The organism is Actinomadura meridiana (assembly GCF_039537545.1).
Lineage (GTDB): Bacteria > Actinomycetota > Actinomycetes > Streptosporangiales > Streptosporangiaceae > Spirillospora > Spirillospora meridiana.
On record NZ_BAABAS010000016.1, the window covers coordinates 56334 to 112404 of the forward strand.

The following is a 56071-nucleotide window of genomic DNA, read 5'->3' on the forward strand; positions in this document are numbered from 1 at the left end:
GCCTCGGCCGGATGCCCGGTCACGGTGAACGCGGCGGCGGCGAACGCGGAGTCGCGGGGCCACGAGTAGCGCCACTTCGTGTACCAGGACGCCAGGGACGCGCCGTTCGGCCGGGTGAGGAGCCGCAGGTCGAGCAGAGCGCGCGCGGACATGTCGCGGTAGCCCCTTGGCTTGCCGGTGGCGGGGTCGACGCCGCCGCCCGGGACGGTGCCCTGCGCCAGCCACGCGCTGTCGGACCGGACCGCCTGCGCGACGCGCGGGTCCGACGCGTCCACGGTGATGGGCGTGTCGCCCCCGGACGGGATGAGCCGGACGCGCCCGTCCCCGAGCCGGACGACCGAGCTGTCGGGCAGGTAGGACGCCCCCGCCGCCTCCTCGGGCGACAGCGGGGCCCCGGCGAACGGCCAGCCGCCCCCGCCGACGAGCCCGGGACTCGCCCAGCCGGACCCGGCCGGGTCGGGCACGGTGGCACCGCCGGTCGCGATGAGCGCCGCCACGAGGAGCAGGCCGGTGACACGCCGGAACGTCCGCGCGGTCGCGCGTTTCGCCAGCCGTTCGCGGCCCGGACTCCGGCGATCCGGGCGCCCGCGCGCGGGCGACGGCGCGAGAAGAGGCCCGGCCGCGACGATCCCGCTGGGCGCGGCCTCCTCCAGGACGGCGTCATTGGGCATCGCCATGCGTCGCCCCCCTTTACCGCACCGGCACCGGACGGGTGTCCGGAATTCAAAATAAGTACATCAAACCAAGTCCAGCGGTTCATCCTCCTCACGAGCCACCCGTGTCCTCCTCGAAGGTGAGGCGCACACCCGTCAGTAGCACATCCTGACCTGGGATGCTCACTGGCGGGGCCCCGACGGCTCCATCATGGTGATGGGTTGACTAGGCTGCGTCGACGGAGCGGACCGCACAGTGCCGGCCGCACGGACTCCCGTGTAACCCCCACTCGTGTGGTCGATCGACTGTCGATCCGTTAAGGAACGTCCTCGTGGACCTGTTCGAACATCAGGCGAAGGAACTCTTCGCCGAGTACGGGGTACCGGTGCCCACCGGCAAGGTCGCCCATACTCCCCAGGAAGCCCGGGCCATCGCGGCGGAGCTGTTCGCCGCGGGAAGCTCGAAGGTCGTGGTCAAGGCCCAGGTGAAGACCGGCGGCCGCGGCAAGGCGGGCGGCGTGAAGCTGGCCGACTCCGCGGACGAGGCGCAGCAGCTCGCCGAACGGATCCTCGGCATGGACATCAAGGGCCACACGGTCCACAAGGTCCTGGTCGAGGAGGGAAGCGCGATCGCGAAGGAGTTCTACTTCTCCTTCCTGCTCGACCGCGCCAACCGCACCTTCCTGTCCATCTGCTCCGTCGAGGGCGGCGTGGAGATCGAGGAGGTGCCGCACGACCGGCTGGCGCTGGTGCCGATCTCGCCGCTGGACGGCGTCGACCGGGCCAAGGCCCGCGAGATCGCCCAGCAGGGCCGCCTCCCGGAGGAGGCCGTCGAGGGCGCCGCCGAGCTGATCGAGCGGCTCTGGGCGGCGTTCACCGACGAGGACGCCTCCCTCGTCGAGGTCAACCCGATGATCCTCACCGCCGACGGCCAGGTGAAGGCCCTCGACGGCAAGGTCACCCTGGACGACAACGCGGCGTTCCGCCAGGAGCACGACCGCTACGAGGACAAGTCCGCCGCCGACCCGCTGGAGGCGGCGGCGAAGGCCAAGGACCTCAACTACGTCAAGCTCGACGGCAGCGTCGGCATCATCGGCAACGGCGCGGGCCTCGTCATGTCCACGCTGGACGTCGTCGCCTACGCGGGCGAGGAGTTCGGGGGGCAGCGGCCCGCCAACTTCCTCGACATCGGCGGCGGCGCGTCCGCCGAGGTGATGGCGAACGGGCTGGAGATCGTCCTGTCGGACGCCGCCGTGAAGTCGGTGTTCGTGAACGTCTTCGGCGGCATCACCGCCTGCGACGCCGTCGCCAGCGGCATCGTGTCGGCGTACAAGCTGCTGGCCGACCGGGGCGAGGCCGTCAACCGGCCGCTCGTCGTCCGGCTGGACGGCAACAACGCCGAGCTCGGACGCACGATCCTCAACGACGCGGCGCTGCCCGGCGTCCAGCAGGTCGACACCATGGACGACGCGGCCAGGCGCGCCGCCGAACTCGCAGCGGCAGGTGCATGATCATGGCCATCTGGCTCACCGAGAACAGCAAGATCATCGTGCAGGGCATCACGGGCTCCGAGGGCAGCAAGCACGGCCGCCGGATGCTCGCCGCGGGCGCGCAGGTCGTCGGCGGCGTGAACGCCCGCAAGGCAGGCCAGACCGTCGACTTCGACGGCACGACGCTGCCGGTCTTCGGCACCGTCAAGGAGGCCATGGCCCAGACGGGCGCCGACGTCTCCGTCGTGTTCGTCCCGCCGAAGTTCACCAAGGACGCCGTCGTCGAGGCCGTCGACGCGGAGATCCCCCTCTGCGTGGTCATCACTGAGGGCATCCCCGTCCACGACACCGCCTACTACTGGGCGTACGCCCAGTCCAAGGGCGACAAGACCCGCGTCATCGGGCCGAACTGCCCCGGCATCGCCTCGCCCGGCAAGTCGAACGCGGGCATCATCCCCGCCGACATCACCACGCCGGGCCGGATCGGCCTCGTGTCCAAGTCGGGCACGCTGACCTACCAGATGATGTACGAGCTGCGCGACGTCGGCTTCTCGACCTGCGTCGGCATCGGCGGCGACCCCGTCATCGGGACGACCCACATCGACGCCCTCAAGGCGTTCCAGGACGACCCGGAGACCGACGCCATCGTCATGATCGGTGAGATCGGGGGGGACGCCGAGGAGCGCGCCGCCGCCTACATCGAGCAGCACGTGACCAAGCCGGTCGTCGGCTACGTCGCCGGGTTCACCGCGCCCGAGGGCAAGACCATGGGCCACGCGGGCGCCATCGTCTCCGGTTCCGCCGGGACGGCGCAGGCGAAGAAGGACGCCCTGGAGAAGGTCGGCGTCCGCGTCGGCAAGACCCCGAGCGAGGCCGCCGTGCTCATGCGGGAGATCATGAAGAACCTCTGACGCACGCCGTCCCACCGAAAGACGCCCGAGCCATTCACCGGCCGGGCGTCTTTCGTCTTTCGTCGTCCAGTCGGGTCCGGTCCGGTCCGGTTCGGTCGCGTCCGGTCGCGGACGGCGAACGCGACACGCCGCGCGAGGGGGACGGCCGGACGCGGGGGTGGTGCCAGCATGGGCGCGTGAGCGATGCGAGCCCTGGACAGCGTGCGACCCCCGGCACGGCGGGACGGGCCGCGCGGCGCCCGCCGGACCGCCCGCCCGAACGCGCCCCCGAGCGCCCGCAACCGGAGCCGCAACCGGCGGTGGCGCGGCCGCTGTACGTGACGGGCCTGGTCGCGGCGCTGTGGTGCGTGGGCATCGGGCTCGCCGTGCTCACCACCATCACGCTGATCGGATGGATCGCGGCGCCGAAGACGGCGTTCGGTGACGGAATGTCCGGGGTGTTCCGGACGGCCGTCAACTTCTGGCTCGTCTCCCACCACGCGGGCTTCTCCTACGGGCAGGGACGGGTCGGGCTGCTGCCGCTCGGCGTACTCGTCCTGCCCGGGGCGCTGCTGTACCGGGGCGGCGGGTGGATGATCCGCGCGGCCGGGCCGCTGCGCCCCCGGGCCGCCGTCATGCGCGTCGCGATCGCGCTGGCCGCGCCCTACGCCGCGCTGGCCGTGCTGCTCGCGCTCGCGGCCTCGTCCCCGGAGGCGAAACCGTCGGTGTGGCAGGCGCTCGTCGCGTGCTTCGTCGTCGCGATCATCGCGGGCGGGCTCGGCGCCGCGCGGGCCGTCGTCGCCGCGCAGGTGGCGGCGGAGGCGAAGGGACGGCGCGTCAGGTCCGGGCTCGGCGCCCTGCTGCGGCTGCTGCCCGACCGGCCCCGCTCGCTCGTGATCGGCGTGTCCGGCGCGCTGTCGGTGCTGCTCGCGTCGGGCGCGGTGCTGGTCGGCGCGTCCCTCGCCGCGCACACCGGCGACGCCGACCACCTGTACGACATGCTCGCCCCCGGCGTCGTCGGCGGCGTCCTGCTGCTGCTGGTCGAGCTGGCGTTCCTGCCGAACGCGGTGATCTGGGGGATGGCGTACGCGGTCGGCCCCGGCTTCTCCGTCGGCGCCCGGACGAGCGTGTCGCCGACCGGGGTGTTCCTCGACCTCGTCCCGGCGTTCCCGCCGCTCGCGGCGCTGCCCGAGCCGGGGCCCGCGCCCGCCGTGTCGCTGGTCGCGCTGGCCGCCCCGTTCCTCGCGGGCGCGGTGGGCGGCGTCCTGACGATCAGGTCGCTGCCGACCCCGGTGTCGGAGGGCGCGCCGCTGTGGGGGTTCGTGTCCGGGGCGCTGACGGGCGCCGTGGTGGCGCTGCTGAGCGCGCTGTCGGGCGGGCCGCTCGGCGACGGGCGGATGGCGACGATGGGGCCGTCCGCCTGGCAGGTCGGGCTGCTCGCGGCGCTGGAGGTCGGCATCTCCGCGGCGATCGCGGCCTGGGCGGCGAACGCACTGGTCCTGCGCCGCGCCGACCGCGAGGCCGAGGAGCCGCCACCCGAGGCCCCCAAAGTGGAGAAGAAGGCGGAGAAGAAGGCCGCCAAGCCGAAGGCGAAGAGGCAGGTGCGGGACGTCCCGGCGCCGGTGCCGTTGTCGGCGCCCGTCCCCGGCGACCACGAGGAGAGGGCCCCCGAACCACCACGGACGCCGCAGAGGGTGACTCCCGCCCCCGATCCCTTGCAGTTCGAGGAGGCCGAACCCGTCCTCGCGCCGCGCCGTTCCGCGCGACGCCGCGTGGATCCGCTGCCCGACCTGGTCGAAGAGCCGCCGGAGCCCGAACCGCCCCCGGAGAGCGCGGACGTCCTGGACGGCTACGTCGTCGACGACCCGGACCCGGAACCCGAGCCGCCCGCGCCCGTCCCGCCGCCGCGCGAGGACCCGGGACGCACCGAGACCCGCGGCGGAGCCATCTACGTCCTACGCGAAGACTCAGACCAGGACGAGTGAACCGGTCTCAGAGCAGGTCGCCGTACTTGTCCATGTAGCCGGACGGAAGGCCGAGCTTGTCCTCGATCCGGGGGTAGTACTCGCTCTTGCAGGCCTTCTCGTCGGCGGTCGTGTTGGACCCGGCGACGCACTTCTGGTAGCCGTTCAGCTCCGTCCACAGGTACGCCGTGACCGAGACGAACAGCAGCGAGAACGCCAGGCCGACCGCGCCGAGCACGATGCCGGGGACGGCGCCGGGCTCCGAACCCTGTGCGCGCCGCGCCGTCCGGTGGGCGCGGACGCCGACGACGAGCGCCGCGACGCCCAGCACGAGGCCGAGCGGGTAGAAGAAGAACGCGGTCAGCAGCGCGATGGCGCCGAGCCACAGGGCCCGCCGACCGGTTCCCTTGCGCCGGTCCGTTTCCTTGTGGGGGGCCGACCCCCCACTCCCCCCAGGAGGGCCTGTGCCCGCGGACGGCTGCTCGCTCACGTTCGGTTCCTCCTGGGCCTGGTGCGTGGGCACGGTACGTGGACATGGTGCGTGGGCATGGTGCGGTTGGACGTGACCCCGTCCGTTCGCGATGGCGTCGGAGCGGCCCGATAGGCTGCTGGTCGGCCTGAACGGCCGATCCCGTCGTCCACCAGGGAGTCACGGTGTCCGCCCGGCTCGTCGTCCTCGTCTCCGGCGCGGGGACCAACCTACAAGCGCTGCTCGACGCCTGCGCGGATCCAGCCTACGGTGCCGAAGTCGTCGCCGTGGGGGCGGACCGCCACGATACCGGCGGAATCGCACGCGCCGAACGGTCCGGTCTGCCCGCGTTCACCGTCCGCATCCCGGATTTCCCGTCCCGCGACGACTGGGACGCCGCGCTGACCGACGCCGTGGCGGCCCACGAACCCGACCTGGTGGTGTCCGCCGGGTTCATGAAGATCCTCGGCCCGCGCTTCCTGGCCCGGTTCGGCGGCCGGACGGTCAACACCCATCCCGCGCTGCTGCCGTCGTTCCCCGGAGCGCACGCCGTCCGGGAAGCCCTGGCGTACGGGGTGAAGGTGACGGGCTGTACGGTTCACTTCGTCGACGAGGGGGTCGACACCGGGCCCGTGATCGCGCAGGAGACCGTCCCCGTGCACTGGCACGACGACGAGGACGCCCTGCACGAGCGGATCAAGCAGGTGGAGCGGCGGCTCCTGGTCGACGTCGTCGGACGGCTCGCCCGCGACGGCTGGACGGCGCGCGGCAGGCGCGTCTCGTTGAAGTGCAGAACGTGTGGAACGTCCGATCGAGAGGGGAGCCCCGCGGGTGAGTCGGGTGGCGATTAAGCGCGCGCTGATCAGCGTGTACGACAAGACCGGGCTGGAGGAGCTGGCCCGTGGCCTGCACGAGGCGGGCGTCGAGATCGTCTCGACCGGGTCCACGGCCGGGCGGATCGCGTCCGCCGGGGTGCCGGTGATGCGGGTCGAGAAGCTCACCGGGTTCCCCGAGTGCCTGGACGGCCGGGTCAAGACCCTGCACCCGAAGGTGCACGCGGGCCTGCTCGCCGACCGCCGCAAGCCGGACCACCTCCAGCAGCTCGACGACCTCGCGGTCGAGCCGTTCGACCTGCTGATCGCGAACCTGTACCCGTTCACCGAGACCGTCGCGTCGGGCGCCACGCCGGACGAGTGCGTCGAGCAGATCGACATCGGCGGCCCGGCGATGGTCCGCGCCGCCGCGAAGAACCACGCGAGCGTGTCCGTCGTCGTCGACCCGGCCGCGTACGGGGCCGTTCTCGACGCCGTGCGCGCGGGCGGTTTCACGATCGAGGAGCGCCGCCGTCTCGCCGCGCGGGCGTACGCGCACACCGCGTCCTACGACGTGGCCGTCGCGTCGTGGTTCGCGAGCGCCTACGCCCCCGACGAGACCGCCGCCGACACGAACTGGCCCGACTTCCTCGGCGCCACCTGGGAGCGCGCGAACCCGCTGCGGTACGGCGAGAACCCGCACCAGCGCGCCGCCCTGTACCGCGTCCCGGGCGAGTCCGGGCTGGCGGGGGCCGAGCAGCTGTACGGCAAGGAGATGTCCTACAACAACTACGTGGACACCGACGCCGCCCGCCGCGCCGCCCACGACTTCGCCGAGCCCTGCGTCGCGATCATCAAGCACGCCAACCCGTGCGGCATCGCGGTCGGCGCCGACATCGCCGACGCGCACCGTCGGGCGCACGCCTGTGACCCGGTGTCGGCGTACGGCGGCGTCATCGCGGCGAACCGTCCCGTCACCGCCGCGATGGCCCGGCAGGTCACCGAGAGCTTCGCCGAGGTCGTCATCGCCCCGGCGTTCGACGACGAGGCCGTCACCGTCCTGAAGGACCGGTTCAAGAACATCCGCCTGCTCGTCTGCCCCGACGTCCCGGCGGGCGCCACCGAGTACCGCCGCATCGACGGCGGCCTGCTCCTCCAGGGCGTCGACCGGGTGGACGAGCCGGGCGACGACCCGTCCGGCTGGGAGCTCAAGACCGGCGAGCCGGCCGACGAGGCCACCCTCGCCGACCTGGCGTTCGCGTGGAAGGCGATCCGGTCGGTGAAGTCCAACGCGATCCTGCTCGCCTCCGGCGGCGCGACCGTCGGCGTCGGGATGGGCCAGGTCAACCGGGTCGACTCCGCCAAGCTCGCCGTCGCGCGGGCCGGAGCGGAGCGGGCGGCGGCCTCGGTCGGCGCGTCCGACGCCTTCTTCCCGTTCCCGGACGGCCTTGAGGTGCTGACCGAGGCGGGCGTCCGCGCCATCGTCGAACCCGGCGGTTCCGTCAACGACGACAAGGTGATCGAGGCCGCCGCCAAGGCCGGAATCACCCTCTACTTCACCGGCGTAAGGCACTTTTTTCATTGAGCTTTTCTCCTCCTTCGGCCCGGGGGGCCTCCATCGTCGAAAAACTCGTGCGATCGCTGCATCGCTCTCGACTCGCCTAGCGGCTCGCTTCGCGATCAGGTTCTCGCTGGCTCGAACCTGCCTTCGGACGCGATCGCAGTGGTCAGGGTTTGTGTGGGGCGGGGTGAGTGACCGGGGCGCGGTGGGACGGTTCACCTTCCTCGACGGGTAGCCTCTGCCTGGCCGCGCCCCCCTGGTGACCTGGCGCGGGTGACCCCCTGTGGAGGCGCGGTGAACGAGTTCCTGTCGCTCATGCTGGTCGCGGTGTACCGGACGGACGCGCTGCTGATGGAGTCCCGGCAGCTCATCGGGCTCGTCGCGGCCGTCCTCGCGGCGATGCTGGCCGCGCAGGTCGGCTGGCACGGCACGGACCGGATCCTCACCTGGCGGGGCCGCTCCGAGGACTGACCGCCCGCCCGGTCAGTAGCATGGGGTGTCACGCGACTGGCGCGGTCAAGGTGGATCACCACCGGGGAGCGAACGACAGTCCGTACACCGCGCGCCTGGGTGGACGGGACCGGCAGCCCCGTGGAGGAACGCATGACCGCACAGATTCTGGACGGCAAGGCCACCGCCGCCGAGATCCGCTCGAACCTCAAGGGCCGTGTCGAGGCGCTGCGCGACCGTGGCGTGTCGGTCGGGCTCGGCACCGTCCTCGTCGGCGACGACCCCGGCAGCCACTCCTACGTCAACATGAAGCACCGCGACTGCGCCGAGGTCGGCATCGAGAGCATCCGCCGCGACCTGCCCGCCACCGCGTCGCAGGACGACGTCGAACGCGCCGTCGCCGAACTGAACGCCGACCCCGCGTGTACGGGGTACCTCGTCCAGCTGCCGCTGCCGAAGGGCCTGGACGAGCAGCGCGTGCTTGAGCTCATCGACCCGGCCAAGGACGTGGACGGCCTCCAGCCCACCAACCTCGGACGGCTCGTCCTCATGCAGCCGGGCCCGCTGCCCTGCACGCCGAAGGGCATCATCGAGCTGCTGCGCCGCTTCGACGTCCCGATCGAGGGCGCCGACGTCACAGTCGTCGGCCGTGGCATCACCGTCGGCCGTTCCCTCGGCCTGCTGCTGACCCGCCGCACCGAGAACGCGACCGTCACCCTCTGCCACACCGCGACCCGCGACCTGGCCGCGCACACCCGCAACGCCGACATCGTCGTGGCCGCCGCCGGGGTCCCCGGGCTGATCACCGCCGACATGGTGAAGCCGGGCGCCGCCGTCCTGGACGTCGGCGTCTCCCGCGTGGACGGCAAGCTCGCCGGTGACGTCGCCGACGACGTCCGCGACGTCGCGGGCTGGGTCGCGCCGAACCCGGGCGGCGTCGGCCCGATGACCCGCGCGATGCTCCTCGCCAACGTCGTGGAAGCCGCCGAACAGGCCTGACGCCGGGCACGGCGTCTGAGTCCGGCACGGCGTCTGAGTCCGGCACGGCGTCTGAGTCCGGCACAGCGAAGGCCGCCACCAGCACCCAGGTGGCGGCCTTCACCGACACTCCCGCCGGACGGAGACCGCGCCGTCACTTGCGCGGCCCCGTCCGGACCGGTTCTGCGATCGCCCTCACGCTCACGCGCTGCCCGGAGGGCGATCGCGGGCTTTCAGCTGGCCCTTCGCCCCGCCGCGCTCGGGGCACGGGTGGGCGCGCCGACGTGGCCGTGGGCCGCACCCGCCCTTCGGGCCTCGGGCCGGACCCCGGGCACCCGTCCGTCCATGGGCGGGCGGCCCTGCGGGACGTGCACCGGCGGCAGCGGCCGGACGAGGCCCATGGCGATGACCTCGTTGGCGAGCCGCGTACGCCGGTTGGCGCCCTCGGGGATCCGGAACTTCTGGTAGAGGCGCAGCAGATGCTGCTTGACGGCCGCCTCCGTCACCACCAGTTCCCCGGCGATGTCGCGCGCCGTGGCCGGGGCCACGAACGCCTCGTCGGACAGGGCGGGACGGCAGAGCGAGGTCAGCACGTCGACCTCGCGTCGGGTGAGCTCGGGCGCGACGGCACGCCGCAGTTCGACGTCCGGGTCGACCTCCTCACGGGGGATTCCCCCCATCCGGCAGCGCGCCGTGCCGAAGCTCACGACGTCACCGTCCTCCAGGACTCGGCGGGCGATCGGGCGTCCGTTGACACGGGTCCCGTTGCGGGACAGGCCCATGTCCACGACGTAGATGTACGGTCCGCGCCGGACGATCTCCGCGTGCAGACGGGACACACTCGTGTCGTCGAGGCGGACATCGACTCCTCTCCCTCTCCCGACCGTCGTAACGTCGGGGCGCAGCGGCATCACCAGCCCGCTGTCCTCGATCCGCATGAACGGCCCCTCCACGGCAGTCCTCCCAGCTAGTTAGCGACCCCTGTCTGCCGGGTTACCCGGGCGCCTACCCGTCACACCCTCCTACTGGCGAGTAGGTCCGATGCCGCAGGGGATTCCGGCCTCTCCGGCATCACTGGTGTCCCGTCCGTCCCACGGTGGGACGATGTCGTGCCCGGAACGGATTCCGGATACCGTGAGGGCCATGAGCACCCAGGTGCGTCGGCGCAGGCGCAGGGCGCCGCGCCGCAGGGCCGCCGCGCCGCACTGGCTGGCGCAGCTTCCGTACCTGCTCGTGCTCAGCGGCGTCGGCGCCGGGCTCACGCTGTGCGCCTTCAACTACTTCCGCAAGGGCTCGGGCCTGATGGCCGCCGCGCTGCTGCTCGGCGCGCTCGCCCGGCTCCTGCTGCCGGAATCGCAGCTCGGGCCGCTCGCCGTCCGCAGCCGCTCCATCGACTGCTGGACGCTCGTGATCCTCGGCGAGATGGTCGCGTTCGTCTCGCTGAGCGTCCCGCCGATGAACAAACCGGGCCTCGCCCTCGCGGGCGCCTTCGGCGTGCTGATCCTGTTGGCGCTGGTGGCGCGCGGTACGCGGCTGCTGGTCACCGGCCGCCGGGACGGTGACCCGCCCGGCCCAGGGCAGGTCTAGACCTCACGGGGCCCTCGGCTAGCCTAGCCAGTTGAGCCTTACAAGGTGTCTTTCAGCTCGCCAGGTGTAGGAAAGGGACAGCACCAGCATGCCCAAGATCAAAGTAGCGGGCCCGGTCGTCGAGCTCGACGGCGACGAAATGACGCGGATCATCTGGAAATTCATCAAGGACCAGTTGATCCTGCCCTACCTCGATGTCGACCTGAAGTACTACGACCTGGGCATCGAGCACCGCGACGCCACGGACGACCAGGTCACCGTCGACGCCGCCAAGGCCATCCAGGAGCACGGCGTCGGCGTGAAGTGCGCCACCATCACCCCCGACGAGGCGCGCGTCGAGGAGTTCGGCCTGAAGAAGATGTGGCGCTCCCCGAACGGGACGATCCGCAACATCCTCGGCGGCGTGATCTTCCGTGAGCCGATCATCGCGTCCAACATCCCCCGGTTGGTCCCCGGTTGGACGAAGCCGATCATCATCGGCCGCCACGCCCACGGCGACCAGTACAAGGCCACCGATTTCGTCGTTCCCGGCCCGGGCAAGGTGACGATCACCTACACGCCCGCCAACGGTGACGAGCCGATGGAGTTCGAGATCGCCGACTTCCCCGGCGGCGGCGTCGCGATGGGCATGTACAACTACGACGACTCGATCCGTGACTTCGCCCGGACGAGCATGCGGTACGCGCTCAACCGCGAGATGCCGCTGTACATGTCGACGAAGAACACGATCCTCAAGGCGTACGACGGCCGGTTCAAGGACCTCTTCCAGGAGATCTACGAGACCGAGTTCAAGGCCGAGTTCGAGTCCAGGGGCCTCACCTACGAGCACCGCCTCATCGACGACATGGTCGCCGCCGCGCTCAAGTGGGAGGGCGGGTTCGTCTGGGCCGCCAAGAACTACGACGGCGACGTCCAGTCCGACACCCTCGCGCAGGGCTTCGGCTCCCTCGGGCTCATGACGTCCGTCCTGATGACGCCTGACGGCAAGACCGTCGAGGCCGAGGCGGCGCACGGCACGGTCACCCGCCACTACCGCCAGCACCAGCAGGGCAAGCCGACGTCGACGAACCCGATCGCGTCCATCTTCGCCTGGACCCGTGGCCTCGACCACCGCGGCAAGCTCGACTCCCAGCCCGAGGTCGTGAACTTCGCCCGCCAGCTGGAGCAGGTGTGCGTCGAGACCGTCGAGTCCGGCCAGATGACCAAGGACCTGGCGCTGCTCGTCGGCGACTCGACGCCGTACCTCACCACCCAGGGTTTCCTGGAGGCCCTCGACACCAACCTCCAGAAGAAGGTCGGCTAGCCGCCCTCCACGGATTGAAGGCCGCCCCGGGATCGTCCGGGGCGGCCTCAATCTTTGTTCGAGCCATGCCGGGTGGCGTACCTGCCGCGTGGCGGGTAGGGGGCGCGCGATAGCCTGAACCCGGAATATCTCGATAGCGAGAGAACCCGCGCGGCGGCGGGCTGGCGGGCTCAGGACACATCAGCAGGAGAGAAGAAGAAGGCAATGACGCGCACCCCAGTCACCGTTACCGTCACCGGCGCCGCGGGCCAGATCGGCTACGCGCTCCTGTTCCGCATCGCGTCCGGTCAGCTCCTCGGCGCGGACGTCCCCGTACGCCTGCGACTGCTGGAGATTCCACAGGCCGTGAAGGCCGCCGAGGGCACCGCGATGGAACTGGACGACGGCGCGTTCCCGCTGGTGTCCGGCATCGACATCCTCGACGACGCGACCAGGGCGTTCGACGGAACGAACATCGCGCTGCTCGTCGGCGCCCGTCCCCGCACGAAGGGCATGGAGCGCGGCGACCTGCTGGAGGCCAACGGCGGCATCTTCAAGCCGCAGGGCGAGGCCATCAACGCGGGCGCGGCGGACGACGTGAAGGTCCTGGTCGTCGGCAACCCCGCCAACACCAACGCCCTCATCGCCCAACAGCACGCGCCCGACGTCCCGGCCGACCGCTTCACCGCGATGACGCGCCTCGACCACAACCGCGCCCTCGCCCAACTCTCCAAGAAGTCGGGCGTCCCGGTCGCGGACCTGCGCAAGGTGACGATCTGGGGCAACCACTCCGCCACCCAGTACCCGGACATCTTCCACGCGGAGGTCTCCGGCAAGAACGCCGCCGAGACGGTCAACGACCAGGACTGGCTGGAGAACGACTTCATCCCCACGGTCGCCAAGCGCGGCGCCGCCATCATCGAGGCACGCGGCGCCTCCTCCGCGGCCTCGGCGGCCTCCGCCGCGATCGACCACGTGAACCTCTGGGTGAACGGCACCGCCCCCGACGACTGGACGTCCATGGCCGTCGTCTCGGACGGCTCCTACGACGTCCCCGAGGGCCTCATCTCGTCCTTCCCGGTCACCACGAAGAACGGCAAGTGGGAAATCGTCCAGGGCCTGGAAATCAACGACTTCTCCCGCACCCGAATCAACGCCTCCGTCACGGAACTCTCCGAGGAGCGCGAGGCCGTTCGCAAACTCGGCCTGATCTGACCGACCCCCAGGACGAGCCCCGGCCCCAAGGCCCGGGGCTCGTCCTATTTCCACACCCCCAACCACCCGCGGCCAGCATCGAAGAATGGAGGACGAGTGGGGCGCCTCTATCCGGAGACAGAACCGTATGACCACGGCATGCTCGACGTCGGTGACGGCCATCTCATCTATTGGGAGACCTGCGGTAACCCGCATGGGAAACCCGCGGTCGTCCTGCACGGCGGGCCGGGATCGGGATGCACGCCGGGCTGGCGCCGGTACTTTGATCCCGACCTCTATCGGATCGTACTGTTCGACCAACGCGGCTGCGGTCGCAGCACGCCACACGCCGCCGACCCGGCCGTCCACCTGACGACCAACACCACGCACCATCTCCTGGCCGACATCGAACGCCTACGCCGCCACCTGCACATAGATCGCTGGCTGATCTTCGGGGGCTCCTGGGGTTCCACCCTCGGCCTGGCCTACGCCCAAGCCCATCCCGAACACGTCTCGCAGATCGTGCTGTTCAGCGTCGTCACCACCACCCGCCGCGAGATCGAGTGGGTCACCCGTGACATGGGGCGAATCTTCCCGGCCGAATGGGCGCGCTTCCGCGACGGCGTCCCCGAACCCGACCGCTACGGCAACCTGGCGGACGCCTACAGCCGGCTTCTCGAGAATCCCGACCCGACCGTCCGGGAAAAGGCCGCTCTCGACTGGTGCACATGGGAGGACACCCACGTCGCCACCGACCCGGACCACAAACCTTCCCCCCGCTACCAAGACCCCACCTTCCGGCTGGTCTTCGCCCGCCTCGTCACCCACTACTGGCGCCACGCCGCCTGGCTCGACGAGGGAATCCTTGTCCGCGAAGCCACCGAGCTCGCCGGAATCCCCGGCGAACTGATCCACGGAAGGCTCGACATCAGCGGCCCACCCGACATCGCCTGGAAACTCGCCCAAGCCTGGCCCGACGCGAGACTCACCCTCATCGACCGAGCCGGACACGGCGCAGGCCACACCGACATGACCCACGCACTCATCACCGCCACCAACCACTTCGCCACCCCCAGCTGAGCAGCAGGCCGACGTCGGGAGATTCACTTGTCCAGGCTTACTCCGCCGAACGAGTCGGGGGGCGGATACGACTCGTCCAGCACTGCCATGATTTCCTCGACGCCCTGCCAGTAGAGGAGGTCATGGAGGCATTGGCGGAAGGCCTGTTCGCCCATGATCTGACGCTGCTCGGCCAGCCGGGCCAAGCCGCCCCGGATGTCCTTCCCGGCTTCCTTGCCGAACACCACGCCGAGAGCGGTGGAGCCGGTGGCGAGATACACCTGGCCCGTGATGCGGTAAACCCGTGCGCGCTCTTGGTAAAGCTTGCACAATCCTCCGGGATCGCTCGGGACACCGTATCTGTTCGGTCCAAAAGTGCCGGGAAGGCAGTAGAAGACGAGCATGGTGATGGTGCCGAAAAGTGGCACGAAGTGGAAGAGCATCCAGGCTGCCGAGTGGTCGCTGTCGTGCAGCCTCCGCGCCGCGAGGCTCAGGAGCGGCAGGATGAGAAGCATGGGCAACAGCGCCAGTAATGACGCTTGTGGAAACAATGCGATAAAGAAGAAGGCAACCGGGGAGAGATAGGCGAACAACACGAACCACCAGAACTCCGAGCGTGCGGCGCGGCCGTGCCAGTTGAACGTTTGGCGGAACCCCTGCCTGATCGCCGTCTGCATGTTCATCCGCTGCCTCCGTCTCTTGTTTCGGCGAATATCGTAGAGACGTCGGACGGGGACCCCTCCCGTGGTCGACAAGTCCGCCATGCATGAAGGGCCGCCCGGTGTCCGGGCGGCACTTCATGGTCGTGGCGGTGGGTCAGAATTTGCCGGTCGCGATGTCGGCGATTTTCACCCGGGTGTTGTGGTAGTAGATGGTGACGGACTTCATGTCAGAGCCGCCGCTGAACATTGAGATCGGCTGGCCGGTGCGGGCGTCGATGACCAGCTTCTCGACGCTGTCGGCTCCAATCGTCCAGCGGTCGGTCAGGGTGAGCGTGGGACGACCGGCCGTGGTGGTCTTGGCGACCTTGACATTCGGCATCGTCGCCAGGATGCGGAGCGCACCGGCGCGGACCTGCGGGTCACCCGGCGCGGCGACCAGCGCGTCGGCGGTGTTCATCCAGATGCGGTTGTCGATGATCTCCTTCTTCTCGGCAGGAGTCTTCGGCTTCGGCGACACGTACTTCTTGCCTGCGGCCTTGGCCTTCTCCTTCAGAATCCGGACGTCGTCCGGGGTCAGGGTGCCGTCCTCCGGCGGTGAACCAGGGAGGAGGTGGGCGACGGACATCCGTGCGCGTGCGGTGTCCATGTCGCCCTTCAAGGCGTAGCGCGCGATCGCGATGTTGCGCTTGTAGTGGTCGTCACCGCCGCGCTTCTCGGCGACGGCCTTGCGCAGGCTGCTCTTCTCGACGCCCCAGTAATAGGTGCCGCTGTCGGTGCGCAGGTCGATGCCCCAGTCGGTGATCTGGTCGCTGGTCCGCGACTTGTTGCGGACGGTCAGCGTCGCGTTGCCCTTCGCGTCGGGCTTCAGGGGCGAGATGTCCGCCACCAGTTGGGTCAGGATCGGGTTCGCCGTGGCCGTGACCGTCACCGTTCCCGGCTGTGCGGAGGTCCCGCCGGACGGTGCGATGGACGTGACGGCCAGCGCCGTCGCGGCGGACGCGGCGACCAGGGCGACGGCGCCGATGCCCACCTTGCGGCGGGCGCCCCACCTGGCCTGGCGGCCGCGCACGGTCCTCGGCTCCGGGACGGCTTGCGTGGCCATCGCCGCGCGCAATGCTCCCCTGGCCTCCTCGTAGGCGTGCGGCCGCACCGGTTCGGTGTCGCGCAGGTTCGTCAGCAGGTCCATCTCATCCGTCATCACTTGGCCTCTTTCATCATGGTGTGGTCGGTGAGCAGTGCGGCCATGCCGGAGGCGCTCCGTAGTGCCGTGCGCGCCTCGTGCAGTAGGCGGCGTGCCGTGCCCGGGGGTATGCCGATGGCTCGTCCCGCGTCGGCGACGGTCAGGTCCTCCCAGGCGATGAGGGTCACGATTTCTCGCTGCTGTGGTTTGAGCTGGGCCAGAGCGCGCCGCAGGACGGGCTCGGCCGCGACGCGGTCGTCCACGGTGGTCCACGGGTCCCAGCTGGGCGCGAGGTCGGTCACGTCGGCGAGCGGCTGCTCGGCGCGGCCGGATCGCCAGTGCCGCCGGAGCGTGTTGTGCGCCACGCCGAACAGCCACGGCCGGGCGTCGGGGAACGAGCGATCGTAGGTCGCCCGGGACGTGAGGGCCGCCACCCACACCTCGCCGAGCAGGTCCTCGGCCTGGTCTCGGCCGACCCGCCGGGCGAGGTAGGCCCCCACCGCCACCTCGTGGCGCAGGACCACGTCGACGAAGGCGTCCGCGTCGCCGTCGAGCGACCTGGCGATCAACTCAGCGTCATCCGGATCAGATGTCATGACCCTCCTCGTGTCTGGATCGCCTTACACCCGGCAATTGCCATGGAGGGGGTCAAAGCGTTCGGCGCTGGTCAGGGTCCCGTCGCTCGCGGCGCGTCCACCGGTCGTTCAGACCGTACTGATTACGCGGGCAAAAGGGCCGAAGGCGTCTGTATCGGTCGCTAGGGTGTGATCGCCCATGAAGTGATCGGGGAGGCGTTGTCGTGGCGGAGCAGGCGTTCCAGGTTGATCTACGCGGTGTGGTCGACCTGCTCAGTCGACATCTTTACGCGAGTCCGCGCGTTTACCTGCGAGAACTGTTGCAGAACGCGGTGGACGCGATCACCGCGCGGGGTGCGGGCGGACGGGTCGAGATCGAGACCGGCGGCGGGGTGCTGCGCGTCCACGACGACGGCGTCGGGCTCACCGAGGGCGAGGTGCACACCCTGCTGGCGACGATCGGACGGTCGTCCAAGCGGGACGAGCTGGGCTTCGCCCGCCACGACTTCCTCGGTCAGTTCGGCATCGGCCTGCTGTCGGCGTTCCTCGTCGCGGACGAGATCGAGGTCGTGACCCGGTCCGCGAAGGGCGGCGACGCGGTCCGCTGGACGGGACGTTCCGAAGGCAGCTACAAGGTCGAGCGGGGCGAACGCGACGAACCGGGCACGACGGTCAGCCTGCGGGCGCGGCCCGGGGCGGGGGAGCTGCTGAGCCCCGCCGTCGTGGCCGACCTCGCACGCACGTACGGGTCGCTGCTCCCCGTCGAGCTGATCGTGGACGGGGTGCCGATCACGGGCGACGGCCCGCCATGGCAGGCGTCCCATCCGGATCCGGCGCGACGCCGCCGGGCGCTTGAGCAGTACTGCGAGCGGCTTTACGGGTTCGCGCCATTCGACGTCATTGATCTGGACGTGCCCGAAGCCGGGCTCACAGGCGTGGCATTTGTGCTGCCGCAGGCAGTGTCGCCCACTGCGCGTGCCTCACACCGTGTGTATTTGAAGCGAATGCTTTTGGCCGAAGGTGTGGAGGGACTTCTTCCCGAGTGGGCGTTCTTCGCGCGGTGTGTCGTGGACGCGGGAGAACTGCGCCCGACCGCCAGCCGTGAGGCCCTTTACGAAGACGAACTGCTCGACTCCGCGCGGCAGGGGCTTGGCGACGTCCTCCGGCAGTGGCTGGTGAAGCTGTCGGAGACCGATCCGGTGCGGCTCCGTGCTTTCCTGCGGTTGCACCAACTCGGCGTGAAGGCGATGGCACTACACGACGACGACATGCTGCGGATCGTCGACCGGTGGCTGGAGTACGAGACGTCGGCCGGGCCCATGACGCTGGGCGAGTTCCGCCGCCGCCACCCGGACGGGCGGTTCACCGCGAGCGTGGACGAGTTCCGGCGACTGTCGGCGGTGGCCGGCGCGCAGGGCGTCGGGCTCGTCAACGGCGGCTACGTCCACGACACCGAGATCATCGAGCGGCTGCCGGACCTTGATCCCGACTTCCGGCTGGCGCGGCTGGACGCGGCGGAGCTGACCACCACGTTCGGCGTCGTCGACCCGGGCGCCGAACTGGCGCTGCGGCCGTTCCTGGCGGCGGCGCAGCGGGCGGTGGAGCGGCTGGGGTGCGAGGTCGTGGTCCGCGAGTTCGATCCGGTCTCCTTGCCCGCCCTGTATCTGACCGGCCGGGACGCGCAGTTCCGCGAGGAACTGACCCGGGCGCGCGAAGAAGCGGACGGACTGTGGGCCGATGTTCTCGGCGCCGTCAACGCCACCGTCGGTACCGAACGGCCACAGCTGGTTCTGAACCACCGTAATCCGCTGGCCAGGCGTGTCATGTCGCTCGGCGACGGCGGGCCCGTGGAAGTGGCCGTCCAGGCGCTCTACGGGCAGGCGCTTCTGCTCGGTCATCATCCGCTCCGGCCCGCCGACACGGCCGTTCTGAACCGTTCTTTCATCGGCCTGCTGGAGTGGGCCGTCCATTCCCCGGAGGCTCCCCAATGAGTACGGACGACGTTTATGAGTTGATGACCCGTTCGCAGGAGCTGCCCTACGGCGAGGCGAAGACCGTCCTGATCGAGGACGCGCTGCGGCGGGCCGAGGCGGCGGGCGACGAGGTCCTGGCGTTCCACGTGCGGGTCAGGCTCACGGACGCCTACCGGTACGGCGGCGAGCCCGTGAAGGCGTTCGCGACGTTCAGCCGGACGCTGACCGACCACGACCGCGACCCCGGCCGGTTCGGCGAGACGCGCGGGCTGCTCTGGCAGATGAAGGCGATCGTCAGCTCCCTCACCCTGTTCCCGGAGATCCCGCTCGACCGGGCCTACGCGGTGCTGGACGACATGGAGCGCCGCTACAGGGCGGGCGGCCACAGCCTCCAGGCGGTGTACCACTACCGGAACGTGGTGGCCCGGCACGTCGGCGACGGCTCGGCCGACGACTGGTACGCGAAGTGGCGCGCGGCCGAACGCGACGACCTGTCCGACTGCGAGGGCTGCGACCCGACCGGCATGGCCCGCCATCTGGTCGAGTCGGGCCGGTACGAGGAGGCCTTCGAGATCGCCGCGCCGGTGCTGAACGCGACCCTGACGTGCAACGAGCAGCCGCAGTCGATCCAGACCGCGATGCTGCCGGTGTACCTGCGGACGGGCCGCGCCGAGCAGGCCGCCGACGCGCACCGCCGCGCGTACCGGGTGCACCGGGCGCGGCTCGCCGACCTCAGCGACATCTCCGAGCACCTGGCGTTCTGCGCGGCCACCGGCAACGAGGTGCGCGGGCTGGAGATCGTCCAGCGGCATCTGGGCTGGCTGGACCGGGCGCCGAGCGTGCACGCGGAGATGGAGTTCTGCGCGGCGGCCGCGCTGGTCCTGGAGCGGCTCGCGACGGCCGGGCACGGCGCGCTCGCGGTCCGGCGGCCCGCCGCCGACGACCGTCCGGCCGCGGACGTGCCGGTGCCCGAACTGCACGCCGAACTGGCCGCGCGCGCGACGGAGCTGGCGGCCCTGTTCGACGCCCGCAACGGCACGTCCCACCAGGGCGACCTGGTGCGGGAGCTGCTCGCGGCCGAGCAGGTCGTGGAGTTCGTGCCGCTGGCCGCGCACCACCGCCGTCCGGCCGCCGCGCCGACGCCGCCCGCCGAGGACCTCGCGGAGGACGATCTCGACGCGCTCCTGGACATCGCCGACGACCGCCGCACCGACCGGAGCGTGTTCCGCGCGCAGGCCGCGTGGCGGCGGTTCGACGTCCTCGCCGAGAAGGCGGAGCCGACGCCGCTCCAGCGGGCCCGCCGCCTGGACGGGCAGGGCGTCGAACACGCCCTCGACGAGGACCCGGAGAAGGCCGTCGCGTGCTGGGAGGAGGCGGCGGGGCAGTTCGCGGAGCTGGGCGACGAGGTCCGGAGGCAGCGGGTGCTGAGCCGTCTCGGCACGATGCGCGCGCGGCTGGGCGACGAGCGGGGGCTGGACGAGGTCGCCGAGGCCGTCGCTTACTTCGAGGGCGACCCCGGCACGGAGGGCGACGCCACCGGCGCGCTGATCCGGCTCGCCACGGTGCACGCCGAGCAGGACCGTCCCGCCGAGGCCCTCGCGGCACTGGACCGGGTCGACGCCGCCGACGCGCCCGTCCGGGCCGGGGAGGTCGCGTTCCGGCGCGGGCAGGCGCTGCTGATGCTCGGCCGGACCGACGACGGGATCGCGGAGCTGCACCGGTCCGTGGAGGTCGTGCGCGCGACCGGGGAGCCGGAGGAGATCGCCGCGCCAGCGCTGCTGCTCGGCCGGGTCCTCGCCCGGCGCGACGACGGCCCCGACGAGGCCGCGCTGCCGCTGCTCGACGAGGTGGTCGCCGCGCTGCGGGACCCGTCGCCGCTGCTGGCGGCCGCGCACTCCGAGCGGGGGCTGGCGCTGCTCGCCCTGGACCGTCCCGCCGACGCCGCCGCCGACCTGGTCGAGGCCGTCGCGGGCTGGACGGCGGAGGGCCTGTTCGACCAGGCCGTCCACCTGCGCGTCGACCTGGCCTCCGCCTACATGAGCACCGGCCGCCACCTGGAGGCCGCCGAGGCCGCCGAGGAGGCGCTGCCGGCGCTGACCGACCCGGAGGAGATCCACGCGCAGCGGCGGTGCCGACTGATCCTCGCGCACGCCCAGAAGGAGTTGCGGGAGCCGGACGCCGCCACGACGTTCACGGGCCTCGCCGAGGACGCCGCGAACGACGGGCAGCACGACGCGGTCGCGCACTTCCTGAACGAGGCGGGCGACGTCCTGTCGAACCTGGACCTGGACGCCCAGGCCGCCGAACGGTTCGCCGAGGCCGCCGCCGCGTACGAGAAGGCCGGCGACCCGTACGGCGTCGTCCGCACCCGCCGCCGCCACGCGATGTGCCTGTCGTGGAGCGGCGAGGCGGAACGGGCCGTCCCCGCCATGGACGCGGCCCGCGACGCACTGGCGGCCCTGCCGCCGGACAACGAGCCCGCCCGCGTCTGGGAGACCGCCCTCGTCGCCTACGACCAGGCCCGTGTCTTCGCCCAGATGGGACGGCTCCAGGAGGCGGCCGGGCAGGCGACCGCCGCCGTGGACGGGTTCACGACCCTCGACGAGACCTCGCCCGCGGAGGAGGCCGCCCGGCTCCGCGACGAGATCACGGCTGCCATGGAACAGTGACGCGGCGCGCGCCGCCGGACGGGACGGCGTCGTGGAACCCGGGCTCCGCCCAGCCACGCCCCGCGTAGGCGGCGGTGACCGCGTCCCGAACCCGGCCGACCCGGTCGGCGGCGACCAGGAGGATCACCGATCCGCCGAAGCCGCCGCCGACCATCCGTCCGCCGCGCGCACCCGCTCGCAACGCGGCGTCGACCGCCGCGTCCGCCTCGGGCCAGGACACCGCGAACTGGTCGCGCAACGACAGATGCGAGGCGTTCAGCAGCGCGCCGAGTTCAGCGACGGCCCCCGCCCGCAGTAGCCCGACCACGGCTTCCACCCGATGGTTCTCGGTCACGACATGCTGGACACGACGACGTAGCACCGGGTCGCGCAGCGTCGCCAGCGCGCCCGGCAGGTCGGTGATGTCGCGGAGCGCGGCCACGCCGAGCAGCTTCGCGGCCTCCTCGCATTCGGCGCGCCGCGCGGCGTAGTCGCCGTCCGCCAGCGCGTGCGGAGCCCGCGTGTCGACGACCAGCAGCGTCAGCCCCCCGGACGCCGGGTCGAACGGGACCTGCGACGACAACCCGCTACGGCAGTCGAGCATCAGCGCACGCCCCGCCGTGCACAGCAGCGACGCCGACTGGTCCATCGGCCCGCTCGGCATGCCGACATGCTCGTTCTCGGCCCGCTGCGCCAGCCGTGCCAATCCAGGACGGTCGATTTCCACGCCGTGCAGGTCGCACAACGCCAGCGCCGTCGCGCATTCCAACGCCGCCGACGACGCCAGCCCCGCCCCCCGCGGAAGATCGGAGTCGACGAGCAGCGACGCGCCCCCCACCCCGTGCTCGCGCAGCACCCGCGCGACGCCGACCGGATACGCGGCCCAGGCGCGGTCGGACGGCCAGCCCTCCGCGACCACCGGACCACCGTCCACGGGCGCCGTCACGGCCGTGGCGGCCTGTCGCGACCTCACCTCGATGACGCCGTCGTCACGTCGCGCCGCCGCCACCGACACCCCCAGCGGCAACGCGAACGGCAGCACGAGGCCGTCGTTGTAGTCGGTGTGCTCGCCGATCAGGTTGACCCGCCCCGGCGCGTACCAGACGCCGTCCGCCCGCCGCCCGAACGCCTCGGCGAACGCGGCCCCCACCCGGGGGATCACCGCGACCGCAGGAAGGTCCAGGCGTCGTCGATCATCGTGCGCAGGTCGCGCTCCGGCTTCCAGCCCAGCTCAGCCTGGATCTTCTCGGACGAGGCGACCAGCACCGCCGGGTCACCGGCACGGCGCGGCGCCACCTCGGCCGGGATCTCGCGTCCGGTGACCTCGCGGCACACGTCCACGACCTCCTGGACGGACGAGCCCGTCCCGCTGCCCAGGTTGAAGATCTGGTGGGTGCCGGGAGCGCAGGCGTCCAGCGCGAGGAGATGCGCGCGGCCCAGATCGGTCACATGGATGTAGTCGCGGACGCAGGTGCCGTCGGGCGTCGGATAGTCGTCGCCGAACATCCTGACCGCCGCGCCGTCCCCCTGCGCGATCTTCAGCACGTTCGGGATCAGGTGCGTCTCGACGGTGTGCCGCTCGCCGTGCCGCCCGTACGCGCCCGCCACGTTGAAGTACCGCAGCGAAACACCGCCGAGGCCGTGCAGCCGCGCGTACTCGGCGAGCGCCGTGTCGATCGCCAGCTTCGACGCGCCGTACGGGTTCGTCGGACGGGTCGGCGCCGTCTCCAGGATCGGCGTCGACTCCGGCTCCCCGTACGTCGCGGCCGTCGAGGAGAACACGATCCGGGGGACGCCCGCCAGCCGCATCGCGTCCAGCAGCGCCAGCGACTCACCGAGGTTCTTGTCCCAGTACAGGCCCGGCTTCTCGACCGACTCGCCGACGAGCGACTTGGCCGCGAAGTGCAGGACGGCCTCGAAGCCCGCCCCGGCCAGGACGTCCGCCGCCGTGTCCCGCAGCGTGCCGCGCACCAGCCGGGCGCCCTGCGGCACGGCGTCCTCGTGGCCGGTGGACAGGTCGTCCAGCACGACGACCTCGTGCCCCGCCTCCAAGAGCAGAGCGGAGACGACACTGCCGACGTAGCCGGCGCCTCCGGTGACGAGCAGCTTCACGGACAGACCTCCACAAATAGACTCTGTGACGGCGGGGTTCGCTCAAGGCTATCCGCAACCCCGAACGGGGAGGGCTGAACCCATGGACCGGACGCCGTCCCGGCCACCACGGGGGCTGGCGCGCCCGCTGGTGTGGCTGCTGTCGACGTCGACCGACCTCGTCGTGCGGCTGTCCGGCGGCGACCCGCGGGCGCTCCGGGAGGAGCTGACGGCGGAGCGGATGCGGGCGCTCGTGGCCGAGAACACCCAGATCACCGCCGACGAGCGGGCGCTGATCGAGGAGGTGTTCGCGGCGGGGGAGCGGCCGCTGCGGGAGGTGCTCGTCCCCCGCACCGAGGTGGCGTTCCTGGACGCGACCCTCCCGCTCTCCGCCGCCGCCCGCGTCGCCGCCGGCAGCCCCCACTCGCGCTTCCCGGTCTGCCGAGAGTCGCACGACGAGGTGATCGGCTTCGTCCACATCCGCGACCTGCTCGCCCCCGACTCCTCCGAAAAGGACGACCGAATGCTCTGTGGGGGGACGACCCCCCAGGCCCCCCGGAACCGACAGGTGGGCGGTTTGGTGCGTCCGGTGAAATTTCTCCCGTCCTCGAAACGGGTCCTCCCCGCGCTGTCGGAGATGCGTCGCGAGGGCTGTCACCTGGCGATCGTTATGGATGAGTACGGAGGGGTAGCCGGAATCGTCACCCTTGAGGACCTCCTGGAGGAACTGATCGGCGACATCCGCGACGAATATGATGTCCAGGACGCGCAGGCACGGCGCCTGCAAGGCGGTGTGGTCGAGGTGGACGGCCTGCTCAACCTGGACGACTTCGCCGCCGAGACCGGCATCCGGCTCCCCGCCGGGCCCTACGAGACCGTCGCCGGGCACATCATGGCGCTGCTGCGCCGCGTGCCCGCCGAGGGCGACTCGGTGGAGGTGGGCGGGCACCGCCTCGCGGTGGCCAGGATGGACGGTCGCCGGGTGGCGCGCGTGCGCGTCACACCGCGGGCGACGCCGCAGGCCGTCACGGCGGCGCTCACCAGCCCGTCCGCCACCCCGTCCGCCACCCCGCGGGCGGCCACCGGCCCCGCCACCCGCGGCGGAGCGCCGGGCGACACCTGAGAGAATCGGTCTGTGCACATGTCCGAAGCGTCCAGCGAACCAGCGTCCGGAACGAACGGCGCGGTGAAGCCCCGCGTCCTGTCCGGCATCCAGCCCACCGCCGACTCGTTCCACCTCGGCAACTACCTGGGCGCGTTGCGGCAGTGGGTCGCGATGCAGGACACGCACGACGCCTTCTACTGCGTGGTCGACCTGCACGCCATCACCGTCGAACACGACCCCGCGACGCTGCGCCGCCGCACGAAGGTCGCCATCGCCCAGCTCCTCGCCATGGGCGTCGACCCCGACCGCGCCACCCTGTTCGTGCAGAGCCACGTCCCGGAACACACCGAACTGGCCTGGGTGCTCGGCTGCATCACCGGGTTCGGCGAGGCCGGACGCATGACCCAGTTCAAGGACAAGTCGTCCAAGCAGGGGACCGGCGGCACCACCGTCGGCCTGTTCACCTACCCGGTCCTCCAGGCCGCCGACATCCTGCTCTACTCGCCGGAACCCCACGAGGAGCGAGCGCTGCGCGTCCCCGTCGGCGAGGACCAGCGGCAGCACCTCGAACTGACCCGCGACCTCGCCCAGCGGTTCAACCACCGCTTCGGCGACACCTTCGTCCCGCCCGAGGCCCACATCCCCCCGGGTGCCGCGAAGATCACCGACCTCCAGGAGCCGGACGCCAAGATGAGCAAGTCGGCGTCCTCCCCGCAGGGGATCATCGACGTGCTGGAGGAGGCGGGCCCGATGCGCAAGAAGATCATGCGCGCGGTCACCGACCCCGGCTCCGACGTCGTCTACGACGAGGAGAGGAAGGCGGGCGTCACCAACCTGCTGCGCATCTACTCCGCGCTGGAGGGCACGTCCGTCCCCGACCTGGAGACCCGCTACGCGGGCTCCGGCTACGGCCAGTTCAAGAAGGACCTCGCCCAGCTCGTCGTCGACACCTTCACCCCGATCAGGGAGCGCACCCTCAAGCTGCTGGACGACGAGGAGCAGCTCGACCGGGTCCTCGCGCAGGGCGCCGAACGCGCGTCCAGGGTCGCCGCGCGGACCATGGACACCGTGCGCGACCGGGTGGGATTCGTGGGACGTGGTCGCTGACCGTCCACCAGACGACGCCGCGCGCCGGTCCGGGATCCGCGCGATCGGCGTGGCGATCCCGATCCCGGACCCGCACGGCGCCTTCCTCCAGGCCAGGCGCGCCTCGTTCGGCGACCCCATGGCGCACGCCATCCCGACCCACATCACCCTGCTCCCACCGACCGAGGTGGACGGCACCGCGCTCGGCGCCGTCGAGGAGCACCTGCGGGAAATCGCCCGAACCGAGGCCCCGTTCCAGATCAGGTTGCGCGGAAGCGGAACGTTCCGACCGATCTCCCCGGTCGTGTTCGTCGCCCTCGCCGAAGGAATCGGTGGTTGCGAGCGCGTCCAGGCAAGGGTTCTGACAGGCCCCCTGGCCCGCCCGCTTCCGTTCCCGTACCACCCCCACGTCACCATCGCCCACCACCTCCCCGACGACGTCATGGACAAAGCCTTCAAGGAACTGGCGGGCTACACAGCGGACTTCAACGCCTGGGGCTTCTCCCTCTACGAACACGGCCAAGACGGCGTATGGCGCCCCCAACAAAACTTCCTGTTCGCCTGCTAGCCCAGGGGGGCGACCCCCTGGAACCCCCGTCGGCGACGCAGGCGATCCTCACGACACGTTGCGGTTTTCCGTGCCTGTCGCGGTTTCTGTGCGTCGCTGCGGTCGCCTGCGTCGACGGGTTGTGCGACCTCCGGCGCTGGGGCGCCTCCGGCCGCACAACCCGTGACGGTGGCTGGGGGCGGTTGCTCGGCCATGCACGGTAAGCATGTTGTGACGGTTTACGGGTAACTTGCGGGCATGTGGTCGGTGGTTGGGAGGGTTCGGCGGTGGGGGGAGGCGCTGCCGGGTCGTGGAGAGGAAGTGGTGCGGAATGCTCGGGAGCGGTGGCGGTGGGTTGATCACCAGGGACGGGCGTTGGAGCGGTATCGGGAGCGACGGGGGGATCGGCTCGCTGCGGCGCTGAGTTGCTATGCGTTTTTGTCGTTCTTTCCGTTGCTGGCGTTGGCGTATTCGTTGCTCGGTTATTTGGTTGGGGTCAGTGGCGAGGCGCGTGACTACTTCGTGCGGGCTGTGAACTCGCAGTTGCCCGGGTTGGCGGACGAGTTGCAGGTTGAGCAGATCGCTCAGTCGAAGACGGCGGTGGGGATCATCGGGCTGGCCGCGTTGCTGGTCACCGGGCAGGGCTGGGTGCAGGTTCTGCGGGAGGCGCTGCGCGAGATGTGGGGCAACGAGCCTGGGGGCGGGGGGAACTTCGCCGTCAAGCGGGTGTGGAACATCGGGGTGCTGGCGTTCCTTGGGATCGTTCTGATCTGCGGCATGGCCGTTTCCACGGTGACGACGTCGGCGACCCATACCGTGCTCGGGTGGTTCGGGCTGGACGGTTTCACCGGGGCCGGGACCGGGTTGCGGGTGTTGGCGTTGGCGTGTGCGGTCGCGTTCAACGCCGTGATCTTCCTGGTGCTGTTCACTCGGCTTTCGGGGACGCGGGCGCCCTGGCGGCGGATCATTCGGGGTGCGCTGTTCGGTGCGGTGGGCTTCGAGATCCTCAAGCAGACCGCGACGTTGCTGATCGCGCGGACGACGGAGAATCCCGTCTACGGAGCGTTCGCCGTGCTGGTCGGGCTGATGGTGTGGATCGTTTTGGTGTCGCGGTTCGTGCTGTTCGTGGCCGCGTGGACGGCCACTCGGCGCGTCGTCCTCACCGCTGATGCCGATAATCCGGAGAAGTCGCCCTCGGCGGACGAGACCCCGCAGTGGACTCAGGACCAGAAGGCGTCGTCGGCGTACTGATCCTCGGCCAGCGTGCGGATCTCGGTGATCTTTCCGTCCTCGATGTGGAACAGGTCCACCGAGCGGCCGTCCAGGACCCGGCCGGGGTGTCCGGGGCGTTCCGCGTAGGTCTGGACGAGTGCCGCGCCGTACTCCTCGTTCGCCATCACGGCGTACGGTTCGGCGCGGAACGTCCCGCCCGAAAGCTCGAACAGCCGGACGTAGAAGCCGAGGACCTCCGCGGCGGTGCGGTACTCACCGCTCAGCGGCCCGTGTCCGGGGACGTGGTGCACGACGTTCTCGGCGAGCAGGTCGCGGATCAACGTCATGTCGCCCTTGGCGAAGGCCGTGTAGCCGTCCTTCAGCAGTGCCGTGTTCGGATGTTCGCAGGAGACGTGTGTGTCGGACATGGCGTGCTTCCTCCCGCGGCGCCGGTGCCACCGCGAGCGTAAGCCTGTGGACGCCGCCAGGCCAGGGTCCCCGAGCCTTCTGAGCGAACCTTTACCGGTGGCTCAGGAACCGGCGTCGTCGGAGCGGTAGCGCAGCGATTCCAGGCGGCGCCTGCGGCGCAGGACGACGAACAGCACCGCGATGGCCAGCAGCGCGCCCGCCGTGCCGCCGCCGAACAGCAGCCACGCGCGGGACCGGTCGTCGGACGCGAGCGGCCCGTCCGGCAGCATCCCGTCCTCGTCGGCGTCCTTGCTGGTGGTCTTCGGGGTGCCGGGGGCGACGAGCACGCCCACGGGCGTGGCCTTGCCGCGCGCCGCGAAACCCCAGTCGAGCAGCTTGGCCGCGTACTCCGACGGCGGCTCGTCGGCGCGCATCAGCGAGATCACGATGGTGTGCCCGCCGCGCCGCGCCTGCGCGACGAAGGTCTGCCGGGCCTCGACCGTGTAGCCGTTCTTGCCGCCGAGCATGCCCGCGTAGGCGTGGCCCTCGCCCGGCAGCATGTGGTTGTGGGTGTGGATCGGGTACCCGCCGACCTTCTTGCCCTTCTTGCGCTCCTTCTTCGTGGGCGGCGCCGGGAACTTGAAGTCGATGGCCTGCATGTACGCGCGGTAGGCCGGGTTCTTCATCCCCTCGCGCAGGATGAGGGCCAGGTCGTACGCGGACGTGTGCTGGGTGCCGACGTTCAGCCCGAGGTCCTTGTCGAGCCCGTTCGGCGACCCGGCGAGGGTGTCGAGCGCGTTGATCCGCTTGGCCTCGGTGTTCATGGCGGCGACGGTCTTGCCCTTGCCGCCGTACGCCTCGGCGAGGGTCAGCGAGGCGTCGTTGGCCGACATCATCAGCATCGCGTGGAACAGGTCGGAGATCTTGTAGCGCATCTTCGGGGTGAGGCCGACCTTGGTGCCCTCGACGTCGCACGCGTGCTGCGTGGGCCGGACGACCTGGTTCGGGTCGAGCTTCGGCACGAGGGTGAGCGCGGTCAGCGTCTTGATCGTGCTGGCCGGGAGGTACTGGCCGTGCGGGTCCTTGGCGGCCAGGACGTCGCCGGTGTCGGCGTCCGCGATCAGGTACGAGGCCGCGTTGATCTTCGGCAGGGCGGGGACGCCCGCGGCCTGGTCGACGAGGATCCCGCGTCCGGCGAGCCGCTGGCCGCCGATCGTGTCCTCGGGCGAGGTCGCGGGCGGCGCGGCCTGCGGCGGGGCGTCGGTCGTCCGCGGCGGGACGGGCCGCGGCGTGGGCCTGGCCGCCGCCGGGAGCGCGGGTCCGGTGGCGAGGGACGCCGACACCAGCGGCACGGTGATCGTTGTCAGGGCGCGGCGGACGCCGGTCCGCACTCGTCGCACTGGTCGCAAGCTTCCGACGCTCCTCGTTCCCCTGGAAGCGCGATCGCTCCCGCAGCGCATGCGCGTGGCGCCCATGACTCCCCCGAAGACTAGGCGACGTACCCGACGAAGGGGTACCCGACCGCGAACGCGGCAAGCACAGGACGGACGTGACGGCGAGTGCAGGGGGGACGTCCCGGGCACTATGGGACATCCGCTATCGGTGACAGTCCGTCATCAGCGGTATTTTGGACGGGCTAACTAGTTCGATCGGGTGGTGCCGCAGACCCGAGCAATGACCGAAAGGTAGGACGCCCTCGCGCTCGCCGACCGTCCGCATGAGTCAATTGGACCGCAAAGCGCATGGAGACCCGGCAGGGCGGCGAGAACGGACGTCATCATGGTGCGAACACGTGACCTGGACCGGCGTTTGTCCAGGCTTAGGGACCCGCTGGCTGAACCGCGCCACGTGCCACGCAACGACCTGCAAGGATTGTGGACGGAGGTTGGCCGTGGCCATTGACTTCAACGCATCGAACGGGGCGACGCTCGGCGTCGAGTGGGAGATCCAACTCGTCGATGCGGGGACGAGGCACCTGCGGCAGGACGCACGCGAGGTGCTCGCCGCGCTGCCGTCGCTCACCGAGAACGACCAGAACCCCCCGATCCGGCACGAACTGATGGAGTCCACGGTCGAGGTCGTGACCGGGATCTGCCACACGGTCGGCGAGGCCAAGGCCGACCTCGCCGCGACCCTCGCCACCCTCAGGACCGCCGCCGCCCAGCGCGACATCGCGCTGGCCTGCACCGGCACCCACCCGATCAGCGACTGGCGCGACGCGGTCATGGCGCCGATGCGCCGGTACGCCGAGCTGATCGAGGAGATGCAGTGGCTGGCGCGGCGCATCCAGACGTTCGGCGTCCACGTCCACGTGGGCGTCTCGGACGGCGCCAGGGTGATCCCGATCGTCAACGCGCTCTCGTCCTACCTTCCGCACTTCCTGGCGCTGACCGCGTCCAGCCCGTTCTGGAGCGGCAGCGACACCGGCCTCGCGTCCTGCCGGGCGGTGGTGTTCGGTCAGCTGCCGACCGCCGGACCGCCCCATCTGCTGGACGACTGGGCGGCCTTCGAGGATTACATGGACACCCTGCTGCGTTCTGGGACTATTCGCAGCATCAAGGAAGTCTGGTGGGACATCCGCCCGCATCCCGACTTCGGCACCGTCGAGATCCGCATGTTCGACGGCATCCCCACCATGCGGGAGGTCGGGATGGCGGCGGCGCTGTGCCAGAGCCTGGTCACGCTGTTCGAGCAGCAGTTGGACCGCGGCTACACGCTGCCGCGTCCGGCCGCCTGGGTGATGCGCGACAACAAGTGGCGCGCGACCAGGTACGGGCTCGACGCCATCGTCATCACCGATGACTCGGGGAACACCGCGCCGCTCCGCGACGACCTGTACGAGCTGGTCAGGGAGCTGGAGCCGATCGCCGACCGGCTCGGCTGCGCCGAGGAGCTCAAGGTGGCGGGGGAGGTCCTGGAGTACGGCGCCCCGTACGAGCGCCAGCGCGCGATCCGCGCGGACGGCGGGACGCTGGAGAACATCGTCGACGCGGCGATCGTCGAACTCGCCGAGGACAGGTTCGTCACACTGGGGGAGGTCGCACATGCCGGAACCTGACGAGGAACCGGCCGTCCCGGGCGATCTACCCGGTGCCGCCGTGGGACGTGGGGCGTCCCGGCGGCGCGAGACCGGACCCGAGCCGGAACCCGAGCGGCGACGCGAGGCGGGGCTCGAAGAAGGCAGTGTCGAGAAGGACACGACCGACACCACAGCGCGGAGACCCTCCGGCTCCGCCGTCGTACAGGGGGCGCACATGACCTATCAGGGGCCCGGGGTGATGCCCGGCCTTGAACCACCCAACCCCCCGGGGCCCGCGAGTACCGCGGGCCGTGCCGAGGCGATGCCGCCAACGGCGGGGGGCACTCCCGGCGGTGAGGACGTCCCCGACGGGACGGTCCCGCCCGAGCCCCCGGCCCGGCCGCCGGTGACGGGCGAGATCGTGCCGGGCACGCCCACCGTGCCCGCCGCCGCACCCGCCGTGCCTACCGTGCCCGCCGTGCCCACTGCGGGCGCCGCCTCGGCGGGATCGGCGGTCCTCGGCGGCGCGGTGCTCCAGCCGCAGCTCGACGCCTTCCTGGCCGCGCACGAGGACGAGCTGATCGCGTTCCGCCGCGACCTGCACATGCATCCCGAGCTGGGCTACTCCGAGCACCGCACCACCAGGAAGATCGCCGAGCGGCTGCGCGCGGCGGGCCTGAAGCCGGTGATCCTGCCGAAGGGCACCGGCCTGTTCTGCGACGTGGGGCCCACCGACGGCGGCACGGTCGCGCTGCGCGCCGACATCGACGCGCTCCCGTTGCAGGACGAGAAGGAGGGCGTCCCGTACCGGTCGACGGTGCCGGGCGTCGCGCACGCCTGCGGCCACGACGCGCACACCTCGATCGTCCTCGGCGCGGGCCTGTTCCTCGCGCAGCAGGCGGAGGCGGGGCTGCTGCCCGGCCGGGTCAGGCTGCTGTTCCAGCCCGCCGAGGAGACCCCGGGCGGGGCGCTGGACGTGATGGCGGCGGGCGGCATCGCGGGCGTCGACCGGGCGTTCGCGCTGCACTGCGACCCGCGCATCGAGGTCGGCGAGCTGGGCCTGCGCACCGGTCCGATCACCGCCGCGTGCGACAAGGTGTACGTGAAGGTCACCGGGCCCGGCGGGCACACCGCCCGGCCGCATCTGACCGCCGACCTCGTCTACGCGCTCGCCAAGATCGTCACGGAGCTGCCGTCGGCGCTGTCGCGGCGGGTCGACCCGCGTTCCAGCCTGTCGCTGGTGTGGGGACGGGTGTCGGCCGGTTCCGTCGCCAACGCCATCCCCGACGACGGGATCGCGGAGGGGACCGTCCGCTGCCTGGACGACGACGCCTGGCACCGCGCCCCCGAGATGATGAAGGCGCTGCTCCAGTCGGTGGCCGCCGCCTACGACGTGGAGGCGTCGCTGGAGTACGTCCGGGGCGTCCCGCCGACCGTGAACGAGGCGACCAGCGTGCAGATGTTCCGGGACGCCGCCGCGCAGGTCCTGGACGAGGAGGGCGTGGTGCCCACCCCGCAGAGCCTCGGCGGCGAGGACTTCGGCTGGTACCTGGAGTCGATCCCCGGCGCGCTGGCCAGGCTCGGCGTGCGGACCCCCGGTTCGCCCGGCGAGTACGACCTGCACCGGGGCGACTTCGACGTCGACGAGAGCTGCATCGCCGTCGGCGTGCGGGTGCTGAGCGCGACCGCGCTGACCGCGCTGTGGGAGGGCGGCCGTCCCGGCGACACCGAGCCGATCGAGGGCGCGGCCCTGGCGTAGACCTGGGGTGGTTTCGGCGCGGACCCGGTACGCCGGTTCCGCGCCCTTTCGGGACGTCCGGGGATGCCCCGGTTCGCCCTGCTGACCTGCGGTGCTGATCCCCCGTGTCGCTCCATGGCGGGATGTCTACGCGATGGTAACGGACCTGTTGCGAATCGGTGCACGCAGGAGGTTTGTTCTCGTTCGCGATGTAGCGTCCGATCGATTTCGGTGACCGGACCGGCCACCCGCTGCGGGTGGGCACGGAAGGAGCGCTACGTTGCGCCGTGGACTGAAGATTTCGCTCGTCACCGTGACGGGTGCGGCGCTGACGCTCGGCGCGTCCGCCTGCGGTGGCAAGAAGGCCGACTCCGGCGACGGTGGCGACGAGGGCAAGAAGACCCTCAAGATCGGGCTGGCCTTCGACATCGGCGGGCGCGGCGACCAGTCGTTCAACGACTCGGCCGCCGCCGGGCTCGACCGGGCCAAGAAGGACCTCAAGGTCCAGACCGAGGAGATCTCCGCCAAGCCGGACGAGCCGGACGCCGACAAGGAGTCGCGGCTGCGGCTGATGGCCAACAAGGGCTACAACCCGGTCATCGGGGTCGGGTTCGCCTACACCGCGTCCCTCATCAAGGTCGCCAAGGACTTCCCGAACACCAAGTTCCTCGTCGTGGACGCCGACCAGTGCAAGGTCGAGGGCCCCAACGTCAGCGGCGCCTGCTTCTCCGAGGAGCAGGGGTCCTACCTCGTCGGCGCGGCCGCCGCGCTGAAGTCCAAGACGGGCACGATCGGGTTCATCGGCGGCGTCAACATCCCGCTGATCCACAAGTTCTTCGCGGGCTACCAGGCCGGGGCGAAGGCGGCCAAGCCGGGCATCAAGGTGCTGCCCGCCAAGTACCTGACGGAGCCGCCGAACTTCAACGGCTTCAAGGACACCGGGCTCGGCATCGAGGCCGCCAAGGGCAAGCTCGACCAGGACGCCGACGTCATCTTCCACGCCGCGGGCGGCGCCGGGATCGGCGTGATCAAGACCGTCGGCCAGGCGGGCAAGTGGGCCATCGGCGTCGACTCCGACCAGTACAACCAGCCCGCCGTCGCCGGGGTGAAGGAGCAGATCCTCACCTCGATGGTCAAGCACGTCGACCTCGCCGTGTACGACTTCGTCGAGAGCGTCGCCAAGGGCACCTTCAAGGCGGGGACCACGAAGTACAACCTCCAGAACGACGGCGTCGGCTACGCGACGTCCGGCGGGAAGATCGACGACATCAAGGCCAGGCTCGACGAGCTGAAGGCCAAGATCATCAGTGGGGAGATCAAGGTTCCGACGGACGCCTGATCCACTCCCCGGCCGTGACCGCGGACCGGGCGCTCTCCACCGGACGGCGCCCGGCACGGCGGTCCGGCGGCGGGGGCGCGGCGCGACGCCACGGCGAGACGACCAGGTTCGAGGCGGGGGGAGGGGCATTCGTTGCCTGACCAGGTTCCGGCGGTGCGGCTGACGTCGATCACCAAGCGGTTCCCCGGGGTGGTCGCCAACCGCGACGTCGACCTCACCATCGAGCGCGGCGAGGTGCACGCGCTCTGCGGGGAGAACGGCGCCGGCAAGTCGACACTGATGAAGATCCTCTACGGGATGCAGCGGCCGGACGAGGGCACCATCGAGGTCGAGGGCGAGCAGGTCTCGTTCCGGACCCCGGCCGACGCGATCGGCCGCGGCATCGGCATGGTCCACCAGCATTTCAAGCTGGCCGACAACCTGACCGTTTTGGAGAACGTGATCCTCGGCGCCGAGTCGGGCCGTTCCGGGGGGCGTGGGGGGTCGTCCCCCCACAAGCGGCTGGGCCGTTCCGGGGGGCGTGGGGGGTCGTCCCCCCTCAAGCGACTGGGCCGGTTCGGCCGGATCGACTTCGCCGCCGCCCGCGCCAAGATCCAGGAGATGTCGCAGGCGTACGGGCTGAGCGTCGACCCGGACCTGCTGGTCGAGACGCTCGGCGTCGGCCAGCGGCAGCGCGTGGAGATCCTCAAGGTGCTGTACCGGGGCGCCCGCGTGCTGATCCTGGACGAGCCGACGGCCGTGCTCGTCCCGCAGGAGGTCGACGAGCTGTTCGGCAACCTGCGGGAGCTGCGCGCCGAGGGCCTGACCGTGCTGTTCATCTCGCACAAGTTGGACGAGGTCCTCACCGTCGCCGACACCATCTCGGTGATCCGGCGCGGCACCACCGTCGCGACCAGGATCGACCCGCGCGAGACGACGGCGCGGCGGCTCGCGGAACTGATGGTCGGATCGCAGCTTCCCACCCCGGAGCTGCGCGAGTCGACCGTCACCGAGGACGTCCAGCTCGACGTGTCCGGGCTGACCGTGCTCACCCCGCTGGGCCGTCCCGTCGTGAACGACGTGTCGCTGCGCATCCGCCGGGGCGAGATCGTCGGCCTCGCGGGCGTCGAGGGCAACGGGCAGACCGAGCTCATCGAGGCGATCATGGGCATCCGGCACACCGACGCGGGCACTATCCGGTACTTGTCGGGGGGTGTGGGGGGTCGTCCCCCCACAATGAAAGGCGACGGCGGGGACGACATCACCCACTGGACGACCCGGCGGCGCCGCGAGGCGGGCATCGCCTACATCCCCGAGGACCGGCACCGGCACGGGCTCGTCCTGGAGGGGACGATCTGGGAGAACCGCGTGCTGGGCCACCAGACGCAGCGGCCGAACGTGCGCGGCCCGTGGATCGACCGGCGCGGCGCCCGCCGCGACACCACCCGGATCGTCCAGGCCTACGACGTGCGGACGCCCGGGATCGACGTGCCCGCCGCCGCGCTGTCGGGCGGCAACCAGCAGAAGCTCATCGTCGGCCGGGAGATGTCCGGCGAGCCGCGCCTGCTGATCGCCGCGCATCCCACCCGCGGCATCGACGTCGGCGCCCAGGCCGCGATCTGGGACCATCTGCGCCGCGCCCGCGCGGCCGGGTTGGCCGTCCTGCTGATCAGCGCCGACCTTGAGGAACTCATCGGAATGTCCGACACCCTGCATGTGATCCTGCGGGGCGAGCTGGTCGCGGAGGTCGATCCGCGGACCGTCACCCCGGAGGAGCTCGGCTCCGCGATGACCGCCGCCGGAGCCGAGTCATGACCGACCCGAAGGACCCCGCGGACCCGGCGTCGGAACCTTCCAAGCCGGACCCTTCGAACCCGGAACCGAACCCGATCCCGGAGCCGCGGCCGGAGTCGGAGACGCCGCCGAAAGCGGGGCCGCCGGGCGTGCCGGAGCCGGTGCCCGCGTGGAAGGCGATCCTGCGCGGGATGGGGCCGACCGGCCTGGCGTTGAAGATCGGCGCGCCGGTGCTGGCGCTGCTGATCTCCCTCGTGATCACGATGATCCTGCTGCGGATCACCGGCGCCGACCCGTTCAGCTCCGTGCAGAGCATGATCGACTACGGCACCACCGAGAACTCGATCGTCGACATCGTCAACCGCGCGACCCGGTACTACCTGTCGGCGGTCGCGGTGGCGATCGGGTTCCGGATGGCGCTGCTGAACATCGGCGTGGACGGCCAGTACCGGCTCGCCGCGTTCTTCGCCGCCGTGCTCGGCGGCGCGGTCACGCTGCCCGCGCCGCTCGGCCAGCTGCTGGTGATCGTCGCGGCGATGGCGGTCGGCGGGCTGTGGGCGGCGATCGCGGGCGTGCTGAAGGTGACCCGCGGGGTCAGCGAGGTGCTGTCCACGATCATGCTGAACGCGATCGCGACCGGCGTGATCGCCTACCTGCTGAACGACGACCGGCTCGCGGCGTTCCGGCCGAACAGCAACGACGTCGCGACACCGCAGATCCCGAAGGAGGGTCGGATCGGGTCGCTGAACGGGTTCCTGTCGGCGATCGGGATCGACCTGCCGGGCGAGGTGTACGGGCTGCTGCCGCTCGCGATCGTCGTCGGGATCGTGTTCTGGGTCGTGATCAACCGCACCAGGTTCGGGTTCGACCTGAGGGTGTCGGGGCTGTCGCTGTCGGCCGCGCAGGCGAGCGGCGTCAACGCCCGCCGCATGATCGTCTACACGATGGTGCTGTCCGGGGTGGTGGCCGGGCTGATCGGCATGCCGGAGCTGCTCGGCGCGTCCTACGAGTACTCGCTGAACTTCCCGGCGGGCCTCGGCTTCACCGGGATCACGGTCGCCCTGCTCGGCCGCAACCATCCGGTCGGGATCGCGCTCGCCGCGCTGCTGTTCGCGTTCCTCGACCAGACCTCCGACATCCTCCAGGACGTCGACGTGCCGAAGGAGATCGTCGCGGTGATGCAGGGCGTGGTCGTGCTGACCGTCGTCATCGTGTACGAACTCGTCCGGCGCTGGGAGATCCGGTTGCAACAGCGGGCCGTCGCCGCCGAACTCGCCACCGGCCACGATCTGGCCCGTGAGGCCTCCGGGAGCGCGTCATGACCACCGTGACCGGGACGGCCCCCGCCGAGAAGGCCGCGAGCGGCAAGCGCGGGCTGCGCTGGCCGCACTACCTGCTGATCGCGTCCGGGCTGCTCGTTCTGCTGTCCCTCGTCCGGGTGGTCGACGACGCGAACCCGGTGACGTCCAGCGGAACGGTCAGCGCGTCCCTCCGCCTCGCCGTGCCGATCTTCCTGGCGGGCCTCGGCGGGCTGTGGTCGGAGCGCTCCGGCGTGATCAACATCGGGCTTGAGGGCATGATGATCCTCGGGACCTGGACGGGCGCGTGGGCCGGCTACCAGTGGGGCCCCTGGATCGGCGTCCTCGCGGGCATCCTCGGCGGCGCGCTCGGCGGCCTGGTGCACGCGGTCGCGACGGTGTCGTTCGGCGTCGACCACATCGTGTCCGGTGTCGCGATCAACATCCTCGGCCTGGGGCTGACGCAGTTCCTGGCCGGGCTGATCTTCGACACGGGCGAGGCGAAGGCGCTCGGCGGCGGCCCGCGCCAGTCGCCGCCGGTCGACTCGATCATGACGTTGACGCTGCCGGTGCTGTCCGGCGGGAAGATCGGCGGCTGGCAGAGCCCCGACTGGCTCGGCTCGCTGGAGCGCCACCACTGGTTCCTGCTGTCGGACGTCGCGGGCATCGCGCGCGGCCTGACCAGCGACATGTCGCTGCTGACGCTCGTCGCGCTGCTACTGGCGCCGCTCAGCTTCCTGATCCTGTGGCGCACGTCGTTCGGCCTGCGCATCCGGTCCTGCGGTGAGGACCCGTACGCCGCCGAGTCCCTCGGCGTGCACGTGTACCGGATGAAGTACGCGGCCGTCATCATCTCCGGCGGGCTCTCCGGCCTGGCGGGCGCGTTCATCGTCACCGTCGCCGGTTCGCTGTACCAGGACGGCCAGACCAACGGCCGGGGCTTCATCGGCCTGGCCGCGATGATCTTCGGTAACTGGCGTCCCGGCGGCCTCGCCGCGGGCTCGCTGCTGTTCGGCTACACCGACGCGATGAACGTGCGCGGCGGCGGCGAGTCCGTCCACGCGCTGCTGCTGTTCGTCGCGATCCTGCTCATCGGCGTCGCGGGCTGGCAGGCGGCGCGGGCGAACCGGTCGCGTCCGGACCGGTTGCGGCCGGACGCGGTCACCGATCTCGCGCGCCGCGACATGAACTACGCGGTGGTCGGCGCCGTCCTGTCGCTCGTGACCGCCGCCGCGCTTCTCGCATGGTTCCTGATGAGCGACACCGTCGCCGGGGAACTGGTCTCGTTCACCCCGCATCTGACGACGCTTCTCGTCCTGGCCCTCGCCAGCCAGCGCCTCCGCATGCCCGCCGCGGACGGCCTCCGATATCGGCGCGGTGAGGCACGATAGGGCCATGGAGATCGACTGGCCTGCCCTGCGCGACGCCGCGCGGGAGGCGATGAAGCGCGCGTACTGTCCGTACTCCGGCTTCCCGGTCGGCGCCGCCGCCCTGGTGGACGACGGCCGGATCATCAGCGGATGCAACGTCGAGAACGCCGCGTACGGGGTCGCCCTGTGCGCGGAGTGCGGCGTCGTGTCCGCCCTCCACGGCCCCGGAAAGTCGGACGACCCCCGGCTCGTCGCGGTGGTGGTCGTCGACCGGCACGGCAACACGCTGATGCCGTGCGGCCGCTGCCGCCAGCTCCTGTGGGAGCACGGCGGCGCCGCCATCCTGATCGAGACGACGAACGGCATCCTGCCCATGTCGGACGTCCTGCCGGACGCCTTCGGTCCCGACGACCTCGTCACCAGAGCCTGAAAGGATCACGTGGACGCCATAGACGTCATCCGCGCGAAGCGGGACGGCGCCGCCCTCACGCCCGACCAGATCGACTGGGCCGTGGACGCCTACACGCGCGGCGCGATCGCCGAGGAGCAGATGGCGGCGCTGGCGATGGCGATCCTGCTGAACGGCATGACCCGTCCCGAGGTGGCCCGCTGGACGGACGCGATGGTCCGCTCCGGCGAGCGGATGGACTGGTCGGGACTGGATCGTCCGACCACCGACAAGCACTCCACCGGCGGCGTCGGCGACAAGATCACGTTGCCGCTGTCGCCGCTGGTGGCGGCGTGCGGCGCGGCCGTCCCGCAGCTGTCGGGCCGCGGCCTCGGCCACACCGGCGGCACCCTGGACAAGCTGGAGTCGATCCCGGGGTGGCGGGCGTCGCTGTCGAACGCCGAGATGCTGGACGTGCTGCGCGCGGCCGGTGCGGTGGTCTGCGCGGCGGGCGGCGGCCTCGCTCCCGCCGACCGCAAGCTCTACGCCCTGCGGGACGTGACGGGCACCGTCGAGTCGATCCCGCTGATCGCCTCGTCGATCATGTCGAAGAAGATCGCGGAGGGCACGGGCGCGCTCGTTCTGGACGTCAAGGTGGGCTCCGGCGCGTTCATGAAGACCGTTCAGAACGCCCGTGAGCTGGCCGAGACGATGGTCGCGATCGGCACCGACCACGGCGTGCGCACCACCGCGCTGCTCACCGCGATGGACCGTCCGCTCGGCAACGCGGTCGGCAACGCCGTCGAGGTCGCCGAGTCGGTCGAGGTGCTCGCCGGGGGCGGGCCGTCCGACGTGGTGGAGCTGACGGTGACGCTGGCCCGGGAGATGCTCGACGCCGCCGGTCTGACGTCCCGGGACCCGGCCGACGCCCTGGCGGACGGCTCGGCCATGGACGTCTGGCGCCGCATGATCACCGCGCAGGGCGGCGACCCCGACGCGCCGCTCCCCACGGCCCGCGAGACGCACACGGTCGTCGCGCCGTCGTCCGGCACCCTGACCAGCCTGGACGCCTACGGCGTCGGCGTGGCCGCCTGGCGCCTCGGCGCGGGCCGGGCCCGCAAGGAGGACCCGGTCTCGTTCGCGGCGGGAATCATCTGCCACGCGAAGCCGGGCGACACCGTGACCGAGGGCCAGCCGCTGCTGACCCTCCACGCCGACGACGAGACCCGCCTGCCCCGCGCCCTGGAATCCCTGGACGGCGCCTACGAGATCGGCGGCGCGGCCCCGTCCCTCCACCCGCTGATCATCGACCGGATCTCCCGCTAGGTCAGTGCGGCCCGCGCTTGCCGGGCGCCCAGAACGCTCGGCCTCCGCTACGCGCCGCCACCTGCCTGACCACAAGGTTTGTTAACAATAACCGTTGACGCGTGTTCGGGAGGGTCTCCAAGCTGATCAAGCTTGTTTCCATGAACAGGGAGCGGTAGTTGAGATCCTCACTCCTGCCCGTCGCGGCACTGGCGAGCATGGCGGCCCTCCTGGCCGCCGGTCTGCCCGCCCACGCCGACGCGGCACGTCCTCACATCGTCGTGAAGGACGGCAAGACACAACCGACGTTCTCCTTCAAGGACGCCGTGCGCGAGAAGGTGTTCGTCGAGACGAACGTCGACAGTGACGGGGATGGCAAGCGCGACCGCGTGTCCGCGTACGTCACCCGTCCGAAGGAGACGAACGGCCGTCTCAAGGTGGCCTCCATCATCGAGGCCAGCCCCTACTTCGCGGGCTTCCAGGACGCGCCGTACCACCCGGCCGACGTCACCGACTACCCGCGCCTGGCGCCGTACCCGATCCCGGCGGCCCAGCCCGCACCGCCGAACTACGCCTTCCCGTACTACGACAATTACTTCGTGTCCCGGGGCTACGCCTTCCTGGCGGTCGACACGCTCGGCACCGGTGACTCCGACGGCTGTCCGACCGCCGTGGGCCAGAACGAGGCCCAGGGCATGAAGTCCGTCATCGAATGGCTCGGCGGTCACGGCACCGCGTACGACGCCGACGGCAAGAAGATCAGCGCGAGCTGGTCGACCGGGAACGTCGCGATGGCGGGCAAGTCGTACGACGGCACCCTGCCCCTCGCGGCCGCCGCGACCCGCGTCCGCAACCTCAAGACCATCGTCTCTGTTTCCGGTGTTTCCAGCTGGTACGAGGAGTACCGCGACAACGGCGGCGTCATCGCCCCGGACGGCTTCGAGGGCGAGGACCTCGACCTGCACGCCAAGGTCGTCCTGTCCCGGAAGAACCCGGCGATCTGCGCGCCCGTCATGCACGGCCTTGAGAAGAAGATGGACCGCGTCACCGGCGACTACAACCGCGCCTGGGACGAACGAAACTTCGCCAAGAGCGCGCCGCGTTTCCGCACCAGCGTATTCATGACGAGCGGCCTCGCCGACTGGAACGTCAAGCCGATCCAGATGGCGGCCCTCTGGGACGGTCTCAAGAAGGCCGGGGTGGACCGGAAACTCTGGATACACCAGGCCGCCCATGACGACCCGCTGGACGTTCGCCAAGGCGCGTGGCTCGAAGCGCTGAACAAGTGGTTCGCGCACGAGCTGTACAACGTCCGCAACGACATCATGCGGGAACCCCGCGTCGACCTGGAGCGCACCCCGGGCAACTGGGAAACTCACCGCGACTGGCCCGACTCGTCCGCGCGTCCCGTCCGCCTCGGCCTGAGCGCAGACGGCCTCGGCCAGCGCGGCCACGGCACCCAGCAGCTCGTGGACGACCCGTCCCGCAAGGCCGAGGAGCTGGCGACCACTCCCGACACGTCGGACCCGAACCGCCTGATCTACCTCACGCCCGAGCTCAAGCAGTCGATGAAGCTCAGCGGCACGGCCAAGATCAAGGTCCGCGCCTCCGTCGACGGCAAGTCGCCGTACCTGTCGGCCATCCTGGTCGACTACGGCACTGACGAGCGCATCACCGGTTACGCGCCGACGTCCGAGCAGTGGTGCTACGGCGACTCGATCCCGACTGACAAGGGCTGCCGCGCCGTCCGCAAGTACACCACCGGGGTCACCCCCTTCAAGATCGTGACCCGCGGCTGGATGGACATCCGCAACCGCGACTCCCTGTGGCACAGCACACCGGTCAAGCCCGGCAAGGACTACACGTTCTCCTGGCCGATGCAGCCGTACGACTACGTCTTCAAGAAGGGCCACCGCATCGGCCTGATGCTCCTGGCCACCGACCACGCCTACACGCTCCGCTACCCGGCGGGCACCAAGGTCAAGGTCGACCTCCACGGCAGCACCCTCACCCTCCCCCTCGCACACTGATCCACCGAACCGACGGCCCCGCCCCTCCCGGGCGGGGCCGTCGTCGTTTCCCCAGGTAGGACGCCCACTTGACATTATGCAGGCAAACACCTGCATAATGAGGACGTGAGCGAGATGGATTCGGTCTTCAAGGCGCTGGCCGACCCGACCCGGCGGCTCCTGCTCGACCGGCTGCGGGAGCACAACGGCCAGACGCTGAGCGAGCTGTGCGAACGCCTGGAGATGGCGCGCCAGTCGGCGACGCAACATCTCGACGTCCTGGTGCGGGCCGACCTGGTGACCGTCGTCCGGCGGGGACGCGAGCGCCTGCACTACCTCAATCCGGTGCCGATCCACGAGATCGAGGAACGCTGGATCTCGGTGTTCGACCAGCCCCGCCTACAAGTGATCAGTGCGATCAAGAGCAAGGCAGAGGAGTACGCCATGACATCCATACCGAGCTACGTCTACGTCACCTACATCCGCGCGAGCGCCGAACAGGTGTGGCACGCCCTCACGGACGCCGACCTGACGGCCCGCTACTGGGGACACGCCAACATCTCGGACTGGCAGCCCGGCTCGTCCTGGGAGCACCGCAGGGTCGACGGATCGGACGCCGTCGACGTCGTCGGCAAGGTGCTCAAGGCCGAGCCTCCGGAGCGCCTGGTCATCACCTTCGAGGACACCCCGGACACCGAACCGCCGAGGGACCCGTCCGTCGTCACCTTCCTCGTCGAGCCGCACCAGGACATCGTCCGCCTGACCGTGACCCACGAGAACCTGCCCAACGTGGAAATGCGCAACGGAATCTCGGACGGGTGGCCCGCCGTCCTGGCCAACCTCAAGTCGCTACTCGAAACCGGCGACGTCCTCCCGCAGGCCCCCTGGGAAATGTCCACCACGAACACCTGAGAGGGGGACCACATGCTCAGAGACGCTTACCAAACCCTGCTGGACGCCGCCGCGACCGTGGGCTCCGACCGCGTCCCGCCGCCCGGCGAATGGAACGCCGACCAGATCCTGGCGCACGTCAGCATCATCAACGCCGCCACCATCGCCACCGTCGCCTCGGTCACCGCAGGAGCGATCACCACCTACGACAACCGCCTATCCCAGGACACCTGGACCCTCAACAACACCATCGCCCTCGCGGGCGGCAACAAGGGCCTCCAAGACCGCATCCGCCACCAGTCGGACGCCCTGTGCGCACTGGTCGGACCAACACTCAGCGAAGAGGAACTCAACACCCTCATCCCGGCCCGGCTTCTGTCGAACGACGAACTCCTGGTCGACCGGCCCATGCCGCTAAGGGACATCATCAACGGCCTCGCCGAATCAGAATTGCCCGGCCACACCCAACAACTCCAGTCCCTGCGCCGGGGCCACTGACCGAAGGGACGGCCCCGCCCCCTCGACGGGGCCGTCCCTTTCACCCGTCCGCCAACTCCCGGACGAGCACTCCGACAACGGCCTGAACGTTCTCAACCGGCGCGATCGGCCGCCCGTCGCTCCAGGTGAACCACCATCCCGCGCGGACGAAGTCGCACCCGACCTCCACCAGCCGCCGCGACCCGACCCGGACGACGCTCACCCACGCCACCCCGCGCCGCTCGACCAGCCCACACTCCAGTTCTTCCCGTTCTCTCACGGCGTCCCGCAGCGCATCCAGGTGGACCCGCCGCTCATTGCGCGGCCTCACCATGACACCGCCCACGGCGTGCCTGCCATGGCCCATCATCCTCACCTCGCTTGCCGTAGTGGACGGCGCGACCGGTGAGCTGGGGGGACGCCCACCGGCCGCGCCGTGCTCAGAGGCGGTGACCGAAAGGCCACCGCCGTTGGTCACCGGCGACAGGCCCTCTCAGCCTGCGTGACCAGCGCCTCACGCAGAAGCCGCGCCGTAGGCAGCATCACCGTGGGCTCGACGCCGACCCTGGGGTCATGCAGGCTGGCGACCCACTCACCGAGCCGCCCGTCCGACTTCACGGCCCGCCAGATCCGCCACCCACCGAAGTCGGCCCGCAGCCTCCCCAACTCCTGCTCGTCCCACGCTCGCGTATCCATTCGGAGTCCCTGGTCGTCGCGCCTGTCCGTTTCCATGACCAGCGTCACCCAGATGAATTACGTTCCGCTACAGAGCAACGACAACAAGGCACCAACCAAGATCGCCTCAGATGCGAGGGACGCCCCCATGACCGCCGAGACAGGCACGCACACTCGCGACCCCCTGATCCGTACCTTCGGCGTCGTTCTGCGTGGTTACCGCGAGGCCGCCGGTTTGTCTCGCCGCCAACTGGCGGACGCGCTCGGATGCACCTCCGCCTGGGTCGAGAAGATGGAGACCGGCACCAAACCGTCCGTCCAGTCCGCGATCGACCTGGACACCTACTTCAAGATCCCGACCAAGTCCTTCCAGGAGATCGCGGAAGACATCGAACGGATGGGCAAGCGTCCTGCCTTCCCTCCAGGATTCCCGGAGTTCGTCGCACGCGAGACGAAAGCGACCTCGATATACGGCTTCGAAGCCCAGGTCATCCCAGGACTCCTCCAGAAGGAACGGTATGCCCGGGCGATCATGGACGCTGGACAGACTCCAGATGAACTGGACCGTCTTGTCGCGGCACGTATCGATCGACAGGCAGTCTTTCAACGGCCACGGCCGCCTCGCATGTGGTTCGTGATCGACGAGTCGGCCCTACACCGTCCTGCGGAGGGGCGTGAGGCAATGCGTGAGCAGCTCACCTACCTAGCTCATGTGATGGCCAACATCTCAAACGTGCAGGTTCGGATACTGCCCTTCGACTCGGTAACGTGGGCCGCGCTTGATGGGTCGTTCAAGATCCTTGAGATGCCGGACGGCGAGAAGGTCGCTTATCTCGAATCCCCCGGGTCGGGACAGTTGGTCCACAGCGCAGACAGAGTTGAAGCCACTTCGGTACGCTTCCATCTCGTGATGGGGGAGGCGTTGCCCGCAGCAGCGTCCTTGGACCGCGTTAGGCGAGCGTTGGAGGACTACAAATGACCTTTCTGGAAGTCTCGAACGCCCAGTGGCGCAAGAGCAGCCGCAGCGGTGGCCAAGGTGGTGACTGCCTAGAGGTTGTCGGCCTTAACGAGGTGGTAGCGGTGCGGGACTCCAAGGATCCGGACGGTCCGAAGTTGGCGTTCGGTGCGGGTGAGTGGCGGACGTTCGCGCGTCGCGTGAAGGCGAGCGAGTTCGACTTGGAGGTCTAGCCATGGGCATGCCGGACGTGCAGTGGCGGAAGAGCAGCCGAAGCGGTGGTCAGGGCGGCAATTGCGTGGAGGTCGCGGCGCTCGCCCCTGCGGTCGCGGTGCGGGATTCCAAGGATCCGGACGGCCCGAGGTTGGCGTTCGGTGCGGGTGAGTGGCGTGCGTTCACACGCCGCGTGAAGGCGAGTGAGCTCGACCTGGAGGTCTAGCCCTGGAGGCTCGGACGTCCAGGCGCACTTGAAGGCGAATGTACATGGTGTACACCTAGAGCACAGTGTGCACTAGGGTGTGAACCATGGAGTCCTATCCGATCAAGGAGGCGCGGAAGCGTCTCGGTGACATGCACACCGCCGTGGTTCACTGCCAAGCTCACCCTCGGATCACGAAGAACGGTCGGGACCCGGTGGTGTTGATCACCGAACAGGAGTGGCAAGAACTTCAGCGGCTCCGTCGCGAGGACGCCGCCCGTCAGGGCGACCAGGAGATGAACCGCATCAAGCCCTATCTGGATGCCGGGCAGACCCCACCCGGTTACGAGGTTTACACCGGCGAGCAGGTCGCTTCTGGGGACTGGCTTGCCTGATCGCCTCGTCGTCCCCCTAAGCCTGCGGCTCACTATCGCTGGTATGGCGCCTAATTACCGCACGGCAGTCCAACTGGTCATTATGTCGTTGTTGAGTGACCCGGTCCCGCCGGACGCCAAGCCGTTCGGCGTTGAGGGGTTGGAATACGCCCACTACAGCGTCACCCGCGATGACGTCACTGTCCATTACCTTGTTATGGGTGACACCGTCGTCATAATGAACGTGCATCCCGATAGTTGACGGTGCTGCCAGCAGCCGCTGCGGCGGCCACAGGCCCCTAGTTTTGGGGTGGGGCTAGGGGGATGTTGTAGCCGAGGCTTCGTACGACTCGGGTTGTGCGGGTCACGGTGGCCTGGTTGCCTGAATCGCTGCTCAGCTTGCGGAGTCTGATGGGGTTGGACGTGACGAGCGTGGGGACGAAGGAGGGCTGCGTCTTCCACCGGCCTTCGGAGTTCCGGGTGAAGGTGACCTGCGCGATGATTCCTTCGTGGGTGGCCTGAGTGTTGGCGGTCGGGTTGGCGACCACATTCCCCATGCCGTACACGACCCATTTGCCGTTGATCTTCTCGTAGGGCTGGACGACGTGTGCGTGGCAGCCGAGGATCAGGTCGACATTGGGCGAGCGCATCAGCGTCTTCGCCAGGCCGCGCTGCTCGGACGTCGGCTCGTGCTTGTATTCCTCGCCCCAGTGCAGGCTGAGGATCACGATTTCGGCGCCTGCCTGCTTGGCGCGGGAGGCGTCGGCGAGGATCCTTTCGGGGTTCAGGGGGGAGTTCACGATCCAGGGTTTTCCGGCGGGCTTCGGAATGCCGTTGGTCCCGAACGTGTAGGAGAGCTGGGCGACCTTGACCCCCTTCACGTTCAGGATGTTGATCCGCTCCGCCTCTTTCGCGCTGAGGGCCGTGCCCGTGTGCCGGACGTCCGCTTCGTCCAGGTCGTCGATGGTGCGGCGCACCCCCGGTTCTCCCTGGTCAAGGGAGTGGTTGGACGCGGTGGAGCAGGTCTTGTAGCCGAGCCCGTGGATCGCGTTCACGATCTGCGGCGGTGAGCTGAACGTCGGGTAGCCCTGGAACGGCCCTGACGGCGGGGCCAATGGCGTCTCGACGTGACAGACCCCCAGATCCGTCTTGCTGATGACGGGCTTGAGCTGGGCGAGCATCGGACTGAAGTCGAACCCGTCCTCGCCCCTGGCACGCGCGTCCGAGGCGGCCTGCTTGGTCACGACATCGTGCAGGAGGAAGTCCCCGGTCCCCGCCACGGTGAATCGGGTCGCTTCGCGTCCGCCCGATTCGGTCGCCCCGCGCTGCCCGGCGGGGTGGTCGTTGTCACCACTGCATCCCGACAGCGCGGCGAGCCCGAGTGCGCCGACGAGCAGAACGCTCATAGCGCACCGACGTGGAGCGTTCGCGGCCTTTCGAACGGACGCTGAAGTTCCCATGCATACTGGTCTTCAACATCCTAATTCTCTCAAACGGCAACTTACCAGAACGTGGATCATCGTTAGGAATGCCTTGGGCGAATCCGCTGGATTCTGGGAGTGCCTCTACAAAGCGAACATACGTCGTATATCAGGCATATTGGTGACGCCATCACGTAGGGGCCGTCGTCCAGCGGCACTTGCACACCGGGACCGAGTCCATTTCGGCGGCCAACGGCAGAATCGCAACCATCTACGAAGGGGCCACGCCAGAAACGTGTGCCCGGAGACTCGCGCGCAACTCGCAGCCTCGGGCGAGCGTCGTGGGTGAGGGGGAGACTGGCTCTGTCAGCGGTGGGTTAGGACGTTGACGACCTTGCCGTTGGGGTCGCGGACGAAGAAGCGGCGGACTCCCCATTCCTCGTCCTGCAAGGGGTACACGATCTCCGCGCCGGTCTCCTGGACGGCCGCGTAAACCGCGTCCACGTCTTCTACTTCTACGCTCATGTCGGGCACGACTGGCGCGGTCGCGTCATGGGTCATGAGCGTGACCTGCGCTGTGGGGTTGGACGGGGACGCGAGCGTCACGACCCAGCCGAGGTCCATGACCTCGTCGAACCCGAGGAGGCCGTAGAAGTTCTTGCTCTCTTCCACGGCCTCCGAGCGGATGTCGGGCATGACCCGGCGGATGGACATCGGTGGCTCCTGTGGGAGGCGAAAGCGGATGTGTCCGCGATTATCTCCAGGGGCCGGGGCCGCACGTACGAAGTTCGGCGACCGCTGGCCACCCGGCTGCGTTCAGCAGATTTGGCCCGACGTGAGGTTGAGCGGGATCCCGATTACCTCGCCGACGTTCTGGCACTGGCCGAGGGTCATGGTGCTGATCAGGGAGTTGGCGTCCTTGGGTGGTGTCGGGTCGGCCTGGGCTGGGGTCGCGGCGAGCATCATGCCGATGATCAGGCTTGCCGCGCTGACGGCGAAGGTGAGGGTCTTGCGCATGGCCGATCTCCGTTCTGTGACTCGGCCCCACCTGGGACCGTCCTGGACGGATACCCGTGTAAACGGAGAGCATTCGATCAATTACAGATCGTCCAGAGGTCGGGGTTACGCGGGTGGGCGGGGGAGGCCGACTGGGTTGGGGAACGGGATCTCGTTGCTGGTGGCGACGGCGCGGGCGAAGGGGGCGAGGAGCCGGTGGAGGGCCTGCGGGTCGTCCAGGGCGCCGTACGGGGACGCGGCCAGGGTGTTGGTGCGGCCTTCGATGTCGGCTTTCAGGTTCTGGCCCGCTTCGGTGGCCTTGTCTCCGGTCACCAGACCGCGTGTCGCCAGGGTGGTTGTCGCATCGTCCCACTCGTCCTGTGACCAGCCCCGGCTCTGCCTCAGATAGTCCGCGGGGACTTTGCCCACCGCGGACGCCAGGACGTTGGCCTCCAGGCCGGTCAGGCCCTCGGCCGCCAGCAACGCGAGATGTCCGTCGCCGCGGTGCTCGCGCAGCGCCGTCGCCAGTTGCCAGAGGGCCTCGACCGGATCTTCGGGCAGGGTCAGGTCTCGGTTGGCTGAGAAGAGGACGCGGCCGGAGCCGTCCGCGGCCTCGACCACCGCGCGGAGTTGTGGCACTGCCGTTGCCGCCGCCGCGTCGATGGTCGGTGCCAACCGCCGGAGCACCTGCGCGGCGGCGGGACCGCGCGTCTTCAGGATGGTGTCGGGGGACGCGAACCGCCAGGCGTCCGGCACCGCCCGACGGACGAGTGCCGGGCGGAAACCGTAGAAGGACGCCTCGATCACACCGGCGGGGACGGGGCCGAGCGGGGCGCCACGGCTTCCGAAATAGCCCATCCAGTAGCCCTTGAGGCCGACCCGTTTGTTCGCTTCCAGACATTCCGGCGAGAAGTACGTCACGACGTGCAGTGGTTCGAGGGTTGTCCAGAAGTCGCGTGCGATGGAGGCGTCCACTCTGACTCCCGTCTCGGGCAGGCATCCGACCTGTCGAACGATAAACGCCTTCGCGTGACCCGTTGGACACGCCCCCCGCAGTGGATTCCGTGACTGGACGCGGAGCGTAGCTTGATCGTCGCGACGGGTAGATGGTGGTCGGGTCGCCATGACGCGGCCCGCCGAATCCACGGAGGTAAAACGTGCACGTGAAGTCGTGTCTGAAGGCGGTCGCCGGGGCCGTCGCGGTGGCGGTCGTCGCGCCGCTGGCCCTGTTCGCCACCGCCCAGCCCGCCAGCGCGGACCCGGCGGCGTATTTCGTCTTCACCGACGTCACCCGTGAGGAGGCCGTCGTCAAGCTCACCGACCCGGAAAAGATCCAGCACGCCCGGGATCTGGTCAACGGCGAGACCCACGAGCGGTCGCACCTTGTCGGGAGGATCATCAAGAGGCAGGCCAACTACAACCCTCGCTGGAGCTACCACTACAACCCGGACACGGTCGACTTCTTCGACCAAGCCATCGAGGTCTGCGACGCGACCATTCCGTACGTCGAGGACCACCTGGACGAGGCGGGCGGCGCCTTCCTCCCCGGTCTCTACTTTTGCCCCTGGTCGTCCCGCCTGGTGAGGGAGATCTCCACGTCCTGACAAATGCGCGGTGCGGCTGCTGCGCCTGTGACGTGGCATGCACCCGCCTGGAGCCGAGCCAGGCCCCAGGCGGGTGTTCCTGATGGCGGCCAGGCCCGGCGAGTTGGCTTCCGCGGGAGAATCCGCGTTTCGTCTACTTCCCGCGGTTGCCCCGACCGAGGCGGGCTGGAAGCAGAGCACTTGGTTTGAGGGCACCCCGCAGCTCGCTCAGGTGCCGAAGGGCGCCGTGAGGAGGTGCGCCGTCACGAACGGTCCGCCGAATCGGTATGAGCGTGGCGACCGCGATCGCCAGAAATGGCCGCAGTTCCGCCGCCGACAGCACCATGATCGACAGGGTGGCGCCCGTCCATGCGGCCTGTGCCACGAGCGTCCATCTCCCGGGTAGTCGCTGTTCGGGCGACCGCAGCACCACGAAGGCCGCCAGCACCAGCCAGATCTGATGATGAGTCCACGAGATCGGGGAGACCACCAGGCTCGCCGCGCCCACGATGACCATTGCCCCGAGGTCATCTCCTGCGTGTCCAGCCTGGATGGCGCGGCGAAGCGCCACAACGACCACGGCGAGGCAGATCGGGATCCATAACATTGTGTGGATCTGCCCGTGGACGCCGAGCCGCTGCAGAAGCGCGTCCAAGGAGATGTTGCCGCTGGAGGTGAACGCGTGCACGGTGCCGCCCTCGAACACCACCGACGACCAAAACTCGACACTGGCACGCGGCACGATCGTCCATGCCACGATGGCGCAGGCGACAAAGGTGGCGATGGCCACCGTAGTGGCGCGGCGACGGCCTGCCAGCCACAGGTAGAGGATGAAGATCAACGGCGTCAACTTGATCGCGGCGGCGAGGCCGACCAGGCCACCGGCCGCACGGGTGCCGCTGAGGCACAGCAAGTCCGCGATGACCAGGGCGCACACCAGAATGCTTATCTGGCCGAACCGTAGATTGCTCGCCAAGGGTGCGCTCGCCGCGATGGCTGTAAAGGCGAGTCCGCTCGTCGTTATCGCATCTACCGGAATTGTGCCGCGTGGCTGCCGGGCGGCGATGCTCCTGCCGACCATCAATGCGATTGACACAGCGCCTGCGATGCACATGCACGTCCACAGCACAGCCGACCAGGTGTAGGGAATCAGAGCGAACGGCATGATGACCAGGGCTGCTGTGGGTGGATAGGTGAATGCGTCGCCGATGCTGGAGCTCTGGAAGGTGTACAGGCCGTGGCCGCTTCTGAAGGACTGAATGGCGCCGCGGTATACCTCAAGGTCATCGAGCCCGCGTAAGCCCTGCGGGCCGGACAGCGCATTCCAGGTGGCCAGAGTTATGACCGAAGTACCTAAGATCCATACCAGCGAACCAAAGAGTGTTGTCGACCATAACCTTTTGTGGCGGTCTTGGCTATCCGCTGGCGGTGAGCTTCTCGTGCCCTGATGCGATTTCGGTGCCACGTGAGTCCTTAGCACTAAGATCCAGCGCTGTCCCCTTCTTCACCGCATAGGCGAAGAATTTAACACGATCAACGCTCTTCAATTTTGGATGGAGAACCTGGTCGTCCGTAGTTGTCGCCTGAAGGCTGGTCACTCGATCTGCAGTGGTTCCGAAGATCAAGTCAATCCTGTCATCGGTGCCGTCGATGCTAAAGTTCAGCGGAGGGTCGTTGTTCGTGTGCGGGGGACAGTCATACGATCGCGGTATGCTTCGTATTACGGATTGCGTGCAGAGAATGCCGTCCTTCTGGATGATGTCAACCTGCCAGTCGACGGCAAATGCGGATCCGTTTATTGAAGCGGCAACTTGGCTTCGAAATGTAGAAGGCTGGGCGCTGGTCCGGCCTCCCAGCGTCGAGCATCCGGCCACCGGGAGGCCGGTGACCAGTACTGCGGCGGTTCCTGCGGCTAAGGCTCTCCTGAACTCCATCGGCGTACCCTCTTCCTCGGGGCGGGAGGGGATGGCCGCACCCCACAACGTCACACGGGACACGCAGGGTGCGGCCACTATTCAGTTCTTTTCGCAGTTCCTAGGCTGCGGCGAAGACTCCTTGCCCGGGAGACTTGTAGCCGTTCTTGCCATCCTTCTTCTGCCCGTACCACTTGAGGTAGTAGGAGGTGCCCTTTCCTACCCCGACCCACCGGCTGTCCATGTGGTTGGATCCGGTGCAGGGGAAGCTGTACGACGAGAAGATATTCTTACTCCCCTTGGTCCTCTTTAACTGCGTGTAGAAGTATCGTGCCGATCCGCCCTTCTTGCAGTGGCCGCCGACCTTGATCTTTTTGTGCTTGGGCACGAAGTCCTGACTGGCCCTTTCCTTTGCGCTTCCATTCCAGTTCTGACGGAACACGGTCCTCGCCTCGGCAGCCGGTGCTGCGACGAACGAACTTACTACCATCGCTCCGGCGATAGTCGTGATTGCGATCTTGCGCTTCTTCACAGTTGCCTCCGTTGGGTTCTTCTCGCTCGGGCTCCTCTTGCGCGAGCTGTTGACTGACAGCGAAGGTAGCGGTTTGTAAAATCGGCAGCAATGTGACGAGGGTCACTAGGAAATGGATCCACTGATCACTCAATGCGAGACCCGGATACGGACGCATCAGAAACCATTACCGTGCAGCAAATAACTCTTCACTGACAGTTGTCGCAGGCCTGCGCAGAGTTAATATCGATGAATTTGTGGAGTACGGTATCGGCCTCGGGAAAGCGTCTCCTGGCCTCGATCATTCGTGTCGCAGGTTGAAGAATTTGGAGCGTGCTATCCACCAGTTTCCAGCTGTTGCTCTCCCGCCGGGACCGCGATCACCTGCAGGTAGGCGCCGGGACGGGCCGTCCGGGTGAACCGTTTGATCCAGCCCTTCTCGGCCAGCCATCCCTGGAAGGTGGCGCAGGGAATCCGCGCGCAGCTCACTTCCAGGACGGTTTCGGAGGCCAGCCGCCACCGCTCGCCGATCCGGGCGCCGTTGACATCGATCCCGGTGGTGGTGAGGTTCCCGCCGAAGACGCCGTTGGGCAGCGGCCTGCCCAGCTCGTCCTCCCAGAAGTCGAGGTCCTCGCGCGCGTAGGCGTAGACGGCCTGGTCGGGCCCGCCGTGGTTGCGCACGTCGTAGGCCCTGTCCCCGGCGAGGCCGACCCCTCCCGTTCCGTGGGACGTCGGGGCGGTGACGATGACCGGGCCGTCGACCGGACGCTTGTCGATGCCCGTGATCGCGACCGTCTTCCACGGACCGTGATCGCGGTGAAGCCGGGCTTCGCGGCCGCCAGCTTGGCCGGGTGGTCGGCGAGTTGCCGTGGTGTCTCCGACCAGGGTGGACGGCTGTAGCGCGCCGCCCGTACAGGTCGATGATCTGGTCGCTGATCGTGCGCGGACCGTCCAGCTGTCCCACGCGCCTCCTCAGATGCGATTTCTCTCAGCCGACGCGCTGGAGGGCCTTCTCGCGGTATTCGGCCAGGCGGGAGCCCGACTGGCGGCGTGCGGTGCGGCTCAGCAGGAGCGGGGCGAGGACGGCGCCCGCCAGCGCCCAGGCGCCGAGGACGCCGAGGGTCTCCAGGTGTCGCCAGGAATGGCCGAGTTCGACGTCCACCATCGCGTCGGGCAACAGGGCCGAGCGCATGCCGAGGCCGAGCCAGTAGATGGGGAAGACCTCGGCGATCCATTGGACCCAGCCGGGCAGCGCGCTGATCGGGTAGAAGATGCCGGAAATGGAGATCAGCCCCATGACCGGGAGGATCGCCAGTCCGACGCCGCGAGGGCTGGTGATCAGGGAGCCCAGGGCCGCGCCTATGGACTGGGTCGCCACCAGGCCCAGGAAAAGGACCCAGGCCATTGTCGGCCATGCCCCCAGGGTGCCCAGTTTCGTGTCGTCGACGATGAAGAGGCCGGGGACGAGGAGGATGGCCAGGTACGCCAGGATGGTCCCGGACGTGGTGACGAGTTTCCCGATGTAGTAGGCGTTTATCCCGTGTGGGGTGGCTTTCGCGCGTAGGAGGGTTCCGTCCTCGCGTTCGGCGGTGAGGTACTGGATGACCAGAAGCATGCCGAACGCGGTGAACATTCCGAGGACGCTCGGCAGGATGAGAGTGCCCAGCTTGAAATCGGTGTCCTGGAACTGATGGTTTCGCAGGAAGAACACGGCCAGCAAGGTCACCGTGGGCCAGAAGATCTGCGAAATCAGGTCGTAACCGCTGAAGGCCTGGCGGAGTTCGACCAGGCCGCGGGAGAAGCCCGCGCGGATCGTGGTCGTGGCGGGGGTCATCGGACGGCCTCTTCCCGGTCGGATTCGGCGCTGTGCACGAGGGAGAGGTAGGTGTTCTCCAGTGACGAGGCGCGGATCTCCAGGTTGGAGACGGCCTCGCCGTGCCTCTTGAAAAGGTCGAAGACGAAACCGGTCGAGTCGGGGGTCGAGCGCTGGTGCCGTTCTCCGTGGACCGTCCAGCGGACCTCGTCCTCGCCGACGATCTGCTCGGCGAGTTGCTCGGCGGTGCCGTCGGCGACGATGCGTCCGCCGTTGAGGATGAGGATGCGGTCGGCGAGTTTCTCCGCCTCGGGCAAATCGTGGGTGGTGAGCATGATCGTGGTCTCGCCCGCGCTGGCGAGGTCGCGGACCAGGGTGTGGAAGTCGTGTCTGGCCTGCGGATCGAAACCGGCGGTGGGCTCGTCGAGGAACAACACCTCGGGGCGGCCGACCAGGCCGATCGCCACGTCCAGCCGCCGCCGCTGCCCGCCGGAGAGCATTCTGAGCTGCTTGCCGGAGTGGTCGGAGAGGCCGACGAGCTCGATCAGGTCGTCGGTGTCCCAGGGGCGGCGGATCCGCTCGGTGGAATGGCAGGCGTAGTAGAAACCCTGGTGGGCGAGGAGCTCACGGACCCGCCATTTGGGATGGTCGCGCCACGATTGCAGGACGACCCCGAGCCGCGCCCGCCAATGCTCGTCGCCGTGGGCCGGGTCGGTGCCGAGGACGTCGACCCGCCCGGCGGATCGCATCCGGAACCCTTCCAGGATTTCAATGGTCGTTGTTTTGCCTGCGCCATTTGGGCCCAGGAGGGTCACCACCTCGCCACGATGGACCTGGAAGGTCACGTCGCGCAGGACGTCGTTCGTCCCGTAACGCATGCGAAGCCCCTCGACGTTGAGGACGACTTCGCTGTCACGCTTCATCGCCGCTCCGTCTCGTCTGTCAGCGACCTGTGCACCCGCGCCTTGAAGTCGTCTAGGTCGACGCCTGCCATCGCGAGGGCGCGCGGCACCGTGCCGACGTTGAGTTGCAGTACGCCCAGCAGGAGGTGTGCGGGTTGTAGGTTCCTTTTGCTCTCGGCCTCCACCACTCCCCGTTCGAGGATCAGCTTCACGGAGGCACCCATTCGGGACGGGCGTTTCGCGGACCTGCGCGGTGGTGGCAGTTCGCTGTTCTCGACGCTGATTCCGGCCGCGCTCAGGCTTCGTTCGAATTCCTCGTCCAGCGCGTCCTGGATCTTCTCGTGGTCGAGACCGGCCGACTCCAGGAGGGCCCGGACGGTGCTATCCGGTTCGGCGGCGATGGCCAGCAGCACGTGCTCCGCCTCGACCGTCGCCGCTCCGGCCTCCTGAGCCTCGTCGACCGCGCGTTCCAAGACCGTCTTGACGTACTTTCCGAACTCCAGCGGCATCAGCGTCTCCTCGGTAGGTCGACACCGTCGGCGATGAGCCGTTTGGCGTGTTTCTTGTGGACCGCCTGGCGGGTGATGCCGAGTGCCTCGGCGACGTCCGACCACGTCCAGCCGTCGCGCATGGCGTTCTCGACGGCGGCGTCCTCAAGCCGGTCGGCCAGCCGTCGCAGCGCCACCACGGCCGCCAGCGCGTCGGCGGAATCCCGCGAAGGGGGTACCTCGATACCCGACATATAAGCAACTTAGGTTGACAGGGAAGCCTTGTCAACCTGAGTTGCTAGAGGAGCCCGAAGATCGGGGCCATGGGCGCCTTGACGCAGGTCAGGGCTGGTGCGAGCGTGGAGAGGATGGTGAAAGGGGGGCCGTCATGGCGGATATCAAGAGCATCGAGAAGCCCGACGACCGGCGCGACTTCCCCAGGGGACACCTTGAGGTCGTGAACCTGCCCGGGCTGGTGTTCGGCAAGGCGACGTTCGAGCCCGGATGGCGTTGGACGGAGTCGGTCAGGGAGATCGCGG

At 69.5% G+C, this 56071-nt stretch carries 59 protein-coding genes and 1 riboswitch (2 of these 60 only partly in view); of the genes, 35 read left to right on the forward strand and 24 right to left on the reverse strand.

Features of this window, described 5'->3' with window-relative positions:
* A protein-coding gene (locus tag ABD808_RS23670) for a glycoside hydrolase family 15 protein (RefSeq protein WP_344900296.1) crosses the window boundary here: on the reverse strand, positions 1-677 show its 5' end (the start). The gene continues 880 nt to the left of window position 1, outside the view; the window shows 677 of its 1557 coding nt (coding positions 1-677); it begins with the start codon at positions 675-677; its stop codon lies off the left edge, out of view.
* 308 nt (positions 678-985) lie between these two features.
* Between ABD808_RS23670 and sucC the strand changes: the two genes are divergently transcribed.
* The 3 genes from sucC (at position 986) to ABD808_RS23685 (ending at position 5018) form a co-directional block, all read left to right on the forward strand.
* Positions 986-2164 (forward strand): ADP-forming succinate--CoA ligase subunit beta, encoded by a 1179-nt coding sequence (sucC, locus tag ABD808_RS23675; RefSeq protein WP_344900298.1) that lies wholly within the window; start codon positions 986-988, stop codon positions 2162-2164.
* A 2-nt stretch (positions 2165-2166) separates the two neighbouring features.
* Complete coding sequence (gene sucD / locus ABD808_RS23680) at positions 2167-3054, forward strand: succinate--CoA ligase subunit alpha (protein WP_344900300.1); 888 nt, start codon at positions 2167-2169, stop codon at positions 3052-3054.
* Positions 3055-3230: 176 nt separating this feature from the next.
* The gene (locus ABD808_RS23685; RefSeq protein ID WP_344900302.1) at positions 3231-5018 is read left to right on the forward strand and encodes a cell division protein PerM; all 1788 of its coding nucleotides are present in this window, start codon (positions 3231-3233) and stop codon (positions 5016-5018) included.
* A 7-nt stretch (positions 5019-5025) separates the two neighbouring features.
* Here the strand turns inward: ABD808_RS23685 and ABD808_RS23690 are convergent, their stop codons facing one another.
* Positions 5026-5487 carry a hypothetical protein gene (locus ABD808_RS23690; protein ID WP_344900304.1) on the reverse strand — a complete coding sequence of 154 codons (462 nt, stop codon included), beginning with the start codon at positions 5485-5487 and terminating at the stop codon, positions 5026-5028.
* Positions 5488-5651: 164 nt separating this feature from the next.
* Between ABD808_RS23690 and purN the strand changes: the two genes are divergently transcribed.
* The 4 genes from purN (at position 5652) to ABD808_RS23710 (ending at position 9288) form a co-directional block, all read left to right on the forward strand.
* Positions 5652-6317 (forward strand): phosphoribosylglycinamide formyltransferase, encoded by a 666-nt coding sequence (gene purN, locus ABD808_RS23695; protein WP_344900306.1) that lies wholly within the window; start codon positions 5652-5654, stop codon positions 6315-6317.
* The gene (purH, locus tag ABD808_RS23700) at positions 6298-7863 is read left to right on the forward strand and encodes a bifunctional phosphoribosylaminoimidazolecarboxamide formyltransferase/IMP cyclohydrolase (protein WP_344900308.1); all 1566 of its coding nucleotides are present in this window, start codon (positions 6298-6300) and stop codon (positions 7861-7863) included. The genes purN and purH overlap by 20 nt, the downstream gene beginning before the upstream one ends.
* 270 nt (positions 7864-8133) lie before the next feature.
* Positions 8134-8310: a hypothetical protein gene (locus ABD808_RS23705; RefSeq protein ID WP_344900310.1), complete on the forward strand. Its 177-nt coding sequence runs from the start codon at positions 8134-8136 to the stop codon at positions 8308-8310.
* A 22-nt stretch (positions 8311-8332) separates the two neighbouring features.
* Positions 8333-8418: riboswitch (ZMP/ZTP riboswitch) on the forward strand.
* 24 nt (positions 8419-8442) lie between these two features.
* Entirely contained in the window at positions 8443-9288 is an 846-nt protein-coding gene (locus ABD808_RS23710) for a bifunctional methylenetetrahydrofolate dehydrogenase/methenyltetrahydrofolate cyclohydrolase (protein WP_344900312.1), read from the forward strand.
* Positions 9289-9500: 212 nt separating this feature from the next.
* On the opposite strand, the gene ABD808_RS23715 is transcribed toward ABD808_RS23710, so the two are convergent.
* Positions 9501-10220, reverse strand: a complete 720-nt coding sequence (locus ABD808_RS23715) for an FHA domain-containing protein (RefSeq protein ID WP_344900314.1) — start codon at positions 10218-10220, stop codon at positions 9501-9503.
* Positions 10221-10410: 190 nt separating this feature from the next.
* Here ABD808_RS23715 and ABD808_RS23720 point away from each other — a divergent pair, with 190 nt between their 5' ends.
* The 4 genes from ABD808_RS23720 to pip all read left to right on the forward strand — a co-directional run bounded on the left by ABD808_RS23720 (position 10411) and on the right by pip (position 14410).
* Positions 10411-10854 carry a DUF3017 domain-containing protein gene (locus ABD808_RS23720; protein WP_344900316.1) on the forward strand — a complete coding sequence of 148 codons (444 nt, stop codon included), beginning with the start codon at positions 10411-10413 and terminating at the stop codon, positions 10852-10854.
* Between the two features lie 88 nt (positions 10855-10942).
* Positions 10943-12157, forward strand: a complete 1215-nt coding sequence (locus ABD808_RS23725) for an NADP-dependent isocitrate dehydrogenase (protein ID WP_344900318.1) — start codon at positions 10943-10945, stop codon at positions 12155-12157.
* Positions 12158-12361: 204 nt separating this feature from the next.
* Positions 12362-13351: a malate dehydrogenase gene (locus tag ABD808_RS23730; protein ID WP_344900320.1), complete on the forward strand. Its 990-nt coding sequence runs from the start codon at positions 12362-12364 to the stop codon at positions 13349-13351.
* Between the two features lie 96 nt (positions 13352-13447).
* Positions 13448-14410, forward strand: coding sequence for a prolyl aminopeptidase (gene pip / locus ABD808_RS23735; protein ID WP_344900322.1), 963 nt, complete (start codon positions 13448-13450; stop codon positions 14408-14410).
* A gap of 23 nt (positions 14411-14433) precedes the next feature.
* On the opposite strand, the gene ABD808_RS23740 is transcribed toward pip, so the two are convergent.
* The 3 genes from ABD808_RS23740 to ABD808_RS23750 all read right to left on the reverse strand — a co-directional run bounded on the left by ABD808_RS23740 (position 14434) and on the right by ABD808_RS23750 (position 16827).
* The gene (locus ABD808_RS23740) at positions 14434-15072 is read right to left on the reverse strand and encodes a DUF805 domain-containing protein (RefSeq protein WP_344900324.1); all 639 of its coding nucleotides are present in this window, start codon (positions 15070-15072) and stop codon (positions 14434-14436) included.
* A 133-nt stretch (positions 15073-15205) separates the two neighbouring features.
* Positions 15206-16249 (reverse strand): hypothetical protein, encoded by a 1044-nt coding sequence (locus ABD808_RS23745; protein WP_344900326.1) that lies wholly within the window; start codon positions 16247-16249, stop codon positions 15206-15208.
* The gene (locus ABD808_RS23750) at positions 16249-16827 is read right to left on the reverse strand and encodes an RNA polymerase sigma factor (RefSeq protein ID WP_344900328.1); all 579 of its coding nucleotides are present in this window, start codon (positions 16825-16827) and stop codon (positions 16249-16251) included. Before ABD808_RS23750 ends, ABD808_RS23745 begins: the two co-directional genes overlap by 1 nt.
* 203 nt (positions 16828-17030) lie before the next feature.
* Here ABD808_RS23750 and ABD808_RS23755 point away from each other — a divergent pair, with 203 nt between their 5' ends.
* Positions 17031-18797 carry an HSP90 family protein gene (locus tag ABD808_RS23755; RefSeq protein ID WP_344900330.1) on the forward strand — a complete coding sequence of 589 codons (1767 nt, stop codon included), beginning with the start codon at positions 17031-17033 and terminating at the stop codon, positions 18795-18797.
* Complete coding sequence (locus ABD808_RS23760) at positions 18794-21448, forward strand: hypothetical protein (protein WP_344900332.1); 2655 nt, start codon at positions 18794-18796, stop codon at positions 21446-21448. The genes ABD808_RS23755 and ABD808_RS23760 overlap by 4 nt, the downstream gene beginning before the upstream one ends.
* Here ABD808_RS23760 and galK read toward each other — a convergent pair.
* Both galK and galE read right to left on the reverse strand, forming a co-directional pair.
* On the reverse strand, positions 21426-22586 hold the full coding sequence (gene galK, locus ABD808_RS23765; RefSeq protein WP_344900496.1) for a galactokinase: 1161 nt from the start codon (positions 22584-22586) through the stop codon (positions 21426-21428). The two genes, ABD808_RS23760 and galK, sit on opposite strands and share 23 nt — an antisense overlap.
* The gene (gene galE, locus ABD808_RS23770; RefSeq protein ID WP_344900334.1) at positions 22586-23539 is read right to left on the reverse strand and encodes a UDP-glucose 4-epimerase GalE; all 954 of its coding nucleotides are present in this window, start codon (positions 23537-23539) and stop codon (positions 22586-22588) included. Before galE ends, galK begins: the two co-directional genes overlap by 1 nt.
* Positions 23540-23621: 82 nt before the next feature.
* Between galE and ABD808_RS23775 the strand changes: the two genes are divergently transcribed.
* From ABD808_RS23775 to ABD808_RS23790, 4 genes are all read left to right on the forward strand, one after another.
* Positions 23622-24641, forward strand: a complete 1020-nt coding sequence (locus ABD808_RS23775; protein WP_344900336.1) for a hemolysin family protein — start codon at positions 23622-23624, stop codon at positions 24639-24641.
* A gap of 18 nt (positions 24642-24659) precedes the next feature.
* Positions 24660-25730, forward strand: a complete 1071-nt coding sequence (gene trpS / locus ABD808_RS23780; RefSeq protein ID WP_344900498.1) for a tryptophan--tRNA ligase — start codon at positions 24660-24662, stop codon at positions 25728-25730.
* Complete coding sequence (locus ABD808_RS23785; protein ID WP_344900338.1) at positions 25720-26277, forward strand: 2'-5' RNA ligase family protein; 558 nt, start codon at positions 25720-25722, stop codon at positions 26275-26277. Before trpS ends, ABD808_RS23785 begins: the two co-directional genes overlap by 11 nt.
* A 237-nt stretch (positions 26278-26514) precedes the next feature.
* Positions 26515-27507 (forward strand): YihY/virulence factor BrkB family protein, encoded by a 993-nt coding sequence (locus ABD808_RS23790; RefSeq protein WP_344900340.1) that lies wholly within the window; start codon positions 26515-26517, stop codon positions 27505-27507.
* Here ABD808_RS23790 and ABD808_RS23795 read toward each other — a convergent pair.
* Both ABD808_RS23795 and ABD808_RS23800 read right to left on the reverse strand, forming a co-directional pair.
* The gene (locus ABD808_RS23795) at positions 27477-27896 is read right to left on the reverse strand and encodes a nuclear transport factor 2 family protein (RefSeq protein WP_344900342.1); all 420 of its coding nucleotides are present in this window, start codon (positions 27894-27896) and stop codon (positions 27477-27479) included. The genes ABD808_RS23790 and ABD808_RS23795 overlap by 31 nt on opposite strands.
* 102 nt (positions 27897-27998) lie before the next feature.
* Entirely contained in the window at positions 27999-29276 is a 1278-nt protein-coding gene (locus tag ABD808_RS23800) for a D-alanyl-D-alanine carboxypeptidase family protein (protein ID WP_344900344.1), read from the reverse strand.
* 491 nt (positions 29277-29767) lie between these two features.
* Between ABD808_RS23800 and ABD808_RS23805 the strand changes: the two genes are divergently transcribed.
* The 11 genes from ABD808_RS23805 (at position 29768) to ABD808_RS23855 (ending at position 43504) form a co-directional block, all read left to right on the forward strand.
* Positions 29768-30934 carry a glutamate--cysteine ligase gene (locus ABD808_RS23805; RefSeq protein ID WP_344900346.1) on the forward strand — a complete coding sequence of 389 codons (1167 nt, stop codon included), beginning with the start codon at positions 29768-29770 and terminating at the stop codon, positions 30932-30934.
* Between the two features lie 439 nt (positions 30935-31373).
* Positions 31374-32654: a M20 family metallopeptidase gene (locus tag ABD808_RS23810; protein ID WP_425548971.1), complete on the forward strand. Its 1281-nt coding sequence runs from the start codon at positions 31374-31376 to the stop codon at positions 32652-32654.
* A gap of 259 nt (positions 32655-32913) precedes the next feature.
* Positions 32914-33972, forward strand: a complete 1059-nt coding sequence (locus ABD808_RS23815) for a BMP family lipoprotein (RefSeq protein WP_344900348.1) — start codon at positions 32914-32916, stop codon at positions 33970-33972.
* A gap of 132 nt (positions 33973-34104) precedes the next feature.
* Positions 34105-35766 (forward strand): ABC transporter ATP-binding protein, encoded by a 1662-nt coding sequence (locus ABD808_RS23820; protein WP_344900350.1) that lies wholly within the window; start codon positions 34105-34107, stop codon positions 35764-35766.
* Complete coding sequence (locus ABD808_RS23825) at positions 35763-37067, forward strand: ABC transporter permease (RefSeq protein ID WP_344900352.1); 1305 nt, start codon at positions 35763-35765, stop codon at positions 37065-37067. The genes ABD808_RS23820 and ABD808_RS23825 overlap by 4 nt, the downstream gene beginning before the upstream one ends.
* Positions 37064-38434, forward strand: a complete 1371-nt coding sequence (locus ABD808_RS23830) for an ABC transporter permease (RefSeq protein ID WP_344900354.1) — start codon at positions 37064-37066, stop codon at positions 38432-38434. Before ABD808_RS23825 ends, ABD808_RS23830 begins: the two co-directional genes overlap by 4 nt.
* Before the next feature lie 4 nt (positions 38435-38438).
* Complete coding sequence (locus ABD808_RS23835; RefSeq protein WP_344900356.1) at positions 38439-38843, forward strand: cytidine deaminase; 405 nt, start codon at positions 38439-38441, stop codon at positions 38841-38843.
* A gap of 9 nt (positions 38844-38852) precedes the next feature.
* Positions 38853-40127, forward strand: a complete 1275-nt coding sequence (locus ABD808_RS23840; protein WP_344900358.1) for a thymidine phosphorylase — start codon at positions 38853-38855, stop codon at positions 40125-40127.
* Positions 40128-40285: 158 nt separating this feature from the next.
* Positions 40286-42136 (forward strand): Xaa-Pro dipeptidyl-peptidase, encoded by a 1851-nt coding sequence (locus ABD808_RS23845; protein WP_344900360.1) that lies wholly within the window; start codon positions 40286-40288, stop codon positions 42134-42136.
* Positions 42137-42250: 114 nt separating this feature from the next.
* Positions 42251-43027 (forward strand): ArsR/SmtB family transcription factor, encoded by a 777-nt coding sequence (locus tag ABD808_RS23850; protein ID WP_344900502.1) that lies wholly within the window; start codon positions 42251-42253, stop codon positions 43025-43027.
* Between the two features lie 12 nt (positions 43028-43039).
* The gene (locus tag ABD808_RS23855) at positions 43040-43504 is read left to right on the forward strand and encodes a hypothetical protein (RefSeq protein WP_344900362.1); all 465 of its coding nucleotides are present in this window, start codon (positions 43040-43042) and stop codon (positions 43502-43504) included.
* 40 nt (positions 43505-43544) lie between these two features.
* On the opposite strand, the gene ABD808_RS23860 is transcribed toward ABD808_RS23855, so the two are convergent.
* Both ABD808_RS23860 and ABD808_RS23865 read right to left on the reverse strand, forming a co-directional pair.
* A complete protein-coding gene (locus ABD808_RS23860; protein WP_344900364.1) occupies positions 43545-43859 on the reverse strand; it encodes a hypothetical protein in 315 nt (104 codons plus the stop codon).
* Positions 43860-43957: 98 nt separating this feature from the next.
* Positions 43958-44179, reverse strand: coding sequence for a hypothetical protein (locus tag ABD808_RS23865; RefSeq protein ID WP_344900366.1), 222 nt, complete (start codon positions 44177-44179; stop codon positions 43958-43960).
* 34 nt (positions 44180-44213) lie between these two features.
* On the opposite strand from ABD808_RS23865, the gene ABD808_RS23870 reads away from it, so the two are divergent.
* The 5 genes from ABD808_RS23870 to ABD808_RS23890 all read left to right on the forward strand — a co-directional run bounded on the left by ABD808_RS23870 (position 44214) and on the right by ABD808_RS23890 (position 46167).
* A complete protein-coding gene (locus ABD808_RS23870; protein ID WP_344900368.1) occupies positions 44214-45137 on the forward strand; it encodes a helix-turn-helix domain-containing protein in 924 nt (307 codons plus the stop codon).
* Positions 45134-45346, forward strand: coding sequence for a DUF397 domain-containing protein (locus ABD808_RS23875; RefSeq protein ID WP_344900370.1), 213 nt, complete (start codon positions 45134-45136; stop codon positions 45344-45346). Before ABD808_RS23870 ends, ABD808_RS23875 begins: the two co-directional genes overlap by 4 nt.
* A 2-nt stretch (positions 45347-45348) precedes the next feature.
* A complete protein-coding gene (locus ABD808_RS23880; RefSeq protein ID WP_344900372.1) occupies positions 45349-45552 on the forward strand; it encodes a DUF397 domain-containing protein in 204 nt (67 codons plus the stop codon).
* A gap of 86 nt (positions 45553-45638) precedes the next feature.
* Entirely contained in the window at positions 45639-45926 is a 288-nt protein-coding gene (locus tag ABD808_RS23885; RefSeq protein WP_344900374.1) for a type II toxin-antitoxin system Phd/YefM family antitoxin, read from the forward strand.
* Between the two features lie 43 nt (positions 45927-45969).
* A complete protein-coding gene (locus tag ABD808_RS23890; RefSeq protein WP_344900376.1) occupies positions 45970-46167 on the forward strand; it encodes a hypothetical protein in 198 nt (65 codons plus the stop codon).
* Positions 46168-46204: 37 nt separating this feature from the next.
* On the opposite strand, the gene ABD808_RS23895 is transcribed toward ABD808_RS23890, so the two are convergent.
* The 4 genes from ABD808_RS23895 to ABD808_RS23910 form a co-directional block, all read right to left on the reverse strand.
* Positions 46205-47311, reverse strand: coding sequence for a CapA family protein (locus tag ABD808_RS23895; protein ID WP_344900378.1), 1107 nt, complete (start codon positions 47309-47311; stop codon positions 46205-46207).
* A gap of 381 nt (positions 47312-47692) precedes the next feature.
* A complete protein-coding gene (locus ABD808_RS23900; RefSeq protein ID WP_344900380.1) occupies positions 47693-48040 on the reverse strand; it encodes a VOC family protein in 348 nt (115 codons plus the stop codon).
* Between the two features lie 102 nt (positions 48041-48142).
* Entirely contained in the window at positions 48143-48343 is a 201-nt protein-coding gene (locus ABD808_RS23905; RefSeq protein WP_344900382.1) for a hypothetical protein, read from the reverse strand.
* 105 nt (positions 48344-48448) lie between these two features.
* Positions 48449-49297 carry an SCO6745 family protein gene (locus tag ABD808_RS23910; protein WP_344900384.1) on the reverse strand — a complete coding sequence of 283 codons (849 nt, stop codon included), beginning with the start codon at positions 49295-49297 and terminating at the stop codon, positions 48449-48451.
* Positions 49298-49485: 188 nt separating this feature from the next.
* On the opposite strand from ABD808_RS23910, the gene ABD808_RS23915 reads away from it, so the two are divergent.
* On the forward strand, positions 49486-49926 hold the full coding sequence (locus ABD808_RS23915) for a BP74-related protein (RefSeq protein WP_344900386.1): 441 nt from the start codon (positions 49486-49488) through the stop codon (positions 49924-49926).
* Positions 49927-50059: 133 nt separating this feature from the next.
* Here ABD808_RS23915 and ABD808_RS23920 read toward each other — a convergent pair whose 3' ends face one another.
* The 8 genes from ABD808_RS23920 to ABD808_RS23955 all read right to left on the reverse strand — a co-directional run bounded on the left by ABD808_RS23920 (position 50060) and on the right by ABD808_RS23955 (position 55786).
* Positions 50060-51370: a glycosyltransferase 87 family protein gene (locus ABD808_RS23920; RefSeq protein ID WP_344900388.1), complete on the reverse strand. Its 1311-nt coding sequence runs from the start codon at positions 51368-51370 to the stop codon at positions 50060-50062.
* Positions 51321-51839 (reverse strand): hypothetical protein, encoded by a 519-nt coding sequence (locus ABD808_RS23925; protein WP_344900390.1) that lies wholly within the window; start codon positions 51837-51839, stop codon positions 51321-51323. Before ABD808_RS23925 ends, ABD808_RS23920 begins: the two co-directional genes overlap by 50 nt.
* Positions 51840-51939: 100 nt before the next feature.
* Positions 51940-52350, reverse strand: coding sequence for a hypothetical protein (locus tag ABD808_RS23930; RefSeq protein ID WP_344900392.1), 411 nt, complete (start codon positions 52348-52350; stop codon positions 51940-51942).
* Positions 52351-52665: 315 nt separating this feature from the next.
* On the reverse strand, positions 52666-53010 hold the full coding sequence (locus ABD808_RS23935; protein ID WP_344900394.1) for an MOSC domain-containing protein: 345 nt from the start codon (positions 53008-53010) through the stop codon (positions 52666-52668).
* Positions 53011-53317: 307 nt separating this feature from the next.
* On the reverse strand, positions 53318-54163 hold the full coding sequence (locus tag ABD808_RS23940; RefSeq protein ID WP_344900396.1) for an ABC transporter permease: 846 nt from the start codon (positions 54161-54163) through the stop codon (positions 53318-53320).
* Complete coding sequence (locus ABD808_RS23945) at positions 54160-55065, reverse strand: ABC transporter ATP-binding protein (protein ID WP_344900398.1); 906 nt, start codon at positions 55063-55065, stop codon at positions 54160-54162. The genes ABD808_RS23940 and ABD808_RS23945 overlap by 4 nt, the downstream gene beginning before the upstream one ends.
* On the reverse strand, positions 55062-55553 hold the full coding sequence (locus ABD808_RS23950; RefSeq protein WP_344900401.1) for a Clp protease N-terminal domain-containing protein: 492 nt from the start codon (positions 55551-55553) through the stop codon (positions 55062-55064). The genes ABD808_RS23945 and ABD808_RS23950 overlap by 4 nt, the downstream gene beginning before the upstream one ends.
* The gene (locus ABD808_RS23955; RefSeq protein WP_344900403.1) at positions 55553-55786 is read right to left on the reverse strand and encodes an RNA polymerase subunit sigma-70; all 234 of its coding nucleotides are present in this window, start codon (positions 55784-55786) and stop codon (positions 55553-55555) included. The genes ABD808_RS23950 and ABD808_RS23955 overlap by 1 nt, the downstream gene beginning before the upstream one ends.
* A gap of 134 nt (positions 55787-55920) precedes the next feature.
* Here ABD808_RS23955 and ABD808_RS23960 point away from each other — a divergent pair, with 134 nt between their 5' ends.
* A protein-coding gene (locus tag ABD808_RS23960) for a cupin domain-containing protein (protein ID WP_344900405.1) crosses the window boundary here: on the forward strand, positions 55921-56071 show its beginning. It continues 206 nt past the right edge of the window; 151 of the gene's 357 nt are visible here — the first part of the coding sequence; its start codon is at positions 55921-55923; its stop codon lies off the right edge, out of view.

What these genes read in the sequence shown, in the direction of transcription:
- ABD808_RS23940 (WP_344900396.1), bottom strand. Translation starts at nt 54,163, where the DNA reads ATGACCCCCGCCACGACCACGATCCGCGCGGGCTTCTCCCGCGGCCTG.
- ABD808_RS23955 (WP_344900403.1), bottom strand. Translation starts at nt 55,786, where the DNA reads ATGTCGGGTATCGAGGTACCCCCTTCGCGGGATTCCGCCGACGCGCTG.
- ABD808_RS23870 (WP_344900368.1), top strand. Translation starts at nt 44,214, where the DNA reads ATGACCAGCGTCACCCAGATGAATTACGTTCCGCTACAGAGCAACGAC.
- ABD808_RS23745 (WP_344900326.1), bottom strand. Translation starts at nt 16,249, where the DNA reads ATGACGGATGAGATGGACCTGCTGACGAACCTGCGCGACACCGAACCG.
- ABD808_RS23790 (WP_344900340.1), top strand. Translation starts at nt 26,515, where the DNA reads ATGTGGTCGGTGGTTGGGAGGGTTCGGCGGTGGGGGGAGGCGCTGCCG.
- ABD808_RS23750 (WP_344900328.1), bottom strand. Translation starts at nt 16,827, where the DNA reads ATGACATCTGATCCGGATGACGCTGAGTTGATCGCCAGGTCGCTCGAC.
- ABD808_RS23890 (WP_344900376.1), top strand. Translation starts at nt 45,970, where the DNA reads ATGGCGCCTAATTACCGCACGGCAGTCCAACTGGTCATTATGTCGTTG.
- ABD808_RS23740 (WP_344900324.1), bottom strand. Translation starts at nt 15,072, where the DNA reads ATGAACATGCAGACGGCGATCAGGCAGGGGTTCCGCCAAACGTTCAAC.
- ABD808_RS23710 (WP_344900312.1), top strand. Translation starts at nt 8,443, where the DNA reads ATGACCGCACAGATTCTGGACGGCAAGGCCACCGCCGCCGAGATCCGC.
- ABD808_RS23795 (WP_344900342.1), bottom strand. Translation starts at nt 27,896, where the DNA reads ATGTCCGACACACACGTCTCCTGCGAACATCCGAACACGGCACTGCTG.
- ABD808_RS23905 (WP_344900382.1), bottom strand. Translation starts at nt 48,343, where the DNA reads ATGCGCAAGACCCTCACCTTCGCCGTCAGCGCGGCAAGCCTGATCATC.
- ABD808_RS23730 (WP_344900320.1), top strand. Translation starts at nt 12,362, where the DNA reads ATGACGCGCACCCCAGTCACCGTTACCGTCACCGGCGCCGCGGGCCAG.
- ABD808_RS23865 (WP_344900366.1), bottom strand. Translation starts at nt 44,179, where the DNA reads ATGGATACGCGAGCGTGGGACGAGCAGGAGTTGGGGAGGCTGCGGGCC.
- ABD808_RS23720 (WP_344900316.1), top strand. Translation starts at nt 10,411, where the DNA reads ATGAGCACCCAGGTGCGTCGGCGCAGGCGCAGGGCGCCGCGCCGCAGG.
- ABD808_RS23855 (WP_344900362.1), top strand. Translation starts at nt 43,040, where the DNA reads ATGCTCAGAGACGCTTACCAAACCCTGCTGGACGCCGCCGCGACCGTG.
- ABD808_RS23825 (WP_344900352.1), top strand. Translation starts at nt 35,763, where the DNA reads ATGACCGACCCGAAGGACCCCGCGGACCCGGCGTCGGAACCTTCCAAG.
- ABD808_RS23880 (WP_344900372.1), top strand. Translation starts at nt 45,349, where the DNA reads ATGGGCATGCCGGACGTGCAGTGGCGGAAGAGCAGCCGAAGCGGTGGT.
- ABD808_RS23830 (WP_344900354.1), top strand. Translation starts at nt 37,064, where the DNA reads ATGACCACCGTGACCGGGACGGCCCCCGCCGAGAAGGCCGCGAGCGGC.
- ABD808_RS23850 (WP_344900502.1), top strand. Translation starts at nt 42,251, where the DNA reads ATGGATTCGGTCTTCAAGGCGCTGGCCGACCCGACCCGGCGGCTCCTG.
- ABD808_RS23875 (WP_344900370.1), top strand. Translation starts at nt 45,134, where the DNA reads ATGACCTTTCTGGAAGTCTCGAACGCCCAGTGGCGCAAGAGCAGCCGC.
- sucD (WP_344900300.1), top strand. Translation starts at nt 2,167, where the DNA reads ATGGCCATCTGGCTCACCGAGAACAGCAAGATCATCGTGCAGGGCATC.
- ABD808_RS23945 (WP_344900398.1), bottom strand. Translation starts at nt 55,065, where the DNA reads ATGAAGCGTGACAGCGAAGTCGTCCTCAACGTCGAGGGGCTTCGCATG.
- ABD808_RS23885 (WP_344900374.1), top strand. Translation starts at nt 45,639, where the DNA reads ATGGAGTCCTATCCGATCAAGGAGGCGCGGAAGCGTCTCGGTGACATG.
- trpS (WP_344900498.1), top strand. Translation starts at nt 24,660, where the DNA reads ATGTCCGAAGCGTCCAGCGAACCAGCGTCCGGAACGAACGGCGCGGTG.
- ABD808_RS23925 (WP_344900390.1), bottom strand. Translation starts at nt 51,839, where the DNA reads ATGGAGTTCAGGAGAGCCTTAGCCGCAGGAACCGCCGCAGTACTGGTC.
- ABD808_RS23760 (WP_344900332.1), top strand. Translation starts at nt 18,794, where the DNA reads ATGAGTACGGACGACGTTTATGAGTTGATGACCCGTTCGCAGGAGCTG.
- ABD808_RS23950 (WP_344900401.1), bottom strand. Translation starts at nt 55,553, where the DNA reads ATGCCGCTGGAGTTCGGAAAGTACGTCAAGACGGTCTTGGAACGCGCG.
- ABD808_RS23835 (WP_344900356.1), top strand. Translation starts at nt 38,439, where the DNA reads ATGGAGATCGACTGGCCTGCCCTGCGCGACGCCGCGCGGGAGGCGATG.
- ABD808_RS23725 (WP_344900318.1), top strand. Translation starts at nt 10,943, where the DNA reads ATGCCCAAGATCAAAGTAGCGGGCCCGGTCGTCGAGCTCGACGGCGAC.
- ABD808_RS23895 (WP_344900378.1), bottom strand. Translation starts at nt 47,311, where the DNA reads ATGAGCGTTCTGCTCGTCGGCGCACTCGGGCTCGCCGCGCTGTCGGGA.
- ABD808_RS23900 (WP_344900380.1), bottom strand. Translation starts at nt 48,040, where the DNA reads ATGTCCATCCGCCGGGTCATGCCCGACATCCGCTCGGAGGCCGTGGAA.
- ABD808_RS23775 (WP_344900336.1), top strand. Translation starts at nt 23,622, where the DNA reads ATGGACCGGACGCCGTCCCGGCCACCACGGGGGCTGGCGCGCCCGCTG.